We start from the raw sequence: 54,621 nt of genomic DNA, 5'->3' as shown, positions 1-54,621 counted from the left end.
GAGGAGCTGACGGTGCTGTGGTTCTCCAGCCGCGACGAGGACGGGCCGATCGCCACGCGCGCGGGCACACCTCCCGCGGGCGGATGCCGCGGGGACCGCGGGTCATAGCGGCCGGCGCCGCGGTCGCCGGGGCGCTGCTGGTGAGCGGGGTGTGGGCGGTGCTGGGGGACGCGGAGCCGGGCGCGGAGGAGCGGGTGCCGGACGCCGACCTGGTGCACTTCGCGTCCGGCCACGGCTACGGGCCGGTGCGCACGGTGCTGCGCTCCCGCGCGGACGTCGCCGCCTTCGCGGAGCGGTTCCCCGCGCCGGCGCTGGGCGACGGGGCGGCGGCCCGGCTGGCCCGGCGGGACTTCGGCGCCGAGGCGCTGGTCGCGTTCGCCTGGCGCACCGGGTGCGCCCGCGCCGGCTCCGCCGCCCTGCGCAGCTCCGCGGAGCAGGGCCTCTTCGCGGTGCCCGCCGGCACCCCCTCGTACCGGAAGTGCGCGGAGCCCTTCGACGCGCTCGCCGTCTTCGCGGTGCCGCGCGAGCGGGCGCCGCGCGGCGTCGAGCTGCGGGGCGCGGCGCCGGACCCGCCCGGCCCGGCGCCGGCGACGGCGACCGGACCGTGACGGTACGTCAGAAGAACTCGTCCAGCGGGGTGGCGAACCCCCTCCGCGCCGGGCCGGCGCGGACCCCGCCCCCGGCGTCCCCGCCGGCCGCGCCGTACGCGCGCGGGAAGCGCTCCGCCGCCGGCTCCCGGGTCCGCGGCCCGGCCGTCAGCGCTCCTCTTCGAAGACGCAGAACTCGTTGCCCTCGGGGTCGGCCATGACGTGCCAGGAGATCTCGTCGTCCCGCCGGCGGACCAGCTCCGCGCCCAGCTCCCGCAGCTCCGCCGGGTCGCCCCAGACGTCGAGGTGCATCCGGTTCTTGACCGTCTTGGCCTCCGGGACCGGGTTGATCCAGATGACCGGTCCGCGTCCGGCGGGGTCGTGGATGGGCACCGGCCACTCGGCCGGCCGCGGCTCGCCGTGATAGGTCCGGCGGGCATAGCCCAGGGCGGTGCACCACCAGTCGGCGAGCGCCTGGTGGTCGTGGGCGTCCAGCGCGAGATCCTTGAAACGTGCGGGCATGGAGGCGATCCTAGCCCTCGGCTCCGCCCTCCTCCGGCGCGTGAAACGCCGCGCCGACCGGGGAGACCCGGGGGTCCCCCGTCTAGTCCCTGAGGCGGATGCGGGGATATCCGTACGCAGGCGGACGCGGGGGCCGAGACCGTCCGCATACCGTTCTCGGCGTGACCGAGACCTTCCGTAAGACGATCCAGGACGGCCTGGCCGTGCTGCGGCACGAGCTGATCTCCGGCGCGGCCGGGGTCCGGCCGCTGCCCCCGCTGTCCACCGACGGACCCGGCTGGGCCGTGTTCCCCGTGGAGGTGCGGCGGGCCCTGGTCTGGCTGGTGCACGGCGTGGTCGTCCTGTTCGCCGTCTCGATGTTCTGGCTGAGCTACGCGGTGTACGCGGGGCGGCACTCCTACGACGGTCCCGACTGGAGCACGGGGCTGACCCTGCTGCTGGGCCTGACGGCGGCCGTCCCGCTGCTGCTGGTGCTGATCCAGCCGATCGCCGCCTGGTGGCTGTCCCTCGCGGGCGTGGCCGCCGTGGGGGTGGCCGGGCTGGACGTCGACCCGTGGCCGTTCGCGGAGCCGACGTTCCCCTCGCACCTGACGGTGATGGTGGTGGTGGCGCTGCGCAGCCGTCCGGTGGTGGCGGCCGCGGTCTGGGCGGGCACCGTCGCCGTGGGCGTCCTGCTGGCGACCGTCGCCTCCCCCCGGTCCTGGAAGAGCGACAACGTCACGGCCTTCGCGGTCTGGTCGGCCGTCGCGCTCGGCGGGGCGCTCCTGCTGCGGGCCTGGCTGGAGGCGCGCAACCGGCTGGCCGCCAGCGACGACGCCACCCTGGCGGAGAGGTCGAAGCGCACCGTGCTGGAGGAGCGCACCACCATCGCGCGCGAGCTGCACGACGTGGTCGCCCACCACATGTCCGTCATCGCCATCCAGGCGGAGGCGGCGCCGTACCGGGTGGAGAACATACCGCCCGAGCTGGCCGCCTCCTTCGGCACCATCCGCGAGAACGCGGTCGCCGCGCTCGCCGAGCTGCGCCGCGTGCTCGGGGTGATCCGCGTCGCCGACTTCGAGGGCTACGACGCGCCGGAGGCCCCCCAGCCCACCCTGGACGCCCTCGACGCCCTGCTGGACAACGTCCGCGAGGCGGGGCTCCCCGTGGACAAGGTGGTCACCGGCGCCCGCCGGGACCTGCCGCCGGGCGTCGAGCTGTCCGCGTTCCGCGTCATCCAGGAGGCGCTCAGCAACGCGCTCCGGCACTCGCCGGGCTCCGCCACCCGCGTCGAACTCGCCTATGTCCTGGGCGGCCTGGGGCTGCGCGTGGTCAACGGGCCCGCGGTCGCCGACGAGGCGTCCGGGACCGCGTCGGTGCCCGCCGGAAGCGGCTCGGGGCACGGCATCACCGGGATGCGTGAGCGCGTCGCCGTGCTGGACGGGGAGATGACGGCCGGTCCGACGCCGGACGGCGGCTACGAGGTCGTCGTCTTCCTGCCCGCTCCCGCCCTCGTGGAGTCGCCGGCCGCGACCGAGGAGGACGCGTGACCATCCGGGTGCTCATCGTCGACGACCAGGAAATGGTCCGCGAAGGCTTCTCCGTTCTGCTCGGCGCCCAGCCGGACATCGAGGTCGCCGGAGAGGCCGGCGACGGGCAGCAGGCCGTCGCGAAGGTCGCGGAGCTGCGGCCGGACGTCGTGCTCATGGACGTCCGGATGCCGAACGTCAACGGCCTGGAGGCCACCCGGCGGATCGTCGCCGCCGACGCCGACGCCAAGGTCCTGGTGCTGACCACCTTCGACCAGGACGAGTACGTCTACCAGGCGCTCCGCGCCGGGGCGAGCGGGTTCCTGCTCAAGGACGCCTCCGCCGGCCAGCTCGCCGAAGCGGTGCGGATCGTCGCCGCGGGCGAAGCGCTGCTCGCGCCCACCGTCACCAAACGCCTGATCGGCACCTTCGCCGGAACCGCCGCCGCCAGTGCCGTCCCGGCGCCGCGCACCCGGATCGCCGACCTGACCGAGCGCGAGACGGAGGTGCTCACCCACATCGCCCGCGGCCTGTCCAACGCGGAGATCGCCGCCCGGCTCGTCGTCGCCGAGTCGACCGTCAAGACCCACGTCGGGCGCATCCTGGAGAAGCTCGGCCTGCGCGACCGCACCCAGGCGGCGGTGTACGCGTACGAGGCCCGGCTGGTGACGCCGTCGCCCTGACGCCCGCCGGGCGCTGACCGGCCGCGCTCTCCTCCCCACCCCCCGCACCCTTCACCTTCACCCCGGCCACCGGCCGCTTCCCCGCCTCCGCCATGCCGAAAACGGCACCGAGGCGACCCCGGGCACGCGCCCCGGGCCCACGGCCCGCGCGATGCCCGCCGACTCCCATGCCCTGACCGAGGAGGCCGTCATGGCCGTCGACCACCGTCCGCGCACGCCCGCGCCCCGTCCCGCGCCACCGGCCCGCGGGGGCGCCCCGGCGCCCGCCCGCCCGCGCAGGGCGGCGGCCGTCCTGATCCCCGTCGCGCTGACCCTGGCCCTCGGGCTGTGGGGGCTGCGCCGGCAGGGCACGCTGTGGCGCGACGAGGCCGTCACGTACGACATGGCCCGGCGGGACCCCGCCGGACTGCTGCGCGTCCTGGACGACTACGACATCGTGCACGGCCTGTACTACCTGCTGATGCAGGGGGTGTTCGCGGTGTGCGGCGACGGCCTCGTCCCGCTGCGGCTGCCGTCGGTGCTGGCCATGGCGGCCGCCGCGGCCGGCGTGGCGGTGCTCGGCCGCATGCTGGCCGGCCCGGGCACCGGCCTCGCCGCGGGCGCGGTCTTCGCGCTGCTGCCCGACGTCCAGCGGTACGCGCAGGAGGGGCGCTCGTACGCGCTGGTGTGCGCCGCCGTGGTGTGGGCGACCGTGCTGTTCGTACGCGCCGTGGACGAGCGGCGCACCGGCCTGTGGGCCGGCTACGCCGCGCTGTCGCTGGCGGCGTGCCTGCTGCACGAGTTCGCCTTCCTGGCCGTGCTCGCCCACGGGGTGACGGTGCTCGCGGCCCGGGCACCGGCCGGGCAGCTGCGCGCCTGGGGCGCGGCGGCGGGCGGCGTGGCCGCGTGCCTCGCGCCGCCGGCGGCGATCAGCGCCGGACAGACCGAGCAGGTGGCGTGGATCGGCCCGCCCGACGTGCGCACCTCGCTGGGCATTGTCGCGCTGGCGGCGGTGGCCCTGGCCTGTGCGGCGGCGGTGGGCGGGCGGGTGGCGGCGGTGGCGCTGCCGCTGGCGCTCGTCCCGACGGCGGCCCTCCTGCTGGCGTCGCCCGTCACGTTCCTGTTCGTGGACCGCTACGTCGTCTACTCCGGCGCCGGAGTGGCGCTGCTGACGGGTGCCGCGCTGCACGCCGGGTGGCGCCGCGGCGGCCCGCCGCGCGTGGCGGTGGCGGCCGTCGCGGCGGTGTCGGCGGCGGCCCTGGCGGTGCCGGTCGGCCAGCATCTGCGGTCGCCCGAGAGCCGGCCGGACGACCTGGCCGCGGTCGCCGCCGCCGTACAGGCGCGGTCGGCTCCGGGCGACGGGCTGCTCTTCTCCCCGGCCCGCCGCCGGGCCTGGACGCTGTCCGGCGACCCCGCCTACCGCGGCCTGACCGACCTGGCCCTGCGCGCGGACCCGCGCGCCTCCCACACCCTGTACGGCACCGAGCTGCCGCCGGCCGCGATCCGGGCGCGCATGCTCGGCGCCCGGCGCATCGTCGTGCTCCACGACCCGGCGGGGCAGCCCCTCGACGGAAGCCCGGCGGAGCGCGTCAAACGGGCCACCCTCCGCACCGGCTTCGAACGCTGCGCCACCACCCGCGTCCACGGCGCCCGGGTCACCCTGTACGCGCGCCCCGGCGCGTGCTGACGGCACCGGACCGCCCGCGAGCGGTCAGCGGTAGAGCAGGTAGCGCCGGCGGCGCCGGGTGAAGTCCGCCAGCTCCTCCCGCCAGGCGCCGACGACCTCGGCCGCGTCCCGGCCCTCGTCGATCATGGTGCGCAGGCGCGGCGAGCCCGACAGCTTGTCGATCCAGAACGGCCGCCCGGGGTCCCAGCTGTCCTGCCGCCAGGCGAACTCCGGGTAGCGGCGGGCCTCGACGAGCATCGCCACCGCCGTCGGCACCGGCTCGTAGCGCCGCCGGTCGACGACGTGGACCTGCACGCCGGCGCACGCGACGCCCTCGTGCTTGCCGAACGTCGGCACGAAGTACGCCTCGCGGAACTCCACCCCGGGCAGCCCGCGGGCGTTCAGCCGGTCGCTGTAGTGGTAGTCGAGGTACGGCGCGGCGATCCACTCGAACGGGCGGGTGGTGCCGCGCCCCTCGGAGAGGTTGGTGCCCTCGAAGAAGCAGGTGCCCGCGTACGCCAGCGCCGTGTCGGCGGTCGGCATGTTCGGCGACGGCGGCACCCAGGGCAGGTCGCCGTCCTGGGCGTACGACTCGGGGTCCCAGCCCCGTACCCGCACCACCTCCAGCTCCACCCGGCCGCCCGCGCCCTCGTCGGGCAGCAGCTCGCCGTTGAAGTAGCGGGCCAGCTCGCCGACGGTCATGCCGTGCTGCTGGACGATCGGCTTGAGGCCGACGCCGGAGGTGAACCCGGGGGTCATCATGGCGCCGTCGGCGCGCCGGCCGATCGGGTTGGGCCGGTCGAGCACGACGAAGGCGGCGCCGGTCTCGCGGGCGGCGACCATCGACCGGTACATGGTCCAGATGTAGGTGTAGAAGCGGGCGCCGACGTCCTGGATGTCGAAGACGATCGTGTCCGCGCCGGCCTTGGTGAACAGCTCGGCCATCTTCGCCGCGTCCGCGCCGTACGCGTCGTAGACCGTCAGGCCGGTGCGCGGGTCGATGGTCTCCGGCTCCGCCTCGCCGGCCTGCGCGCTGCCGCGGAAGCCGTGCTCGGGGCCGAAGACGCCGGCGATGTCGAGGCCGCCGGCGGCGTGCATGGCGTCGACGACGTGGCGGGTGTCGCGCAGGACGCCGGTCGGGTTGCTGACGATGCCCACCCGGCGGTCGCGCAGCAGGGCCCAGCCCTCGGCGGCGGCGGCGTCGGCGCCGGGCAGCACCCGGCGCGGGTGCCGTCCGCCGGCGCCGGCGTGCGCGGGGGCGGCGAGAAGGGGGACGGCCACGCCCGCGGCGGTGCCCGTCAGGAGCGTACGGCGGGACGGTGCGGTAGGTCTCGGCATGGCGGAGAAGCTAACCGACGGCGGGGGAGCGGAACAGGGCCCGGGCCGGTTGCCAGTGGTGTACAACTCTGGTGGCCGGGGCGGCCGGCGCGGCGTCAGGCGGTGGCGAGCACGACCTCCAGCGTCCGCGGCCCGTGCACGCCCTCCACCCGGTCCAGCTCGATGTCGCTGGTCGCCGAGGGCCCCGAGATCCACGTCAGCGGCCGGGCCGGGTCGAGGCGCTCCATCGCCTGCGGCAGCGAGTCCACCACCTGCTCCGGCACCCGCACCACGCACACGTGGTGGTCCGGGATCAGCGTGATCCGCCGCCGGCCCTGCCCGGGCCCGGCGTCCAGCACGAGCGTGCCGGTCTCCGCGATCGCCAGCGCGCAGCCCGTCAGCACGCTGTCGACGGCGTCCAGGTCGTCCGGCGTGCTCGCGGCCCGGTCGGGGATCCGGGTGGCGTCGACGGCCGCCGGCCACTCCGGCGGCAGCCCGTCCGGCACCAGCAGGGTGTCCGTGCCGCGTGCGGCGAACAGCCGCCTGAGCAGCTCCGGCAGCCCGTCGGCGTCCGTACGGTGCACGCGGGCCCGGTAGTCGGCGAGGTTCTCCGCGAGCAGGTCCGCGGACTCGGCGGGGGAGCGGTCGCCGTGCACCCGCAGGTAGTCGCGGGGCACCGGCGGCGCCGGGGTGCCCGCGGTGTCGCGGGTGGCGGCCCGTACCCGCGCGAGGATCGTCTCCCGGCTGCTCATGTCGTCCGCCTTCCGCTCACGATCCCTCGCCCCGGGTGCGCTTCCACCACGCGCGGAACGACTCCCGGGGCACCGGCGGCAGTTCGCGCGTCGCCGACCACGCCCGCCCCGGGCCCGGCAGCCGGCGCGGGTGCAGCCGCCGGGTGCCGGTGGTGGCGCGCAGCGCCGCGCCGTAGGCGCGCGGGTGTGCCATCGTCCAGCGCGCCGCCCGCATCGCCGCGCGCTCCGCGGCGTGTCCCCTCGCCGGCCTGATCACCGTCTTCGTGCCGCGCACCGTGTACGCGCCGCCCTCCGCGACCCGGGTGCGCAGGTGCACCAGCACCTCGGGGATGTCGATCGCCACCGGGCACACCTCGTAGCACGCGCCGCACAGCGTCGAGGCGTACGGCAGCGAGGCGTCCAGCGCGCTGGCCGTGCCGCGCAGCTGCGGGGTGAGGATCGCCCCGATCGGGCCCGGGTAGGCGGAGCCGTACGCGTGCCCGCCGGCGCGCTCGTACACCGGGCAGACGTTCAGACACGCCGAGCACCTGATGCACCGGAGCGCCTGGCGTCCGACCTGGTCGGACAGCGTGTCGGTGCGCCCGTTGTCCAGCAGCACCAGGTGGAAGTCCCGGGGCCCGTCGCCCGCCGCGGGCCCCGTCCAGGTGCTCGTGTACGGGTTCATCCGCTCGGCGGTCGAGGAGCGCGGCAGCAGCTGGAGGAAGACCTCCAGGTCCCGCCAGGTCGGCACCACCTTCTCGATGCCCACCACGGAGATCAGCGTCTCCGGCAGCGTCAGGCACATCCGGCCGTTGCCCTCGGACTCCAGCACCACCAGCGTGCCGGTCTCGGCGACCATGAAGTTCGCCCCGGAGATCCCGACCCGGGCGCGGAGGAACTTCTCCCGCAGGTGCAGCCGCGCCGCCTCGGCCAGCTCGGCGGGCCGGTCGCCGAGTCCGGCGGGCGCGGGCCGGCCCCGGTCGCCCATGCGGTCGCGGAAGATGTCGCGGATCTCGCCGCGGTTCCGGTGGATGGCGGGCACCAGGATGTGCGACGGCAGGTCGTCGCCGAGCTGCACGATCAGCTCCGCGAGGTCCGTCTCGTACGCGCTGATGCCGGCCGCGGCCAGCGCCTCGTTGAGCCCGATCTCCTGCGTGGCCATCGACTTGACCTTGACGACCTCGTCCGCGCCGGTGTCCCGGACCAGCCGGGTGACGATCGCGTTCGCCTCCGCGGCGTCCACGGCCCAGTGCACGTGCCCGCCCGCGGCGGTCACCGCCGCCTCCAGCTGCTCCAGATAGCGGTCCAGGTGGCGCAGCGTGTCGTCCTTGACGGCGGCGCCCGCGGCACGCAGCCGGTCCCAGTCCGGCAGCTCGGCGACGGCCGCCGCGCGCTTGGCGCGGATGGTGTGCGTCGCGTGCGTGAGGTTGCCGCGCAGCGTGGCGTCGGCGGTGGCCTCGGCGGCGGCCCGCGGGAAGGTCGCGGGGCGCCGGCGCGGCATGCCGAGGAACGTACGGGCCGCACCGGGCCCGGGGTCGTCGGTCACCGGACCGCTCCTTCCGTGCTCGCCAGGATCTCGGCGATGTGCACCGGCCGGACCGGCGAGCCGCGGCGCGCCAGCGTGCCGCCGATGTGCATCAGGCAGGAGTTGTCCGCCGCGCACACCGCCTGCGCGCCCGACTCCTCCACGTGCCGCGCCTTGTCGGCGCCCATCGCGGCCGAGACCGCCGGGTTCTTCAGCGCGAACGTGCCGCCGAACCCGCAGCACTCCTCGGCGCCGTCCAGCTCCCGCAGGGTCAGCCCCTTCACCCGCTCCAGCAGCCGCCGCGGCCGGTCGCCCAGCCCCAGCACCCGCAGCCCGTGACAGGTCGGATGATAGGTGACCGTGTGCGGGTAGTACGCCCCGACGTCGGTCACGCCGAGCACGTCGGTGAGGAACTCGGTCAGCTCGTACGCGCGCGGCGCGACGGCCGCCGCCGCGGGCTCGCCGAGGCGCGGGTAGTTGTCGCGGACCATCGCCGCGCACGAGCCGGACGGCACCACGACGTACTCGTAGTCCTCGAAGACGCCCGCGAAGCGGCGCGCCAGCGGCACGGTCTCGCGCCGGTAGCCGGTGTTGAACTGGGCCTGCCCGCAGCACGACTGGGCCGCGGGGAAGTCGACCGACACCCCCAGCCGCTCCAGCAGCGCCACCGTCGCCCGTCCGGTGTCCGGGTAGAGCGTGTCGTTGACACACGTCACGAAGAGCGCAACGCGCATTCCGCTTCCTCCCACGCCGATTCGCCGCCGCCGGGTTCATACTCCCTCAGCGACTGCGTTCTGTGAAGCAGAGATCGGATGTCTGACAGGGTGCCGTCGATCGCGCCGGCCGCCCGCGCCTGGACCAGGACGTTGCCGAGCGCCGCCGCCTCGACCGGGCCCGCCACCACCGGCAGCCCGCAGGCGTCCGCCGTCAGCCGGCACAGCAGCTCGTTGCGGGCGCCGCCGCCGACGACGTGCACCACGCGCACCGTACGCCTCGACAGCCGCTGCGCGTCGGCCACGGCGCGGCGGTGCGCCAGGGCGAGCGAGTCCAGCACGCAGCGCACGGTCTCCGCCGCCGTGCGCGGCTCCGGCCGCCCCGCCCGCCGGCACGCCGCCGCGATCCGCTCCGGCATCCGGCCCGGGGCGAGGAACTCCGGGTCCCCGGCGTCCACGTACGAGCGCAGCCGCGGCGCCGCGGCGGCCCCGGCCAGCAGCGCGTCCAGCTCGTACGCGTGCCCCTCGGCCGCCCAGGTGCGCCGGCACTCCTGGAGCAGCCACAGGCCCATGATGTTGCGGAGGTAGCGCACGGTGCCGTCCACGCCCAGCTCGTTGGTGAAGTTGGCGGCGCGGCCCGCCTCGGTGAGCACCGGCGCGTCCAGCTCGACGCCGGCCAGCGACCAGGTGCCGGTGGCGATGTACGCGAAGTCCGCGTCCCGCGCCGGGACGCCGACGACGGCCGAGGCGGTGTCGTGCGAGCCGACCGCCCTCACGGGCACCGGGCCGGTCAGGCCGGTCTCCTCCAGCACCGCGGGCAGCAGCTCGCCCGCCGGGTCGCCGGGGCGGCGCAGCGGGGGAAAGAGCCCGAGGTCGACGCCGGCGGCCTCGGCGACGCGCCGGGAGAAGGTGCCCGTGCGCGGGTCGAGCAGCGCGGTGGTGGAGGCGTTGGTCAGCTCGGTGCCGGCCTCGCCGGTCAGCCAGTACGCCATGAGGTCGGGGATGAGCAGCAGCCGCCGGGCCGCGGCCAGCGCGGGCGTGCCGCGGGCGGCGAGGAGCTGGTAGACCGTGTTGAACGGCAGGTGCGCGAGGCCCGTCGCCCGGTACAGCTCCGCCGGCGGCAACGTGGCGGCCAGCTGCGCCGCCATGCCCTCGGTGCGCGTGTCGCGGTAGTGCACCGGGTTGCCGATGAGCGCGCCGGAGGCGTCGAGCAGCCCGTAGTCGACGGCCCAGGAGTCGACGCCGACGCCGGCGAGCTGTCCCCCCGCGCGCCGGCCCGCCGCGCGCAGCCCGTCGAGCACGCCGGCGTAGAGGGCGAGGACGTCCCAGTGGAGGGTGCCGGCCAGCCGCACGGGGCGGTTGGGGAAGCGGTGCACCTCCTCCAGGCGCAGCTCGCCGCCGCCGGCCCGGCCGAGCATCACGCGCCCGCTGGCGGCGCCGAGGTCGACGGCCGCGAACGGCGGCGCGTCCCCCGCCGCGCCGCCGCCCGGCCCCGGCCCGTACGTCCCGCTCACCGCAGGAACGCCGCGGCCACGCCCGCGTCCACGGGGATGTGCAGCCCGGTCGTGTGGCTCAGCTCGCCGGCCGTCAGCGCGAACACCGCGTTCGCCACGTGCTCCGGCAGCACCTCCCGCTTCAGCAGCGTCCGCTGCGCGTAGAACTCGCCGAGCTTCTCCTCCGGCACCCCGTACACCGCCGCCCGCTGGGCGCCCCAGCCGCCGGCGAAGATGCCGGAGCCGCGCACGACGCCGTCGGGGTTGACGCCGTTGACGCGTACGCCCAGCCCGCCCAGCTCGGCGGCGAGCAGCCGCACCTGGTGCGCCTGGTCGGCCTTGGCGGCCCCGTACGCGATGTTGTTCGGCCCGGCGAACACGCCGTTCTTGGAGGCGATGTAGACGATGTCGCCGCCCATGTCCTGCGCGGCGAGCACCCGCGCGGCCTCCCGGGAGACGAGGAACGAGCCGCGCGCCATGATGGCGTGCTGGGTGTCCCAGTCCGCGGCCGTGGTCTCCGCCAGCGGCTTGGAGACCGAGATGCCGGCGTTGTTGACGACGAGGTCGACGCCGCCGAACGCGAGCGCCGCGGCCCGGAACGCCGCCGCGATCTGCTCCTCGTCGGTGACGTCCACCACCGCCGCGACGGCCCGGTCCGGCCCGCCCAGCTCCGCGGCGACCGCCTCGGCGCCGTCGGCGTCCCGGTCGGCGACGACGACGCACGCGCCCTCCGCGACCAGCCGGCGGGCGATGGCCCGGCCGATGCCCGAGCCGGCGCCGGTGACCAGCGCCACCCGGGTCGCGAGCGGCTTCGGCGGCGGCATGCGGCGCAGCTTGGCCTCCTCCAGCTCCCAGTACTCGATGCGGAACTTCTCCGCCTCGGGGATGGGGGCGTAGGAGGACACGGCCTCGGCGCCGCGCATCACGTTGACCGCGTTGACGTAGAACTCGCCCGCCACCCGCGCGGTCTGCTTGTCCTTGCCGAAGCTGAACATCCCGACGCCGGGCACGAGGACGATCGCCGGGTCGGCGCCGCGCAGGGGCGGCGAGCCGGCGTCGGCGTGCCGCTCGTAGTAGGCGCGGTAGTCCTCGCGGTAGGCGGCGTGCAGCTCCCGCAGCCGCGCGACGGCCTCGTCGAGCGGCGCGTCCGGCGGCAGGTCGAGGACCAGCGGGCGGACCTTGGTGCGCAGGAAGTGGTCGGGGCAGGAGGTGCCGAGCGCGGCCAGCCGCGGGTGCGCCTCGCGCGCCAGGAAGTCCAGCACGGCGCCGGTGTCGGTGAAGTGGCCGACCTGCGGCCGGTCGGCGGAGGCCAGCCCGCGGATCACCGGCGCCAGCGCCGCGGCCCGCTCCCGGCGTTCGCCGGTGGGCAGCGGCCCGTAGCCCTCGATCAGCGGGCCGAACGGGTCGGGGCGCCCCTGCTCGGCGAGGAACCGCTCGGCGGTGCGGATGATCTCCAGCGAGTTGCGCTCGCACTCCGCGGAGTCCTTGCCCCACGCCGTGATGCCGTGGCCGCCGAGGACCACGCCGATCGCCTCCGGGTGCGCCTCGTACACGGCCGCGATGTCCAGCCCGAGCTGGAAGCCGGGCCGCCGCCACGGCACCCACACCACCCGCTCGCCGAAGCACCGCCGGGTCAGCTCCTCGCCGTCCGCGGCGCAGGCCAGCGCGATGCCGGAGTCGGGGTGGAGGTGGTCGACGTGCGGGGCGCCGACGAGGCCGTGCATGGCGGTGTCGATCGAGGGCGCGGCGCCGCCCCTCCCGTGCAGGCAGTAGTCGAACGCGCCCACCATCTCGTCCTCGCGGTCCACCCCCGGGTACGTGCCCGCCAGCGCCCGCAGCCGGTCGAGGCGCAGCACCGCGAGGCCCGCGGCCGTCAGCGTGCCGAGGTCGCCGCCGGAGCCCTTGACCCACATCAGCTCCACGTCGCCCCCGGTCACCGGGTCGGCCGCGGTGCCCTTCGCGGAGGCGTTGCCGCCGGCGTAGTTGGTGTTGCGGGGGTCGGCCCCCAGCCGGTGCGCCCGCTCCAGCAGCGCGTCCACCGGGTCGTACGCGCCCTGCGGTCCCCCGCTCACGCGCCCCACCCCGCCTGCGTGCCGCCGACCCGCTCCGCGACGATCCGCTCGGCCCACCCCGAGCGGCGGTACGCGGCCACCGGGTCCGGGTCGAGGCCCATCTCCTCGCGCACCTCGGCCAGCAGCGGCCGCACGTCGGTGTTGTAGGCGTCCATCAGCACGGCGTTGGCGCCGAGCACGTCGCCCTCGCGCTGGGCGGCGGCCAGCGCCTCGCGGTCGACCAGCAGCGCCTTGGCCGTGGCCTCCTGGACGTTCATCACCGAGCGGATGATCGCGGGGATCTTCGGCTCGATGTTGTGGCACTGGTCGAGCATGAACGCCACGTCCGGCCCGAACCCCCCGCCGCGCACGACCTCGTACATGAGGCGGAACAGCTGGAAGGGGTCGGCCGCGCCGGCCATCAGGTCGTCGTCGGCGTAGAAGCGGGAGTTGAAGTCGAAGCCGCCGAGCTTCCCCTCCCGCAGCAGCAACGCCACGATGAACTCGATGTTGGTGCCCGGCGCGTGGTGCCCGGTGTCCACCACCACCTGCGCCCGGTCGCCCAGGCGCAGGCAGTGCGCGTACGCCGTGCCCCAGTCCGGCACGTCCATGTGGTAGAACGCCGGCTCGAACAGCTTGTACTCCAGCAGCATCCGCTGCCCCGCGCCGAGCCGCTCGTACACCGCGGCCAGCGCCTCGGCCAGCCGGTCCTGGCGCTCGCGCACGTCGTCCTGGCCGGGGTAGTTGGTGCCGTCGGAGAACCACAGCTTCAGGTCCCGCGAGCCGGTGGCGTCCATGATGTCGACGCACTCCATCAAGTGCGCCAGCGCCTTGCGCCGCACCGCCGCGTCCGGGTGGGTGACCGAGCCCAGCTTGTAGTCGTCGTCCTGGAAGACGTTGGCGTTGATCGCGCCGAGCCGGAGCCCCCGCTCCTCCGCGTACGCCGCGAGCCCCGCGTAGCCGTCGGCGCCCTCCACCCGGTCCCAGGGGATGTGCAGCGCGACGGACGGCGCCACGCCGGTGTGCGCGTGCACCCGGGCGGCGTCGTCCAGTTTCTCCCGGGGCGTGCGCGGCACGCCGGGCTGCGCGAAGACCTTGAAGCGTGTGCCTGAGTTTCCGTACGCCCAGGACGGTGTTTCGACTGCCTGGGACCTGAGTGCCGCTTTCACGGTCATCGCGAAGCCTTTCCGCGCGGGTGTCGCTGGTCGTTGGGGGCCGTGTGGGGTGGGGTCAGTTGGCGAAGCGGTGCGTGCCCGCGTCCGCGGCGAAGACGGCGCAGCCGTCGTCCATCCGCAGGAAGCGGGCGCGGCCGTGGGAGACGTCCGCCGCGGACCGGGCCGGGATCCAGACCTCGGCGGAGGTGTTGAAGGGCAGCGTCACGGTGAGGCGCAGCCGGCCGCCGCGCTCCCGCCAGTCGGTCGTGACCGGGCCGTAGAGCGTGGTGAACCGGCCGCGCGCGCGGCCGACCTCGCCGCCCGGGCGCGGGCGGATCAGCAGCTTGCCGAAGCCCGGCTCGGCGGCGGCGATGCCGGTGATGTGGCGGTACATCCACTCGCCGACGCAGCCGTAGGCGTAGTGGTTGAAGGAGTTCATGCCCGGGTCCTGGAAGGAGCCGTCGGGCTTGATGGAGTCCCAGCGCTCCCACATCGTGGTGGCGCCGTTGGCGATCTGGTAGCCCCAGCCCGGGAACGTGTCCTGGTGCAGCAGCCGGTACGCGACGTCGGTGTGGCCGGTGGCGGTCAGCACGGGCAGCAGCCGGGGGGTGCCGAGGAAGCCGGTGGACAGGTGGTCGTCGCGGGCCTCGATCAGCGCGACGAGGCGGTCGGCGGCGCGCTCCCGGGCGTCGTCGGGCAGCAGGTCCATGGAGAGCGCCAGGACGTACGCGGTCTGCGTGTCGCCCTTGATCCTGGCTCCGCCCTCGGACACGTACGCGCCGGTGAACGCCTCGCGTACGGCGCGGAAGAGCGCGTCGTACGGGGCCGGGTCGCGGCCGAGGACGCGGGCGGTGCGGGCGACGAGGTCGGCGCTGTGCGCGAAGTACGCGGTGCCGATGACGTCCTTGGGGGTCTCGTCCTCGGTGTTGAGCCAGTCGCCGTAGCCCTCGGCGGGACGCAGGTGGCCGGTGCTGTTGCGGCGCAGGTAGTCCAGCCACGCCAGCATCGAGTCCCACGACTGCTCCAGCACCCGGGTGTCGCCGTACGCCTGGTACAGCGCCCACGGCACCGTGGTCCCGGCGTCGCCCCAGCCGGCGACGCCCTTGCCGACGGGGCCGACCCAGGGGGCGACGTCGGGGTAGGCGCCGTCGTCGTCCTGGTCGTCGCGCAGGTCGTACAGCCACTTGGTGAGGAAGCGCGCGGACTCCATCGTGTACGCCGCGGTGGGCGCGAAGACGTTGATGTCGCCGGTCCAGCCGAGGCGTTCGTCGCGGGCGGGGGTGTCGGTGGGCACGGACAGGAAGTTGCCGCGCTGGCCCCAGGTGATGTTGGAGTGCAGCTGGTTCAGCGTCGGCACGTCGGTCTCGAACTCCATGGTGAACGGCGCGGCGGTGTGCATCACCCGGCCGGTGACCGCGCTCCTCCGCGGCCGGCCGGGGTAGCCGGTGACCTCGACGTAGCGGAAGCCGTGGAAGGTGAACCGCGGCTCGTAGACCTCGCCGTCGTCGTCGCCGCGCAGGGTGTACGTGTCGGTGGCGCGGGCGGTGCGCAGGTTGGCGGTGTACAGGGTGCCGTCGGGGTTCAGCACCTCGGCGTGGCGCAGCGTGACGACGGTGCCCGCCTCGCCCCTCACCCGCAGCCGGACGGCGCCGACCATGTTCTGGCCGAGGTCGAAGACGAACACCCCGGGCGCGGGCTCGGTGACCTCCCGCGCGGGCAGCTCGGTCTCCACCCGGGTGGGCCCGTCGACCTGGGCGACGACCGCGGTGCCGCCCGCGTCCGCGGCCTCCGCCGGCCGCCACCCGGAGTCGTCGAAGCCGGGCGCGGTCCAGCCCGGCGTCTCCAGGCGGGCGTCGTACTCCTCGCCGGCCATCAGGTCCGCGGCGGTGACCGGGCCGCCGGCGGCGCGCCAGCCGGTGTCCGACAGGATCCGCTCGACGCCGCCGTCGGCGTACGTCACCTCCAGCTGCGCCAGCAGCGCGGGGCGTTCGCCGTAGTGGTGCGGGCCGAACCAGCCGAGGTTGCCCGCGTACCAGCCGGCGGCCAGGTCGACGCCGACGGCGTTGGCGCCGGGCCGCAGCAGGCCGGTGACGTCGTACGTCTGGTACTGCACCCGCCGGTGGTAGTCGGTCCACCCGGGGGCGAGCACGTCCTCGCCGACCCGGCGGCCGTTGAGGTGCGCCTCGTACAGCCCGAGGGCCGTCGCGTACAGCCGGGCACGGGCAATGCGCCGGTGCGGCAGCCGGAACTCGTGCCGCAGCCGCGCGGCGGGCAGCGAGACGGGCACGGCGACCTCGCCCCACGGCCCGGCGCCCCAGGGGGCGAGGACCTGCGCGGCGGGCCACGCGGAGTCGTCGAAGTCCGGCGCGGTCCAGCCGTCGGCGGGCTCGGTGTCGGCGGCCTTCCAGCCCGGGCCGGTGACGCGGGTGGTCACCCCGTCGGCGGTGGTGAGTTCGAGGGCGCCGAGCAGCCCGGCGGGGCCGACGGCGCCGTTGGCGGCGGCGACGGCCACGACGACCGAGCCGGCGGTGCCACCGGTGCCGGCGGCGAGCAGCCCGGTGACGTCCACGACGTCGGGGCGGTTCCAGGCGGTGCCGGCGGCGACCTCGGTGCCGTCGACGTACGTCGTGTGGCGGTCGTCGGCGGCCACGACCAGCCGGGCCCGGGTGACGCCCGCGGGCACGTCGAGCCGGGCGCGGAACCACCGGGTCTCGGCGGGGGCGCTGCTCGCGGGGTCGCCCTCGGGGAACCAGATCCACGAGGCGCCCGCCAGGTCGGGCGCGTCGGTGGGCAGGTCGGGCGCGGCGATCCAGCTCGCGGCCCACTCCTCGCCGCGCAGCCCGGTCTCCCACCAGGAGGGCTCGCTCCAGTCCGACGCCGTGCCGTCCCGGTCCCAGACCCGCACGGTCCAGTAGTAGCGGGTGCGGGGCCGCAGCTGCGGCCCGCCGTACGGCACGAGGACGGAGTCGGCGGACTCGACCCTGCCGCTGTCCCACACGTCCGGGTCGGCCAGCAGGTGAGGGCCGGTGGCCACCCGGACCTGGTACGCGCTCTGCGCCCCGCCCGGCGCGCCCGACTCCACGGGCCAGCTCAGCCGGGGGCGGTCGGCGTCGAGGCCGAGCGGGCGGGGGGCGTACTCCACGGACGGACGGGTGACGAGGGCCCGGCGGACCGCCGCATCCGTCGCGGGTGCGGCGGCGCGGGCGGCGGGCGCCGCGCCGGCGGCGGTGGCGGCGGCGGTACCCAGGGCGGTGGCGGTGCCGAGCAGTCGACGTCTGCTGATCACGGGGTCCTCCGGGACGACTCGAACGTGAATCGTTTCAGAGAGTGAAGTTAGGGAGGTGTGGGCAGGGTGTCAAGAGGTCGCGGAGAAGGCGGCGTTGGTCGGAAGGTTTCCACGTCTGACCCATTGACTTGCCTGCTGGGAGGGGTCTAGCTTCCGTGAAACCTCATTGAATCCTTTCATGAACGCCAACCGCAACGGTGCTGACCATGACAGAAGTGCCCGTCCTGGCCGCGCGCGGCCTGAGCAAGTCCTTCGGGGCCGTACGCGCCCTCCAGGACGTCTCCCTCACGCTGCACGCCGGCGAGGCGCACGCCCTCGCCGGCGAGAACGGCGCGGGGAAGTCCACCCTCATCAAGACCCTCGCCGGAGTGCACCGCCCGGACGCCGGCCACCTGCTCCTCGACGGCGCCCCGGTGGCCTTCCACGGCCCGGCCGACGCCCGCGACGCGGGCATCGCGGTGATCTACCAGGAACCCACGCTCTTCCCCGACCTGTCCATCGCCGAGAACATCTTCATGGGCCGCCAGCCCCGCCGGACGCTGCGCCGCATCGACCGCGCCGCGGTCCGCGACGCCACCGCCGCGCTCATGCGCCGCCTCGGCGTCGACCTCGACCCCGGCCGCCCGGCGCGCGGGCTGTCCATCGCCGACCAGCAGATCGTGGAGATCGCCAAGGCGCTGTCGTTCGACGCCCGCGTCCTGATCATGGACGAGCCGACCGCCGCGCTCACCGGCAGCGAGACCGCCCGGCTCTTCGCCGTCGTCGAGGCGCTGCGCGCCGAGGGCGCCGCCGTGCTCTTCATCTCGCACCGGCTGGAGGAGATCTTCCGGCTCTGCCGGCGCGTCACCACCCTGCGCGACGGCCGCGGGATCGCCACCGACGACGTCGCGGCGCTCACCGAGGACGACCTCGTCCGCCGCATGGTCGGCCGCGACCTGGACGAGCTGTACCCCAAGCAGGACGCCGAGCTGGGCGCGACCGCGCTGTCCGTGCGGCGCCTCACCCGCGAGGGCGTCTTCCACGACGTCTCCTTCGACGTCCGCCGCGGCGAGATCGTCGCGCTCGCCGGCCTCGTCGGCGCCGGCCGCAGCGAGGTCGTCCAGGCCGCGTTCGGCGTGGACACCCCCGACGCCGGCGAGGTGCACCTGGCCGGCCGCCCGCTGCGCCGCGGCTCACCCACCGCCGCCATGGAGGCGGGCGTCGCCCTGGTCCCCGAGGACCGGCGCCAGCGCGGCCTGGTCATGGAGATGTCCATCGAGCGCAACATCGGCCTCACCGGCCTCGGCCGCCTCGGCTCCGCCGGCCTGGTCAAGCGCACGCTGGAGCGCGGCCGGGCCGCGGACTGGGCCGCGCGGCTGCGGCTGAAGTACGGCAGGCTCTCCGACGACGTCGGCGTGCTCTCCGGCGGCAACCAGCAGAAGGTGGTGCTCGCCAAGTGGCTGGCCACCGAGCCGACGGTGCTCATCGTCGACGAGCCGACCCGCGGCATCGACGTCGGCACCAAGGCCGAGGTGCACCGGCTGCTCTCCGAACTGGCCGCCGGCGGGCTGGCCGTCCTCATGGTCTCCTCCGACCTGCCCGAGGTCCTCGGCATGGCCGACCGGGTGCTCGTCATGCACGAGGGCCGCCTCGTCGCCGAGATCCCCCGCGCCGAGGCCACCGAGGAGTCGGTGATGACGGCCGCCACCGGCCGCGGCACCGGGGAGGCGGCGGCATGAGCGCGACCGTGCAGAAGACCGGGCCCGCCCGGCCGAAGGACCCGGAGCGGCCCGCGCGCTCGCTGGCCGAGACCGTCCTCCGCGCCCGGGAACTGTCCATCGGCGGCGCCCTCGCCCTGCTGATCCTCTGCACCTGGATCGCCAACCCGAGCTTCCTGGACGACCAGGGCGTCGAGGACCTGCTGCTCAACTCCTCCATCCTGGTGCTGCTCGCCGTCGGCCAGTCCGTCGTCGTCATCACCCGCAACATCGACCTGTCCGTCGGCTCCGTCGTCGGCCTGACCGCCTTCGCCTGCGGCGACTTCGTCTCCGGCACCGACCACAGCGCGGTCACCGCCGTCCTGCTCGGCATCGCCCTCGGCACCGCCTGCGGGCTGGTCAGCGGCCTGCTGGTGAGCTTCGGCAGGGTCCCGGCGCTGGTCGTCACCCTCGGCATGCTCTACGTCATCCAGGGCCTGGACTACTGGTGGGCGGGCGGCGAGCAGATCAACGCCGCCACCCTCCCCGACGACCTCCTCTCCCTCGGCACCGGCAGCGTCCTCGGCATCCCGTACCTGCCGCTGATCACCGCCGTCGTCCTCGCCGGCACCGCCTACTACCTGCGCTGCTACACCGGCGGCCGGGAGCTGTACGCCATCGGCTCCAACCCCGAGGCCGCCCGGCTCGCCGGCATCCCCATCCGCCGCCGCGTGCTCGGCGCGTACGCCTTCTCCGGCGCCGTCGCCGGCTTCGCCGGCGCGCTGTGGCTCGCCCGCTTCGGCACCGTCGTCGCCGACGCCGCGAACGGCTGGGAGCTGACCGTCGTCAGCGCCGTCGTCGTCGGCGGCGTCGCCATCACCGGCGGCGTCGGCTCGGTGTGGGGCGCCGCGCTCGGCGCCGCGCTGCTCACCACCATCGGCAGCGCGCTGGTCGTGCTCAAGGTCAGCTCCTTCTGGCAGCAGGCCATCACCGGCGTGCTGCTGCTCGCCGCCATCACCACCGACCGCATCGTGCAGCGGCGCAGTACCAGCGCGCTGCGGAAGAGGAGGCGGCAGTGAAGTCGCTCGGCACCTACCTGCGGTGGGACACCGCCGTCGGCATCCTGCTGATCGCGGTGTTCCTGGCCGGCACCTCGTCCACCGACGGCTTCGCCTCCACCGGCAACCTGTCCGCCGCGCTCAACGACACCGCCGAGATCGCCCTCATCGCGCTGCCCATGACGCTGCTCGTCGTCGCCGGCCAGGTCGACCTGTCCGTCGCCTCCATGCTCGGGCTGTCCAGCGCGCTGGCGGGCTCGCTGTGGGACGCCGGGTACGCCTTCGAGCTGATCGTGCCGCTGTGCCTGCTCGCGGGCGCGGCCGGCGGGCTGCTCAACGGCTGGCTCGTCACCCGCGTCGGGCTGCCGCCGCTGGCCGTCACCATCGGCACCCTCACCCTCTACCGCGGCCTCGCCTCGGTGGTCCTCGGCGACAAGGCCGTCGCGGGCTTCCCCCACGACTACGCCAAGTGGGCCGCCGCCACCGAGACCGTGCCGGGCACCTTCGTGCCGTACCCCATCGCGCTCTTCGCGGTGCTCGCCGTGCTCGCCGCGGTGCTGCTGCACATGACCGGCTTCGGCCGCTCGCTGTACGCCATCGGCGCCCAGGAGGAGGCCGCCCGGTTCGCCGGCATCCGCGTCAAGCGCGTCAAGCTCGCGCTGTTCGTCGTCTCCGGCCTCATGGCGTCCTTCGCCGGCATCGTCTACACCCTGCGCTACGGCAGCGCCCGCGCGGACAACGGCCTCGGCCTCGAACTCGTCGTCATCGCCTCCGTCCTCCTCGGCGGCGTCGACTTCAACGGCGGCAAGGGCACCCTCGGCGGCGCCGTCGCCGGCGTGCTCCTCATCGGCCTGCTCAACAACCTGCTCACCCTCAACGACGTGGCCAACGAGATCCGCGTGATCGTCACCGGGCTGCTGCTCATCGCCTCCGTCCTCACCCCGCGCGCCGTCTCCGCCGTCGCGGAACGCCGCAACCGCCGCCTCGCCGCGGCCCCCTGACCCCGCCGACCCCCATCAGCCCCCGCTCCGCGGACTCGCGGAACCGAACGCGAAAGGTTCACCCGCATGCGTAACAAGAGCCGCACCCTCGCCGCTACCGCCGCGCTGTGCGCCCTCACCCTGGCGGCCGGCGCCTGCTCGGGCACCACCAAGGACGACGCGGAGGAGGACGCCGGGAAGCGGGTCTCCGACGCCACCGCGAACCCGGACGCCCCGCTGAAGAAGGGGCTGAAGATCGCGTTCCTGCCCAAGCAGATCAACAACCCCTACGAGCAGATCGTGGACGAGGCCGGCATCGAGGCGGCCGGGGAGTTCGACGCCGAGGCCAAGGAGGTCGGCCCCTCCGACGCCAAGGCGTCCTCCCAGGTCTCGTACATCAACACGCTCATCCAGCAGCGCCAGGACGCCATCCTCATCGCCGCCAACGACCCCAACGCGGTCTGCGGCCCGCTGAAGACGGCCATGCAGCAGGACATCAAGATCGTCGCCTACGACTCCGACACCGCCAAGGACTGCCGCCAGCTCTTCATCAACCAGGCCAGCTCCGAGGAGATCGGCCGCAGCCAGGTGCGGCGCATCGCCGAACAGCTCGACCACAAGGGCCAGATCGCGATCCTGTCGGCCACGCAGAACGCCACGAACCAGAACACCTGGATCGACTACATGAAGGACGAGCTGAAGAAGCCCGAGTACAAGGACATGGAGCTGGTCAAGGTCGCCTACGGCGACGACGACGACCAGAAGTCCTTCCAGGAGACCCAGGGCCTGCTCAAGGCGTACCCCGACCTGAAGGGCATCATCTCGCCCACCACCGTCGGCATCGCCGCCGCCGCCCGCTACATCAGCACCTCCGACTACAAGGGCGAGGTCGTGCTCAACGGCCTCGGCACGCCGAACCAGATGCGCAAGTTCGTCAAGGACGGCACCGTCGAGGAGTTCTCCCTCTGGGACCCCAAGGACCTCGGCTACCTCGGCGCCTACGCCGCCGCCGCGCTGGCCTCCGGCCAGATCACCGGCAAGGAGGGCGAGACGTTCGAGGCCGGGCGGCTCGGCGAGTACACCGTGGGCAAGGACGGCGAGGTCATCCTCGGCCCGCCGACCGTGTTCAACGAGAAGAACATCGACGACTACGACTTCTGAGAGGGCGGGCGCGATGCCCCGCGTGTGCTTCCTGCTGAAGGTGCGCGCCGGCCGGCTGGCGGAGTACCGCGAGCGGCACGAGGCCGTGTGGCCGGAGATGCGCGCCGCGCTCTCCGCCGCCGGCTGGCGCAACTACTCGCTCTTCCTGCGCGACGACGGCCTCCTCGTCGGCTACCTGGAGACCGACGACTTCGCCGCCGCGCAGGCCGCGATGGCCGCCACGGACGTCAACGCGCGCTGGCAGGCCGAGATGGCCCCGTACTTCGAGGCTCTCGACGGCGCCGCGCCGGACGAGGCCGTGCAACCGCTGACAGAGATCTTCCATCTCGACTGAGGACCCCCCATGAGACGGCTCTCCCGCTCCCTCGGCCGGCCCGCGCTCCTGGCCGCCGCCCTGCTGCTGACGGCGCCCGCTCTCCCCGCCGCCGCGGCGGACCCCGGTCCGGCCGCGGCGCCGGGTCCGTCGCTGACCCGGATCGCCGACACCGAACCCGACCCGGAGGCGATCTACTTCGTCTCGTACGACGGGCTGGTCAACAACAACTCCTTCACCAAGAACGGCATCCTCACCCACCGCGGCCACCAGTACGCCGCCTGGTACACCGCCGACCGCAGCGCCGTCCTCGGCCGCCGTGCGCTCGACGAGCGGCGCTGGGAGACCCTCACCCTGGACCACAGGCTCAAGGCCGACGACTCCCACAACGTCATCTCGCTCGGCGTCTCCGCCGCCGACGGCCGGCTGCACGTCAACATGGACTCGCACTCCGACGGCTTCTTCTACGTCAAGTCCGAGCCGGGCCTGATGAACCGGCCGCAGGCGCACGACTGGACGGCGGACGCCTTCGGGCCGATAACGACCTCCCTCGACGGGCTCGCACTCACCGACCACTTCACCTACCCCCGGTTCGTCGCCACCCCCGCCGGCGGGCTGCTCCTCAGCTACCGCGACGGGTTCTCCGGCAACGGCCGCAACGCCCTCGCCGCCTACGACGGCACCCGCTGGCGGGCGCTCGGCCCGTGGTCCGGCAGCACCGGCACGTACACCACCGCGCACGGCAGCAGCACCTCCCGCAACATGTACCTGCACGGCATCGACTACGGGCCCGACGGCACCCTGCACGCCTTCTACACCTGGCGCGAGCGGAACCCCGCCGTCATGTGCGCCCCCGGCGGCCTCAGCAACCACGACACCGGCTACGTCCGCTCCACCGACGACGGCCGCACCTGGACCAACGACGCCGGACGGACCGTCGGCACCACCGGCGGCCCCGACCTCGTCGACGTCCACGACCCCGGCACCGTCGTCGACCCGCTGAACCCGGACCACGCGCTGATGAACCAGGAGCACCAGGCCACCGACTCCGCCGGCCGCCCGCACGCGCTCATCAGCTACGTCCCCGGCCGCTTCGGCCAGTGCGCCACCGACTACGTCGCCGACCGCAAGGCCCACGCCCGCGTCTTCCACGTCCACCGCGACGACGCCGGCCGCTGGCACAAGACCGAGATCGACGTGCCGCCGGCGTCCAGCCAGCGCTCCAAGCTCGCCTTCGACCGCTACGACAACGCCTACGCCGTGCTGCCCTACGGCCGCGTCGTCGCCGCCTCCGCCGCCTCCGGCTGGACCGACTGGCAGGTGCTCTTCGACGGCGCCGGCCTCGACGCCTTCGGCGAGGTGGTTCTCGACGAGACCCGGCTCGCCCAGGACGGCGTCCTGTCCTTCATGTACCAGCAGAAGTCCACCGGCACCACGCCCTCGCCGCTGCGCACCGTGGACTTCGCCCTGCCCGGCAAGGCGCAGGCGCAACCGGCAAGGAGCCGCCCATGACGACCGCACACCTCCCGCGCATCCCCGCCACCGCCCGCCGGCCCAGGGTCGGCCTGGTCGCCGGCGGACTCGGCGCCTACTGGCCGCAGTTCCCCGGCCTGCTGCCGCAGCTGAAGCGCTCCGCCGCCCGCGTCGCCGAGCGGATGGCGGGCTTCGACGCCGAGGTCGTCGACGTCGGCTTCATCTCCGACGCCCCCGAGGGCGCCGCCGCGGCGGAGAAGCTGCGCGCCGCCGACTGCGACCTGATCGTCGGCTTCCTCACCACGTACATGACCGCGACCATGCTCGTGCCGGTCGCCCAGCGCAGCAGCGCGCCGGTGCTGCTGATCAACCTCCAGCCCACCGAGGCGATGGACCACGCGAGCTTCGACACCGGGCAGTGGCTCGCCTACTGCGGCGCCTGCCCGCTGCCCGAGATGGCCAACGCCTTCGAGCGCTGCGGCGTCCCCTTCCGCTCCGTCTCCGGGCACCTGGAGGACGAGCGGGCGTGGGCGCGCATCGGCCGCTGGATCCGGGCGGCGGGGGTGCGGGCCGCGCTGCGCGGCGGCCGGCACGGGCTGATGGGCCACCTCTACCCCGGGATGTACGACGTCTCCACCGACCTCACCATGGTCACCGCGAACCTCGGCGGCCACGTCGAGGTGCTGGAGTTCGACGACCTGCGGGTACGGGCCGAGAAGGCCGGCGACGACGAGGTCGCGGCCAAACTCGCCGAGACCCGCGAGGTCTTCGACCTCGACGACACCGTCGACCCCGACGACCTCGCGTGGGCGGCGCGGGTCTCGGTGGGGCTGGACCGGCTCGCCGCCGACTTCGACCTCGACTCCCTCGCGTACTACCACCGCGGCCTCGACGGCGAGACGCACGAGCGGCTGGGCGCCGGCATGATCCTCGGCGCCTCCCTGCTCACCGCCCGCGGCATCCCCGCCGCCGGCGAGTACGAGCTGCGCACCTCGCTCGCCATGCTGGTCGCCGACCGGCTCGGCGCCGGCGGCTCCTTCACCGAGATGCAGGCGCTCAACTTCCGCGACGGCGTGGTGGAGATGGGCCACGACGGGCCCGGGCACCTGGCGATCAGCGAGGGCCGGCCGCTGCTGCGCGGCCTCGGCGTCTACCACGGCAAGCGCGGCTGGGGCGTGTCCGTGGAGTTCGACGTACGGCACGGGCCCGTCACCGCCGTCGGCCTCGGCCAGACCCGCGACGGCCGCTACCGGCTCATCGCCTCCGCCGGCACCGTCACCGCCGGACCGCTGCTGGCCATCGGCAACACCACCTCCCGCGTCGACTTCGGCCGCGACCCCGGCGAGTGGTGCGACGAATGGAGCGCGAGCGGCGTCGGCCACCACTGGGCGCTGGCCACCGGCGACCTCCGGCCCGAGCTGCGGGCGCTCGCCGACCTCGCCGGGCTTGAGCTGGTGGAGGTGGCGGGGACCGGCGCGCGCGATGCGTAGCATGAGCGGCGGGCCGCGGCCGGGGCGCGCCGCGTACGACCGGCTGGACGGCTGAAGGGGAACGCGCGTGGGGCGCATGGTGGGCATCAAGGACGTCGCTCGGCACGCGGGCGTCTCCGTCGGCACCGTGTCGAACGTCATCAACCGGCCCGACAGCGTGGCCGCCGCCACCCGCGAGCGGGTGCAGGCGGCGATCGACCGCCTCGGCTACGTACGCAGCGAGTCGGCGCGGCAACTGCGCGCCGGCCGCAGCCGCATCATCGCGCTGCTCGTGCTGGACATGACGAACCCGTTCTTCGTGGACGTCGCCACCGGCGCCGAGCGCGCCGCGCGGGACGCGGGACTCGGCGTGATGCTCTGCAACAGCGCCCAGAGCCCCGCCGAAGAGGCCGAGTACCTCGGCCTCTTCGCGGAGCAGCGGGTGCGCGGCGTCCTCGTCACCCCCGCCGACACCAGCGGGCGGACCCTTACGTCCTTCGGCCGGCACGGCATCCCGTACGTCTTCGTGGACCGCACCGTCGCCAGCGCCGACGCCTGCTCGGTCTCCCTGGACGACATCCAGGGCGGCGCCCTCGCCGCCCGCCACCTGATCGGCGCCGGCCACCGCTGCCTGGCCTACGTCAGCGGCCCCATGCAGCTCCCGCAGTGCCAGGACCGGCACACCGGCGCGCTGGCCGCCCTCGCCGAGGAGGGCCTCGGGCCCGAGGCCCTGGTGCACGTCGAGACCGGGCAGATGGACGTCGCCGCCGGGCGCGACGCCGGGGCCCGGCTGCTGGGCATGTCGCCCCGCCCGTCGGCGGTGTTCTGCGCCAACGACCTGCTGGCGCTGGGCGTGCTCCAGACGCTCTTCGCGGCGGGGGTGCCGGTCCCGGACGACATGGCGCTCGTCGGCTACGACGACATCGAGTTCGCCGCCGCGGCGGCGGTGCCGCTGACGTCGGTGCGGCAGCCGGCGCGCCGGATGGGCCGGGAGGCGGCGGAGCTGCTGATCGAGGAGACGGGGGAGGGCGTGGAGCGGCACGAGCACCAGCGGATCGTGCTCCAGCCGGAGCTGGTCGTACGCAGCTCCAGCCTCAGCCGGCAGCGCTGAGGGCCGCGCGCCCGGCGGCGCCGCCGGGGCCGGTGCCCCCGGCGTCCGCGGGCGCGGGGTCCGGGGCGTCGGCGAGCAGCCGGGTCAGCTCCCGGACCGCCGCGCGGCCGGCCCGGTTGGCGCCGATGGTGCTCGCCGACGGGCCGTAGCCGACGAGGTGGATCCGCGGGTCGCGGGCCGCGCGGGTGCCGTCCATCCGGATGCCGCCGCCCGGCTCGCGCAGCTTCAGCGGCGCCAGGTGGTCGACGGCGGCGCGGAAGCCCGTCGCCCACAGGATCGCGTCCGCCCGGAAGACCGTCCCGTCCGCCCAGGCCACGCCCTCCGGCATGATCCGCTCGAACATCGGCCGCCGCGCCAGCACGCCCGCGTCCCGCGCCGCGCGCATCTCGTCCGTCAACGGCAGCCCCGTCTCGCCGACCACGCTCGACGGCGGCAGCCCGGCCCGTACCCGCTCCTCGACCCTGGCCACCACGGCACGGCCCCAGTCCTCGTCGAACGGCCCCTCCCGCCACACCGGCGGACGGCGCGTCACCCAGACGGTCTCCGCCGCCGTGCCCGCCAGCTCCAGCAGGTGCTGGGTGCCGGAGGCGCCGCCGCCGACGACCACCACCCGCTGCCCGGCGAACTCGTCCGGGCCGCGGTACTGCGCGGTGTGCAGCTGGCGGCCGCGGAACGTCTCCTGGCCCGGGTAGCGCGGCCAGAACGGCCGGTCCCAGGTGCCGGTGGCGTTGACCAGCGCCCGCGCCGACCAGGTGCCCGCGTCGGTGACGACCAGCAGCCGCCCCGCCTCCGGCCCCTCGCCCTCGCGGACCTCGGCCACGTTCACCGGCCGCCGCACCGGAAGCTCGAAGGCGCGCTCGTACGCGGCGAAGTACTCCGCGACGACCTCCGCGGCCGGCCGGTCGCCGTCCGCCGCCGCGGCGGCCAGCGGCATGCCCGGCAGGTCGTGCACCCGGTGGGCCCTGCCGTACGTCAGCGTGGGCCAGCGGAACTGCCACGCGCCGCCCGGGCCGGGGGAGTGGTCCAGGACGACGAAGTCCAGGCCGGCGCGGCGCAGGAAGTACGCCGCCGACAGCCCCGCCTGGCCGGAGCCGACCACCACCACCCGGGTCCTCGCGATGCCGCTCATGTGTGCCCCAACGCCCGTCGCGGCGCGGATCTTCCCCGTGCGCGATGCTGGCCCCATGACCGACATCTTCACCACGCATTCGCTGCGGATCACCACCGGCGCCGGAGAGACGGTGCACGACCTCACCGCCGACTGCGACGCGTTCCTGCGCGAAGCCGCCGACGGCCGCGACGGGCTGCTCAACGTGTTCGTACCGCACGCCACCGCCGGCGTCGCCGTCATCGAGACGGGCGCGGGCAGCGACGACGACCTCCTCGCCGCGCTGCACGACCTGCTGCCCGCCGACGACCGCTGGAACCACCGGCACGGCAGCCCCGGGCACGGGCGCGACCACGTGCTGCCGGCGCTGGTGCCGCCGCACGCCACGCTGCCGGTGCTCGGCGGCCGGCTGGAGCTGGGCACCTGGCAGTCGGTGGTGCTGGTCGACACCAACCGCGACAACCCGCACCGCAGCGTGCGGCTGTCGTTCCTCGGCTGAGGGACGGGCCGTCCGGCTCCGCTCGGGGACCTCACCCCCCGGCCGTCACCCACGCGAACGCCCGCTCCGCCGAGAACTCCCGCTGCCCGCCCCGGAACACCAGCCCCGCCCCCGCCGCGACCGCCTCGTCCGCCTGCTCCGGCAGATACGGCACCGCCACGCACCGCATCCCCGCCCGGCGCGCCGCCTCCCACCCCGGCGGCGCGTCCTCCACCACCACGCAGTCCGCCGGCCGCACGCCCAGCCGCCGGGCCGCCTCCAGGAACACGTCCGGCTCCGGCTTGCCCCGGGCGACCTCCTCCGCCGAGACCAGCACGCCGAACAGCCCGTCCAGCCCCGCCGCCGGCAGCACCGCCTCGATGGCGGCGCGCGAGGAGCCGGACGCGACGGCCGTCGGGCACCCGGCCTCGTGCAGCATCCCGGCGAACTTCCGCATCTGCGGAAACGGCTCCGTCGACGCCCGCGCCAGCCGCACGTACTCCGCGTTCTTCTCCGCCAGCAACTCCTCCACCGGCGCCGCCAGCCCGTACCGCGCGCGCAGCGTGCGGAGCGTCTCCCGGGTGCCCACACCCAGGAACTCGCTGTGGTCCTTCCAGGTGAAATCACCGACGCCGTGCCGCTCCAGGACACGGCGCCCGGCCTCGTAGTAGTTCGGTTCGCTGTCGACGAGGGTGCCGTCGAGGTCGAAGACGACGGCGGCGGGACCGGGGGAACTCATACCGGCAAGCATGCCAAGGCCGGTACGCCGCGAGCGGTGCGGGGCGCTCTCGCCGGAGCCGTACCGGAGACGGCCGGACGGGCGGGAGATCGTCCGGTAGGGTCGCCCGGACCGGCTCCGGACCTGCTGGAAGGGGAAAGCGCATGGGTGAATCGGTTACTCGGGCCTGCGTCGGCTCGTTCTCCAGCGGCGGCGGCGCCGGGATCACCGTCGCCGATGTCGAACCGGGCACGGGCGCCCTGATCCCGCGGCACTCGACCGACGCCGTCCCCGACCCGTCGTTCCTCGCCGTCGCCGACGGCGGCGACCTGCTCTACGCCGTCAGCGAGACCGAGGGCGGCCAGGTCGCCGCGTTCCGGCTCGTCGACGACAAGCCCGAGCCCGCCGGCGCCCCCGTGCCGGTCAGCGGCGACCACCCCACCCACCTCGCGCTCGCCGGCGGCCACGTCATCACCGCCAACTACGCCTCCGGCAGCTTCAGCACCGTGCCCGTCAACCGTGACGGCACCCTCGCCGGCCCCGCCGCCCTGCTCCAGCACGAGGGCGGCGGCCCGGTCGCCGAGCGCCAGGAGGGCCCGCACGCCCACCAGGTCGTGCCCGACCCCGGCGGCCGCTGGATCCTCGGCGTCGACCTCGGCACCGACTCCGTGCTCGTCTGCGCCCTCGACACCGACCGCGGCGCCCTGCGGCTCAACCACGAGGTCCGGCTGCGCCCCGGCACCGGCCCGCGCCACCTGGCCTTCCACCCCGACGGCCACCGCGTCTACGTCGCCTGCGAGCTGGAGCCCGTCCTCACCGTCTGCTCCTGGGACGCCGCCGCCGGCACCCTCGAACCGCTCGCCGAGGCCCCGCTGCTGACCGCCGAGCCGGACGAGACCCCGTACGCCTCCGGCATCGCGGTCTCCCCGGACGGTCGCTTCTGCTGGACCGCGGTCCGCGGCCCCGACGTGGTCGCCACCCACGCGCTCGACGGGGACGGCGGCGTCCGCGAACTCGTCTCCCACGTCCCCTCCGGCGGCACCTGGCCGCGGGACATCGCGCTCGACCCGGCCGGCCGGCACCTCTACGCCGCCAACGAACGCTCCGGGGACGTCACCTGGTTCGAGATCGACGCGGAGAGCGGCACCCCGCGCCGCACCGGCTCGACCGCCGTGCCGGGGGCGTCCTGCGTGGTGTTCGCCTGAGCCGCGCCTCCGCCGGGCGCCCGCGGCCGCGGGCGCCACACCGCGCAGCTGCGGGCGTCACACGGCAGAGCCGCCGGCGCGCGCGCCGGCGGCTCCCGAGGGTCCCGCGCGGGGCCGCGGCCCCGCCCGCACGTCCGCGTCAGCGCACCGGCGCCCCGGCGGGCTGCGGCGCGATGCCCAGCGTCGTCGTGTACTGCGTCAGCGCCAGCTGCCCCACCGACGGGTACGGCCCGAGCGGCTCCGCCGCCTCGCACTCCGCCTCCCGCGCCGCGGTGGCCAGCGTCTCCGCCGGCAGCTCCGGCCCCAGCGCGTACGGCGCGAGCGCGAGCCGCGCCGAGCCCGCGGCCCGCAGCGACTCCGCGACCTCGGCGACCGCGCCCGGCCGGTCCAGCGGCGCCGCCATCACCGGCACCGCCAGCCGCGCCGAGAGCAGCATGCCCGTCACCCCCGCCGCCTGCACGGCCTCCTCGCCGCCCACCGCGCCGAGGATGATCCCGTCCGCCGCCGTCGCGACGGTGAACAGCCGCGCCCGGTCCGCCCGGGCCAGCCCCGCCTCCGAGAGCCGCACGTGCAGCGCCTCGGCGAGCAGCGGGTGCGGCCCGAGGACGTCGGTGAGCTCGACCGCCGCCCCGCACGTCGTGATCGTGTCGCGGACCCGGTCCAGCAGCACGGGGTCGGGGCCCGCGAGCAGCGGCACCACGACGGCCACCGGCACGTCCTCCGCCACCTGCAGCGTCCCGGCCTCGGCGAGCGCGGCGCGCTGCTGCGCGGCCTGCGCCAGCACCGCCGACAGCGGCGGGAACTCCTCGCTCCCGCCCTCGACGTAGGCGACCCGGCCGTCGAGCCCCGGCAGGTCGGAGCGGGCGATGCTCAGCACCTCCTCGGCCATGCCCCGGACCGACGCCTCGGGCGCCCCCGGCACGGCCAGGACCAGCGCCGGCGCGCCCTCGGGCGCGCTCGGCCGCTCCGGCTTGCGGTGCCGCCCCGGCTGACGGCGGGGCATACGTACGGGCAGACCGGCTGCGTGTCCATCGGCAGAGCTCATGGCGCCGCATGTTAACGCGTCGCCGCGGCCCGACACATGCCCGGGGTGGGCATTCGCCCGCCGGCGTGACCACCGGAGCACGCGGACGGACAGGGGGTGACCGCGCCCCTGCGAACCGTCCCGCTGCCGATACGCACGGTAGCCGCACCCGTGCGGGCCGCGGCCCGTACCGGCGCCTGCCGCCTGCCCCCGCTCCGGGCTACCAGACGTCGAGCATGCCCCGCTCCACCGGCAGCAGCAGCTCCTCCGCCGCCAGCGCGGCGGCGATCCGCACCGCCCCGGCCAGCGGCGACGCCGTCGCTACCGCCACCCGGGTACGCGGCAGGCGCTCCGCCAGCTCCGCGCGCAGCGGCGCCAGCAGCGGCTCGCCGATGCCGAAGAGCCCGCCGGTGAGCGCGACCGTGCTGCCCGGGTCGGCCGGGCAGACCGCGACGGCCGCGGCGGCGATGTGCCCGCCCGCCTCGGCGAGGATCGCCGCCGACACCGGGTCGTGCGGGGCGCAGCGGGCGACCTCGGGGGCGAACGACGCCAGCACCGCCGGCCGGTCCGGCCGCGGGTACAGCAGCCCCGGCATCTCCGCACCGGTGCCGAACACCGCCTCCATCCGGGCCAGCAGCGCCGCGGAGCCGCCGCGGCGGCCGTCGTGCGCCCGCATCGCCGCCTCCAGCCCCGCCCGCCCGATCCACGCGCCGCCGCCGCAGTCGCCGAGCAGGTGCCCCCAGCCGTCGGCGCGCCGCCAGCCCGCCGCGTCGAGCGCGGTGCCGACGGCGATCATGCCGGTGCCGGCGGCGACGACGGCGCCGGGGTGCTGGCCGACCGCCCCGGCGTACGCGGTGACACCGTCGGCGGCGAGCGCCAGGCGGCGTACGCCGAGGGCGTCCGGCAGCGCGCGGGGCAGGCTGGCGCGCAGCCCGTCGCCGAGCGAGGCCATCCCGGCGGCGCCGACGCAGACGGCGTCGAAGGACTCGGCGCCGGCGTCGCGCAGGAGCGTCCGCGCGGCGGGCAGCACCTTGCCGAGGAGGTCGTCGGCGTCGAGCCCGTCGTCGCCGGTGCCGACGGGCGGTGCGGTCGCGACGGCGGCCTCGTCCCCGGCCGGGTCGCCGCCGGCCGGCGGGACGGCAGCCGCGGCGATGCGCAGCCCCGAGCCGCCGGAGTCGATGCCGAGCACCCATCGGGCCGTGTCGCTGGTCATGCGGCTATCCGTTCGTCGGCAGCGTCCAGTCCACCGGCTCCGCGCCCTGCTTCTGCAGCAGCTCGTTGGCCCGGCTGAAGGGGCGGGAGCCGAAGAAGCCGCGGTCGGCGGACATGGGGGAGGGGTGGGAGGACTCGATGGCGGGGTAGTCGCTGAGCATGGGGCGCAGATTGCGCGCGTCGCGGCCCCACAGGACCGCCACCAGCGGCCGGCCGCGCGCGGCGAGCGCCCGGATGGCCTGCTCGGTGACCTCCTCCCAGCCCTTGCCGCGGTGCGCGGCGGGGCGCCTCGGCGCGGTGGTGAGCGCCCTGTTGAGCAGCAGCACGCCCTGCCCGGTCCAGGGGGTGAGGTCGCCGTTGGCGGGGCGGGCGTGGCCGAGGTCGTGGTGCAGCTCGCGGAAGATGTTCTCCAGGCTGCCGGGCAGCGGGCGCACGTCGGGGGCGACGGAGAAGCTGAGGCCCACGGCGTGGCCCGGGGTGGGGTAGGGGTCCTGGCCGACGACGAGCACCCGCACGTCGTCGAAGGGTTGCTGGAAGGCCCGTAGCACGTTCGGTCCCGCGGGCAGGTATGTCCGCCCCGCCGCGATCTCCGAGCGCAGGAAGTCGCCCATGGCGGCGATCTGTTGGGCGACCGGCTCCAGGGCCTTGGCCCAGCCGGCTTCGACGATGTCGTGGAGAGGACGTCCAGCCATGGCCGGTCACTCTACTGGCTCCGCGGACCCCCACCGCCACGCTTCGGACACCCGGCCCGCCGCGGCCGCCGGTCCCGGGCGGGCCGGGGGGGCGGACCGCCGTACGGGCCTCAGACCGCCGCGGCCCGTACGCACAGCACGTCCGGCAGGTGCGCCGCGAGCTGCGTCCAGCTCTCCCCCTCGTCGGCGCTGGCGAAGACCTCCCCGTTGCGGTTGCCGAAATACACCCCCGCCGGGTCCGCGTCGTCGGTCCACAGCGCGTCCCGCAGCACCGTGCCGTAGTGGTCGTCCTCCGGCAGCCCCGCCGACAGCGGCTCCCACGTCACGCCCGCGTCCGACGTGCGGTAGACCCGGCAGCGGTTCTCCGCGGGCACCCGGTCGGCGTCGGCGGTGATGGGGAAGACGTACGCGGTGCCGCCGCGCGAGGGGTGCGCGGCGACGGCGAAGCCGAAGTCCGAGGGCAGGCCCGCGCCGATGTCGGTCCAGGTGGCCCCGGAGTCGTCGCTGCGGTACACGCCCCAGTGGTTCTGCAGGTAGAGCCGGTCGGGGTCGGCCGCGTCGCGGGCGACCTTGTGCACGCACTGGCCGAACTCCGGGAACCTCTCGGGCTGGAAGACCACCTGCACCCCGGTGTTCGACGGGGCCCAGCTGGCGCCGCCGTCCCCGGTGCGGTAGACGCCGCCGGCGGAGACCGCGACCGTCACGGAACCGGCGTCCCGCGGATCGGTGACCACGGTGTGCACCGCGAGCCCGCCGCCGCCCGGCTCCCACTTCTCCCGCGTCGGGTGGTCCCACAGCGCCCGCACCAGCTCGTACGTCTCGCCGCCGTCGGCGGAGCGGAACAGGCCGCCGGGCTCGGTGCCCGCGTACACCACGCCGGGGGCCTCGGCCCCGGCGGGCTGGAGCTGCCACACCCGCTCCAGCGAGGTCCCGGTGTCCTTCGGGTACGTCACCGGCTGCCGCCGGGGCTCCTCCCAGGTGGCGCCCAGGTCGTCGGAGTGGAAGACGGACGGGCCCCAGTGCGCGCTGTCGCCGCCGGCGAGCACCCGCGGCGCCGGGCCCCGCGTGTCGATCCCGACCGAGTAGACGGCCTGGGCCTTGAAGTGCGGCCCGGCCAGCTCCCAGGTGCCGCCCCGGCGCCGCCCCAGGAACAGCCCCTTACGCGTGCCGACCGCCAGCAGTACGTCCTGCATCGGGATCCACCTCCGTGCGACCTCGTCGTCGAGTACCGGCCAGTCTGCACCCGGCCACTGACACCGCCCACCGGACGCGCGGAACGCGGGCCGTCGCGCTACCGCCGGTGGGCGGCCCGCACGGGCGTCCCGTCGGAGGGCAGCACGCCCTTCGGCGGGACGCCGAGGTGCCAGTCCAGGCCGTAGCGCCGGAACAGCTCGCCGCGCAGCCGGTCGAGCGGCATCGGCACGCCCGGGAGCAGCAGCGCGAAGACCGCCCCCATGAGCTGCGCGCGCAGCATCGGGTACTCCGTGTCCGGGTCGGGCGAGCCCCAGCGCGCCACGGTGTCGTGCAGCAGGTGCGCGAGCTGCTGCTGCTCCGCGCACTGGATGAACCCGTCCGCCTGCAGAATTCCGGCCATATGGTGCCGCATGAGCACAGGGTGGTCCTGCGACAGGCCGAGGACCGCGTCGATGGCGCGGGCCATCCGCTCCTGCCCGTCCTCCGTCCGCGGGGCCCGCTCCAGGGCCGCGCCGAGCGTAAGATGCATCAGCCGGTGCACGGCGGACTGCACGAGCTGGCGTTTTCCGGGGAAGTAGTACGAGACGAGACCGCGCGCGGAGCCGGCGCGTTCGGCGATGTCTCCCAAGGTCGTGCCCTCGAAGCCCCGTTCGTCGACCAGCTCCACCGTGGCTTGCAGCAGACGCTCCCGGGAACGGCGTCGGAGTTCTTCATTGACTGCGGGCCTGCGGGGGGACATCCTGTAACTCCTGCCTTCACTGGCTGCGAGCCAGTATACTCAGTGAGGCTTCCGGCCCCGGGGTCAGCACCCCGGGTGCCGGGGGAGCGGTGGGCTCGGGCGATGCGGGGGATCGCCTGAGCCCACCATGCCTCTGCGCGGAAAATCTTCCCGGCCCGGGGAACCCGGGGCCCACGTCGGCCGTTCGACGATATGAGGCCCCGCGCTCCCCCGTCGCGGGGCCTCACCAATTGCCGTGCCGAGGGGGATCGCGCAGGGGAGACGGGGCATGCTGACACCGGGCAGCGAGGTCGAGGTCACGCTGGTCAAGCAGCAGCGCCCGGGTCTGAGCTACCCGGCGGTGGCCCTTCGTGACGACGGCAACCACGCCGTCGTACGCGCCCCCTGGGCGGGCCCGCCGGAGCGCGACGCGGGGTATGTGCGCTTCGAGCGGGGCGACGTGTGGACGGAGCACTTCTGGCGCGACCGGTGGTTCTCGGTGAAGGAGATCCACGCCGGCGACGGCCGCCTCAAGGGCTGGTACTGCGACGTGGCCCGCCCCGCCCGCGTCGACCCCGACCGCGTCACCGTCCACGATCTCGACCTCGACCTCTGGCTCTCCGGCGACCGGCAGACCCTCCTCCGGCTCGACGAGGACGAGTTCCTCGCCAGCGGCCTGCCCGAGCGGGACCCCGAAACCGCCGCCCGCGCCCGCGCCGCGCTCGACGAGCTGGAGACGCTCGCCCGCACCGGGCTCGGCGCGCTGCTGGCCGCCTGACGTGGCCGGAAGCGACGCCGCCCGCCCGCTGCTCGACCGCTTCCGTGCCGCCCTGCACGACGCCGTGCCGCTGACGGCGCTGTGGGCGCACGGCTCCCTCGCCCTCGGCGACTACCGCCCGTACCGCAGCGACCTCGACCTCATCGCCGTCGTCCGCGAGGACCCCGGCGCCGACCCCGCCGCCCGCCGGCGGCTGCACGCCCTGCACACGAAGCTGCACCGCGAGGTGCCGCTGGCCGCCGGGCTGCACTGCTCGTACATGGCCGCCGACCGCCTCGCCGAACCCGGCCTGGACCACGTCACCTGGGCCCACGCCGAGCTGTACCGCCGCCCCGTCAGCCCGGTCACCCGCCGGGAGCTGCACACCGGCGCGCTGGTGCTGCACGGCCCCGGGCCCGGCGGGCTGCTGCCGCCGCTGCCGGACGAGGAGCTGACCGCGTACATCCGCCGGGACCTCGGGGAGTTCTGGCTGCGCGCGACGGCCAAGCGCCGGCTGTGGCTGCGCGACATCTGGGTCGACCTCGGCACCCTCACCGTCGCCCGGGCCGGCGTCACCCTGCGCGAGGGCCGGCTGATCACCAAGGGCGAGGCCCTCGACGTGCTCGCCGCGAGCGGTGCCCCCGCCCGCCTCGTCGCCGACATCCGCGACCGGCGCTACGCCGAGCACCCCGCCCGGACCGCGCCGCACTGGCGGCTGCGCCGGGCCGCGCTGGCGCGGGCGTACGTCCGCGCGCGCATCCCCGTCACGCTCGCCGAGGCCGGACCGGCCGCTTGACGCGGGCCGTTCGACACGGACCGGTTGCGGAGTCCGTCGTCCCGTGCCGCCGGGCCGGGGCGGGTCCGGCCCGTCAGCCGACGAGCCCCAGCACCGGCCGCAGCCCGTCCGGCCGCTCGCCGGCCGGCAGGTGGTCCACCGGGAAGTAGCCGCACCCGAGCGCCGCGGCGCCGCCGTCGGCGCGCCGGTCGTCGCCGACCATCAGCACGTCCCGCGGCGCGCGCCCCAGCGTCGCGCACGCGGTCCGGAACAGCCGCGCGTCCGGTTTCTGCACCCCGTGCTCGTACGACAGCGTGTACGCGTCCACGTACCCGTCGAGGCCGTGCGCCCGGAACACCGGGCGCAGGTCCCAGCCGATGTTGCTGACGACCCCCACGGCCACGCCGCGCTCCCGCAGCCCGGCGAGGACGTCCCGCGCGTCGGGGTACGGCTGCCACGCCGGGGGCGCCATGTGCCGCTCGTACAGCGCGTCGTAGACCTCGTCGGGCCACGGCAGCGGGACCTGCCGGGCCAGCGCCGTGTACGCGGCGCGGTGCCGCTCCGCGCTCCGGTCGCGGGTCCGCCACACCGCCGCCAGCGGCTCCGGCACGCGCTCGGGGAACGAGCCGCCCGGCAGCGCCCCCGCGCGCTCCAGCGCGGCGGCGTGGCGCGCGCACTCGGCGGCGTCGGCGGCCACGCCCGCGGCGTCGAGCGCGGCGCGCAGCCAGCGCTCCGCCGGCTCGATCCGGAACAGGGTCCCGGAGAAGTCGAAGAGCACCGCCTCGGAGCTCATCCGCGTGCCTCCGCCGGCTCGGCGCGCGGGGAGCGTTCCAGCGCGGTGTACGCCGCCGCCGCGAGCGCGGCGACCGCGCCGCCCATGAGCGTGCCGCCCACGACGTCGCTCATCCAGTGCACCCCGAGCCACACCCGGGTGAAGCAGACGCCGGCGACCGACACCGCCGCGGCCGTCCACGCGGCCCGCCGCAGCCGCGCGGGCACGCCGGCCGCGCGGCTCAGCACCCACAGCAGCAGCCCGCAGGCCAGCGCGACCGTCATCGCGTGTCCGGAGGGGAACGCGGCGTGCGAGGCGGAGTCCACCGGGTCGCGCCAGTGCGGCCGGTCGCGGCCGACCGCCGCCTTCATCCCGGCCTGCACCACCCAGCCCACCGCCACCGCACCGGCCAGCCAGAGCGCCAGCCGCCGCGCGCCGCGCCGGAGGAGCCAGAGGATCACGGCGACCATCAGCAGCCGCATCGTCACCGTGTCCCACACCCAGTCGGTGAGCACCCGGTTGGCCCGGGTCCAGCCGGGCTCGGAGACGGCGGCCGAGTGCAGCCGCCGGGCGATCCGCCCGTCCAGGTCGGTCAGCGGCCGCCAGGTCGCGGCCACCAGCGCGGTCAGCAGGGCGCTCGCGAGCGTCAGGGCGGCGGCGGTGGTGCGCAGGGCGGGAGAGGGGCGGCGCGGCGCTGCGGCGGTCACCCGGCCGACCCTACGCGAGCGCGCTGAGTCCGGGGCCGAAGGCGACGAGCAGCGGCACCGCGGGCGCCAGCAACGCCGCGACGGTCAGCCGCAGCCGGCGGGCCGGGGTGAACCGCGGGGCCGCCGCCAGCAGCCGGTCCACGCGCTGCGGGAGGTGGGCGTGGTGGCCGTGGCCGGATCCGAACACGCCGCGCTCCTCGTTGAGTTCGACCAGGGCGGTGGCGAACGTCATCCGGCCGAAGCGGCGCGAGGCGACGTCGTCGGCGGCCAGCTCGCACAGCCGGTGCACCTCGTCGCGGAACGCCCGGAAGACCGGCATGCGCGGCACCCCCGCGAGCGCGCCCGCGCAGTGCTGGAGCCAGTGGTGGCGGGCCCGGCTGTGCCCCCGCTCGTGCGCGAGCACCGCGTCGAGCTGGCGCCGTTTCAGCCGGCGCAGCGCGGCCGTGGTGATGACGAGCTGGGCCTGCCCGCCGGGCAGCCACCAGGCGTCCGGCCGCTCGCCCTCCAGCACCACCAGCCGCTCGGCGCCGACGTCCTCGCCGGGCAGCAGCGGGGCGCGGCGGCGCAGCTCCTCGCGGCGCCGGCGGCGCTGCGCGCGGGCGGTGCGGACCTCGCGGACGAACATCACGGCCGTCCACAGCCCGCCCGCCGCCAGCGCCACGGCGAGCGCCGCGGCCCACGGGGCGCCGGTGGTGCCGCCGTACGCGTCCCGCACCGCGGCCGGCGCCGGGGCGAAGACCCCGCTGTGCACCTGCGCCCAGGCCACGGCGGCGCTCAGGGACATGGCGAGCCCGCAGCACAGCAGCACGGCGGCGACGACGCACTGCCACACCCACAGCGCGACCACCGGCTCGCGGTCCGCCCACGCCGCGCGGGTCAGCAGCCGGGGCGCGACCGCGGCGGTCAGGGCGGCGAAGGCCAGCAGCGTGAGCGGGATCACCATGTGATCAGCGTACGGAGCGGGGGCGCCGGCCGGTACGGCTGCGCCCGTGAAGTGACGGACGACACCGGGGAGTCAGAGGGCGAGCAGCATCGCGGCCATGGCGGTCCCCAGGCAGACCCGGCAGGCGCCGGCCAGCTCCGGCGACGCCGTCCAGCCGCCCGTCCGGCCGCCGCCCGCCGGCGCCCCGGCCCCCGCCGCGTGCGGCCGCAGCCCGCCGTGCAGCACGTACAGCAGGTAGTACGCCAGCAGCGCCCCGGTCACCAGCGGCAGCCCGCCGGCCGCCCCGTGGCCGCCGTGGCCCCCGTGGTCCGCGGTCCCCATGGCCACCGCCATGTACACCATCGCCAGCGCGCCGACCGCGTGGTGCAGGTGGTGCGGGTGGTAGCGGTGGTGCCCGGCGGCGCGCGACGGCAGCAGGGCCCGTACGAACGCGGCGCCGAACACCGCCGCGAACGCCCCCGCGGTCCACGCCTCCGGCAGCCCGGCCGCGGGCAGCGCCATCGCCGCCATCCCCAGGCCCATCAGCGCGTCCTCGGCGGCGCCGCGCCGCTCCCCGGCGGCGACGGCCCGCATCCTCAGCAGGCAGAGCCCGCCGACGCCCGCGCACAGCGCGGCCAGCAGCAGGCTGGTGAGCGGCGGTCCGTGCATCCGCGGGCCCCCTCGGACGACGACGGCGTCGGCCCCGCGGCACGGGAGCGGGGACCGGCCGGCGCCGGCCCGGGGAGCGCAGGGCGCTGTCCGGCGGAGGCTGCCCGCGCCCGTACGCCCGTACCCGAGCGCACGGGCGCAAGGGGCGGGCGCAGGGGAGCGCGCGGCGGCGGCTCAGGCGGTGAAGCGCACCGCGTGCTTCATCCCGGGGAAGTCGGTCACGACGCCCTGGAGCCCCAGGCCGCGGGCGAGCTTCAGCTCCTCGGGGGTGTTCACGGTCCAGGCGATGACCTTCAGCCCCGCCGCGTGCGCGAGGTCGGCCAGCTCCAGCGTCAGCCGCCGGATGTTCAGCGACAGCATCCCGGCGCCGACCTGCTCGGCGCGTTCGACCACCCCGAGCCCGTAGTGGCTGGCGACCAGCACCCGCGGCACGTCGGGCAGCAGCCCCCGCATCTCCGCCAGCGCCTCGTCGTGGAACGACAGCACCTCGACGCGGCCGGCGAGGTCGTGCGCGGTCATGGCGTCGGCGAGGGCCCGGGCCGCGGCGACGTCCTTGATCTCGATCTGCAGCCGGCCCTTCACCGCCTCGGCGACCTCGTCGAAGGTCGGCACCCGCTCGCCCCCGCCGGCGTCCAGCTCGCGCAGCTCGGCGAGCGTGAAGTCGGCGACCGCGCCCTGGCCGTCCGTCGTGCGGTCCACGTCGGGGTCGTGCATGACGACCAGGTGGCCGTCCTTGCTCAGGTGCAGGTCCAGCTCGATGGCGTCCATGCCCTCGCGGTCCGCGCGGACGAAGGAGCGGAGGGTGTTCTCCGGCTCGACGCCCATCAGCCCCCGGTGCCCGATGGTCAGAAATGACACTGCGCTCTCGCCCTCCGTCGGCGGTCCGTCACAGACTGGCGCAAAGCCTAGGCCAATTCGGGGAGATCGACACCGGTCGTGCGGCGTCCTGACGGCGGGTCGCGGCACCGCCGCGCGCGGGGTCACCCGGAGGTGGGCGGGTCCTTCCGCGCGGCTGCGTTCACCCCCGTACATCCGCGAAAACGGGAAGGGCCAGGAGGTAAACCTCTGTTCGCCGAAAGATTTACGTTCTCGGTCCGTGGTCTACGCAAGGTTTCCCGGGGGCCCGCTTGAGGGAGATCGTCCTACAGCGATACGGTGGAGTGACAGGAAGTTCTTAACGTAGGAGTGGTCCATGACGGAAATTCTTGCTTCCGCGACCGCGGAAGGTGACGTTCTGTCCGCCGCGGACGCCCCGCGCGTAGTCGAGCACCCGGCCTGGGCGCGGCTGAAGACAGCCGTCGAAGAGATCCGCCCCTGGCAGGCCAAGGACGGTTCCGTCGACTTCGAGGCGGAGGGCGCCCCCGCGCGCGAGGCCGCCGAGGACGCCGTCGAGCGGGTCGCCGCCGCGGTCCGGGAGCTGTCCCCGCTGCTGCCGCACGACGCCGCCTACCACGACGCGGTCGTCGCCGACCTGCGCAAGTGGGCCGCCGGCGGCTTCGGCGTGCCCGACTTCCTGGACTCGGTGCTCGCCTTCCGCCCCGCCGACCACCGCGCCGACGGCCTCCAGCACCTCGTCGTCTTCCCCATGTACACCCAGAACGGCAACCCGGACCGCAACGTCGAGGCCGTCGTCATCCGCGTCGTCTGGCCCGGCTGGCTCGCCGAGCTGGAGCGCACCCGCTACGACAACCCCATGTTCCTCGGCATCACCTTCGAGGACTTCACCGCCGGGTACGACACGAACTCCGCCGTGCTCTTCCCCGAGACCATCGCCATGCGCGAGGTCCCGCCCCGCTTCACCTGGGGCGCCATCTTCTGCGACCGCGAGGCGGCCCGCTTCCGCCGGGTCAGCGGCGCGGCGATCGAGGCCACCGGCCTCAACCTGCCCGAGGAGGCCCTCGGGCTGCTCACCGACCAGGAGCGCGCCCAGGAGACCTTCGTGCTCTGGGACATGGTCCACGACCGCACGCACAGCCACGGCGACCTGCCGTTCGACCCGTTCATGATCAAGCAGCGGCAGCCGTTCTGGATGTACGGCATAGAGGAGCTGCGCTGCGACCTCACCGCCTTCCACGAGGCCGGGAAGCTCGCCGCGGACGGCTTCCCGCAGGGCCGCGACGTGCAGTACGCGGTGCTGATGGACCGGCTGTTCCGCTTCCCCGTCACCGGCGAGCGCAACCGCAACTACGACGGTCTCGGCGGCCAGCTCCTCTTCGCGTACCTGCACAAGCACGACGCGCTGCGCTGGACCGACAACCGGCTGTCCGTCGACTGGGACCGGGCCCGGGAGGTCACCGGCCGGCTGCGCAACGAGATCGAGACGCTGTACCGCGAGGGCATCGACCGCCCGAAGCTGGTGCACTGGTTCAAGGCGTACGACCTGGTCTCCGCCTACCTCGCCCCGCACCCCGGCTCCACCTGGGCCAAGGGCCCCGACGCCCTCGACCTCGACAAGCCGCCGCGCAAGCTCGTGGACGACGTGCTCCCCGACGAGTTTCCCCTCAGCATGTTCTATGAGGCCCTTGCCAAGAAGCTGCGCAAGGTGATCGAGTCGACGCGGGGCATCACGGCCGGGACCGCCGAGCGGGCGGAGGCCGCGTGACGGACCCCGCCGCCGGCAGGGCAGCCGAGGAGGAGATCGTCATGAGCCCCGGGGCACAGGGCAGGAACGGAGGCGGCGGCCCGCTGGACGGAGCCGTCGTCGCCGTCGCGGGAGCGGCGGGACCGGCGGGCCGGGCCGCGCTGCGGCGGCTCGCCGCGGCCGGCGCCGTCGTCGTCGGCTGCGACGCGGACGCCGAGCGGCTGGCCGGGGCCGTGGGTGCGGCGCGGGACGCGGCCGGCGGCGCGACCGTCACCGGCGACACCGTCGACCTGCTCGACCCGGCCGCCGCGCGGGCCTGGGCCGAGCGCATCGAGAGGGACCACGGCCGCGTCGACGGCCTGGTCCACCTCGTCGGCGGCTGGCGCGGCTCGCGCTCCTTCGCCGACACCGACCTCGACGACTGGGCCGTGCTGCACGACCTGCTCCTGCGCACCGTGCAGCACACCTCCCTCGCCTTCGACGAGCCCCTGCGGCGCAGCGACCGCGGCCGCTACGTCCTCGTCAGCGCCGCCGGCGCCGGGCAGCCGACCGCCGGCAACGCCGCGTACGCCGCCGCCAAGGCCGGCGCGGAGGCGTGGACGCTGGCCATGGCCGACGGCTTCCGCAAGGCCGGCCGGGCCGAGGACCCGGACGTCCCCGCCGCCGCGGCCGTCATCCTGGTGGTGAAGGCGCTGGTGAACGAGGAGATGCGGAAGGCCAAGCCGAACGCGCGGTTCGCCGGCTTCACCGACGTCGACGACCTCGCCGGAGACATCGCGGCCGTCTGGGACAGGCCCGCGGAGGAACTGAACGGAACCCGCCTGTGGCTCACCGCCCAGCCGGAGCGACGGCCGTGACGGCGCCCCCGCCCCGGACGGACGCCAAGCGCCGCCACGATCCCGGGGTACGCGGCTTCGCCAGCGACAACTACGCCGGCGCGCACCCGGAGATCGTCGCCGCCCTCGCCCTCGCCAACGGCGGCCACCAGGTCAGCTACGGCGAGGACGACTACACCGCCCACCTCCAGCACGTCTTCCGCGGCCACTTCGGCATGGACGCCGAGGTCTACCCGGTCTTCAACGGCACCGGGGCCAACGTCGTCGCGCTCCAGGCCGTCACCGACCGCTGGGGCGCGGTGATCTGCGCGGACACCGCCCACATCCACGTCGACGAGTGCGGCGCCCCGGAGCGCGTCGGCGGGCTGAAGCTGCTGACCGTACCGACGCCGGACGGCAAGCTCACCCCCGAGCTGATCGACCGCGAGGCCCGCGGCTGGGACGACGAGCACCGCGCCATGCCGCAGGTCGTCTCGATCGCCCAGGCCACCGAGTACGGCACGGTATACACCCCGGACGAGATCCGCGCGATCTGCGCGCACGCGCACCGCCACGGCATGCGGGTCCACCTCGACGGGGCCCGGATAGCCAACGCGGCGGCCTCCCTCGACGTGCCGATGCGCGCCTTCACCAACGTCGCCGGGGTCGACATCCTGTCCTTCGGCGGTACGAAGAACGGCATGCTGCTCGGCGAGGCCGTCGTCGTGCTCGACCCGGACGCCGTGCGCGCGATGAAGCACCTGCGCAAGCTGTCGATGCAGCTGGCGTCCAAGATGCGCTTCGTCTCGGCCCAGTTCGAGGCGCTCCTGGCCAAGGACCTGTGGCTCCGCAACGCCCGGCACGCCAACGCGATGGCCCGCCGCCTCGCCGACGGGGTGCGCGGCGTCGACGGCGTGGACGTGCTGCACCCGGTGCAGGCCAACGGCGTCTTCGCCCGGCTGCCGCACGACGTGTCCCTGGCGCTGCAGAAGGAGTTCCGCTTCTACTTCTGGGACGAGGCGGACGGGGTGGTGCGCTGGATGTGCTCCTTCGACACCACGGAGGAGGACGTCGACACCTTCGTCGCCGCCGTCGCGGAGGAAATGCGGAGGACGTAGCCCGCCGCATGCCTATACGCTCCCCTGCATGGAACTCCAGCAGGAGCGGCCCGACCTGTCCGCGTACCTCGCCGCCGACGCGGTCGTCGACCACGGGCACCCGCTCGTGGTCGACACCGCGTACCGGCTGCGGGAGGTCGCGGAGGAGCCGGCGGCGTACGCGAAGGGCGCCTACGAGTTCGTGCGCGACACGATCCCGCACTCCAACGACGCCGGGGACCTCCGCGTCACCTGCCGTGCCTCGGACGTGCTCAAGGCCCGCACCGGGATCTGCTACGCCAAGGCCCACGCCCTCGTCGCCCTGCTGCGCGCCCAGGACATCCCGGCCGGCTTCTGCTACCAGCGCCTCGGCGTGCTGCACGGCCTGGTCGCGCTGCGGCTGCCCGGAGGCGGCTGGGTCCGCCAGGACCCGCGCGGCAACAAGCCGGGGGTGGACGCGCAGTTCCGCCTGGTCGGCGAGCGGCTGGCCTTCACGCCGGATCCGGACGCCGGCGAGTACGACGACCCGCTCGTCCGCGCGGCGCCCCACCCGGCTACCCTCGAAGCCCTCCGCACGGCGGCCGACCGCCGCCATCTGGACCGCATCCTCCCCACCGCCCTGTAACCCCCGAGGCCTCGCACACCCGCCCCAGGGTAGGCCGCGCCACTGACGGCCGGCCGTCCGGCGAACCGCCCGGACCGCCGCGCAGGCCCCGGCAGCCGACCCCGACCCGCAGAAGGACCGCATGACCCTCCGCACCCACGTCTCCGACGAGGTACGCGCCCTCGCCCCCGGCTTCGCCCGCGTCGAGGTCGTCGCCCGCGGCCTCGCCGGCGGCCCCAGCGATGCCGCCGGCGCCGCGCTCCTCGACGACGCCGCCCGCCGGCTCGCCGAGCGCCTCGACGGCACCCCGCCGCAGCAGGACCCGCACATGCGGGCCTGGCGGGCCGCGTACGCCGCCTTCGGCGCCAAGCCGTCCAAGTTCCGCAACTCCGCGGAGGCGCTGGCCCGCCGCGCCCTCGGCGACGCCGGCCTGCCGCGCATCAACCGCCTGGTCGACATCTACAACGCCGTCAGCGTCGCCCACCTCGTCCCCGTGGGCGGCGAGGACACCGACCGCATCGCCGGCGACATGCGGCTCGTCCGCGCCACCGGCGAGGAGCGCTTCGACGAGGAGCACCCCGAGCCCGGCGAGGTCGTCTGGTCCGACGAGATTGGCGTCACCTGCCGCCGCTGGAACTGGCGCCAGGGCGTACGCACCCGGCTCACCGAGGAGTCGGCGAACGCGCTGTTCCTGCTGGAGCGGCAGGAGCCCATGACGTACGGGGAGCTGACCGCGGCGGCGGAGGAGCTGGCCGAGGCGCTGCTGAAGAGCTCGCCCGGGGCGACGGTCGAGATCCGCGACCCGGCCTGAGCGGCGGCCGCCGCTCCCGCACGTCCGGCCTCACCCTGACCCTCGACTCAAGGTCGAGGTCGAGGGTGAGGGTCAGGGAGTGAGGGGCGGGGCTCAGGTGCCGGGTGCCGGCGCGCTGCCGCCCAGGTGCGCGGGCTGCCACCAGTCGTCCTCCGGTCCCCGCGGCCGGTCCGGGTACGCGCGCTGCGCCGTCTCCAGCAGCTCCTGAACCCGGGCCTTCAGCCGCTCCGTCAGCTTCTCCGCGTCCTCCCGGGAGCCCTCGGCCGACGCGTCCGGCACTCCGTCCCCCGTCGGCACCGGCGGTCCCAGGCGCAGCGTGACCGGCAGGTGGTTCCGCCCGAAGTCGCGGGGGCGCCCCTTGGTCCATATCCGCTGCGTCCCCCACACCGCCATGGGCAGCAGCGGCACCCCCGCCTGCTGCGCCAGCCGCGCGGCGCCCGACTTGAACGACTTCAGCGTGAAGGACTGCGAGATCGTCGCCTCCGGGAAGACGCCGACCACCTCGCCCGAGCGCAGCGCCCGCAGCGCGTGCGAGAACGACTGCGCGCCCTGCGCGCGGTCGACCGGGATGTGCTTCATCGCGCGCAGCAGCGGCCCGGAGACGCGGTGCCGGAAGACCGACTCCTTGGTCATGAAGCGCACCAGCCGCTTCGCCGGCCGGGCCGCGTAGCCGCAGAAGACGAAGTCCAGGTAGCTGACGTGGTTGCTCACCAGGACGGCGCCGCCGCGGCGCGGGACGTGCTCCTCGCCCTTCAGGTCGATGCGCAGGTCCATCGCCTTGAAGGCCGCTCGGCACAGGCCGACGACGGGCGGGTAGACGAGGTCTGCCATGCCGGGCCGATCCCTTCTCCGGCCCGGAGGGTCAGGAGGCTCCCGGCGGAAGTTACGCGTGCGTAGGTACGTACTCCCCGATCGTGCCCGACGCGCGCGTTCCGCGCCAGACCCACCCCTTCGGGACGACGGGATCTTGTCACCCCGGCCGCGGCGGTGCTGCATGCTGGAGGGCATGGCGTACGGCACGGCGGAGCGACTGACGGCGGCGGAGCTGGGCGCGCGGGGGCTGGGGGAGCGGGCCACCCTCGTGCAGTTCTCCAGCGCCTTCTGCCGTCCCTGCGCGGCCACGCGGCGCATCCTCGCCGATGTGGCGGGCATGGTCGAGGGCGTGACGTACGTGGACGTGGACGCCGAGAGCCACCTCGGCCTGGTCCGCAGGCTGGCGGTGGAGCGGACGCCGACCGTGCTGGTGCTGGACGCGGACGGCCGGGTGGCGCGGCGCGCCACGGGCCTGCCGCGCAAGGCGGACGTCATCGCGGCGCTGGGGGCGGCGGTGTCCCCGGACGCCGGGGCCGCCGTAGGAAATGTCACAGCCGAGCGGCCTTGAACGAGGGGTGCGCGCACGGGTGTACTGGCGAGTAATAAACTGGCGGACGACCACCGGATCCGCCCGGTGGCAGCCGTGGATGGCGCCTATGCTGCCAGGACGGCAGTGTCTCGATACGAAGCGGTAGGAGAGCCGGCGTGAGCTTGAGGATCGTTGTCTGTGTGAAGTACGTGCCCGACGCCACCGGCGACCGGCACTTCTCCGATGACCTGACCACCGACCGCGAGGCCGTCGACGGCCTGCTGTCGGAGCTGGACGAGTACGCGGTCGAACAGGCCCTGCAGATCTCCGAGGCGGCGGACGACGCGGAGATCACGGTGCTGACCGTCGGCCCCGAGGACGCGCGCGACGCGCTGCGCAAGGGCCTGTCCATGGGCGCGGACAAGGCCGTGCACGTCGAGGACGACGACCTGCACGGCACCGATGTGATGGGCACCTCGCTGGTGCTGGCCAAGGCCGTCGAGCACGTCGGCTACGACCTCGTCGTCTGCGGCATGGCCTCCACCGACGGCACCATGGGCGTGCTGCCGGCGCTCCTGGCCGAGCGGCTCGGCGTGCCCCAGGTGACCCAGCTCTCCGCCGTCGCCGTGGCCGACGGCAAGGTCACCGGCCGCCGCGACGGCGACGCCGCCAGCGAGCAGCTGGAGGCGGCGCTGCCGGCCGTGGTCTCCGTGACCGACCAGTCCGGCGAGGCCCGCTACCCGTCGTTCAAGGGCATCATGGCGGCGAAGAAGAAGCCGGTGGAGACCCTGGACCTGGACGACCTGGGCGTCGACGCCGAGGAGGTCGGGCTGGCGGGCGCCTGGACGAAGGTCGAGGACGCCGCGAAGCGCCCGCCGCGCACCGCCGGCACGATCGTCAAGGACGAGGGCGAGGGCGGCAAGCAGCTCGCCGAGTTCCTCGCGGGCCAGAAGTTCATCTGAGCCCCCGCGCCCCCTTTCGCCGTTACGCCTTCCGCCCTCGTACCGCAGGAGAACGAGAACCATGACTGAAGTCCTCGTCTACGTCGACCACGTCGACGGCGCCGTGCGCAAGCCGACGCTGGAGCTGCTGACCCTGGCCCGCCGGCTCGGCGACCCGGTCGCCGTCCACCTCGGCGCCGGCGTCGACACCGCCGCGCCCGTGCTCGCGGAGTACGGCGCGGCGCGCGTGCTGACCGCCGACGCCGCCGAGTTCGCCGACTACCTCGTCGCCCCGAAGGTCGACGCGCTGAAGGCCGCGTACGACGCCGTGGAGCCGGCCGCCGTGCTGCTGCCGTCGTCGGTGGAGGGCAAGGAGATCGGCGCCCGCCTCGCGCTGCGGATCGGCTCCGGCATCATCACCGACGCCGTGGACGTCGAGGCCGGTGACGAAGGGCCGGTCACCACCCAGGCGGTGTTCGCCGCCGCGTACACCACCCGCTCGCGCGTCTCGCGCGGCACCCCGGTCATCACCGTCAAGCCCAACTCCGCCGCCCCGGAGACCGCCCCGGTCGAGAGCGCCGTGGAGCAGCTGACGGTCGGCTTCGGCGAGTCCGCGACCGGGACGAAGGTCGTGGGCCGGACCCCGCGCGAGTCGACGGGCCGCCCCGAGCTGACCGAGGCCGCGATCGTCGTCTCCGGCGGCCGCGGCGTCAACGGCGCCGAGAACTTCCACGTCATCGAGGCGCTGGCCGACTCCCTCGGCGCGGCCGTCGGCGCTTCCCGGGCCGCGGTGGACGCGGGCTGGTACCCGCACTCGCACCAGGTCGGCCAGACCGGCAAGACCGTCTCCCCGCAGCTGTACATCGCCGCCGGCATCTCCGGCGCGATCCAGCACCGCGCCGGGATGCAGACGTCCAAGACGATCGTCGCCGTGAACAAGGACAACGAGGCGCCGATCTTCGACCTCGTGGACTACGGCGTCGTCGGCGACCTCTTCGCGGTCGTCCCGCAGCTGACCGAGGAGGTCAAGGCCCGCAAGGGCTGAGCGCCGCCCGCCGCCGGCGACGGGCCCGCGGTGCCGCCTTCGCGGCGCCGCGGGCCCTTGCGCGTGCACGTGGGCGCCGTGGCCGGGGCGCGCGAGCGCGTGGGAGGATGCGGCACATGAGCGGGAGCGCGCGCGTGAGCCCGTACGCCTGGCTGCCCCGGGGCGCCCGGGAGTGGAGCCCCCCGTACGGCGGCGCGCCGTCCGCCTGGCCGCGGTTCACCGCGGCGTACGCCCTGCTGGTGCTGCTGCGCGTCACCGCCGACGTGCCGGTGCCGTGGCTGCTCGCAGCGGCGGCGCTCGTGGCGGCGGCGAGCGCCGCGGCGTACCGGCTGCGCCGGGTCTGCGCGCGGCCCCGGGGCGGCGGGTGGGTCGTCGCCGGGGCGGGCACGGTGGCGCTGGTGGCGCCGGGGGGTTCCGGGGGCCCGCGCGGCTCCGGCGCTACGGACGGAACGGGCGGTCCCGCGGTGCGTGCGACGGTCGCGGCCCGCGGCGGCCGGGTCCTCGGCGGCGCGGAGGCGGCGGACGCGCTGCGCGGGGCGGCGGAGCTGCTGCGCGCGGCGGAGCGGGACCCGGCGGCGCTGGCGGCGGTCGGCGCGGGGCCGGAGGAGGACGGCGGGGCGCGCTACGTCGTCCACGACGGGCGGTCGGCCTTCGTGCTGCGGGCCCGCGCCCCCCGGCCGCCGGGCGTGGGCGCGCCGGGCCGCGCGGCACGTGACCGCGGCGCCCGGCAGCGGCAGTTGCTCGCCGATGTGGCCGGGGAGCTGGGCGCCGAGGCGCCCCCGGACCCGGCGGACGGCGCGGGCCGCCCCGGTGAGGTGCCGGCCGCGGGGTCGCCCGCCGGGCGCGCCGCCGCGGCGCTGGCGGCGGCGGCCGCGGCGGCGGCAGGGAGCCCGCTGCCGGACACGGATCCCGACGTACGGGGCCTGCCCTGGCCCCCGCACCGCGCCGCCGCCGCGGCGGCGGACGGCGCGCTGCGGCTGGCGACGTTCGCCGCGCCCGTCGCGCTGTGGGCCGCCTGGCTCGCCGGCGCCTGGTCCTGAGCCGCCGCGCGCCCGCGGGCGCCGCCGGCCCGGGTGTGCGGAGGTCCGGTCACCCGGCCGGGACCTTGTGGACGGCGGTGTCGCCGGGACGCAGCCGCCGCCCGTCCGCCGCCCGCACCTCCAGCCCGCGCAGCGGGCGGCCCTCCTGCCGGTCGAGGAGCTGCGAGTGCGGTTCGCCGGGGGCGAAGAAGTTCTGTTCGCCCCACTGCCGCAGCGCCACGATGACGGGGAAGAGCGCCTCCCCCTTCGGCGTCAGCACGTACTCGCGGTAGGCGCTGCCGTCCGAGGCGGGGACGGACGCCAGGACGCCGCCGTCGACGAGGGCGCGCAGGCGCGCGGTGAGGATGTTCTTCGCCACCCCGAGGCTGCGCTGGAACTCCCCGAAGCGCCGGCTGCCGTCGAAGGCGTCCCGCACGATCAGCAGCGACCACCAGTCGCCGATGGCGTCGACCGACCGGGCGACGGGGCATTCGCTGTCGTCGAAGCGCGTCCTTGCCACCATGGCGTCCCTCTCTCGTGATGGTTGCAACATGCTACCAAATCCGGCTACCGTCCCTCTGGTAGCAAGATGCAACCAGAGGAGGGGTGCGCATGCCCGGCAGCGGTACGGCAGCGGCACGAGGGGCCGGGACCCGCGGCGGGGAGGAACCGGTCCTGTCCCGGGGTGTCGTCGTCCTGTTCGCCGTCGCCTGCGGCGCCGCGGTGGCCAACGTCTACTTCTCCCAGCCGCTCCTGGCGGCCATCGGCGACGACCTCGCCATGAGCCCGGGCCTCGTCGGCGGCATCGTCACCCTCACGCACGTCGGATACGGCCTCGGCCTCTTCCTCCTCGTGCCGCTGGGCGACATCGCCGACCGCAGACGGCTCGTCGTGACCCAGTTCCTGCTGCTGGTGGCGGCCCTGGCGGTGGTGGCGACCGCGCCCACGGCGGCGGTGCTGCTCGCGGGCATGGCCGCGACGGGGCTCCTCGCGGTCGTCACCCAGACGCTGGTGGCCTTCGCCGCGTCGCTGGCCCCGCCCGCCGCGCGCGGCCGGGTCGTCGGGCTGGTCACCGGCGGCGTGGTCATCGGTATCCTGCTCGCCCGTACGGTCTCCGGCGTCCTGGCCGACCTCGCGGGCTGGCGCTCCGTCTACCTCGCCTCGGCGTCGCTCAGCGCACTGCTCGCCCTGGTGCTGCACCGCGTGCTGCCGCGGCACGGCGCCGCCCCGCCGCCGGCCCTGCGCTACGGGCAGCTCCTGCGCTCCACCGTCACCCTGTTCGTCCGGGAGCCGCTGCTGCGCCTGCGCGCGCTGTTCGGCCTGCTGGTCTTCGCGGCGTTCAGCACCCTGTGGTCCAGCGTCGCGCTGCCGCTCGGCGAGCCGCCGTACTCGCTGTCCCACACCGCCGTCGGGGCGCTGGGGCTGATCGGCGTCGTGGGCGCCCTGGCCGCGTCCGCGGCGGGCCGCCTGACCGACCGGGGGCACGGCGGGCGGACCACGGGCGCCGCGCTGGCGCTGCTCGCCGTCTCGTGGCTGCCGCTGGCGTTCACGCGCGACTCGCTCTGGGCGCTGGTCGCCGGGGTGGTCCTGCTCGACCTCGCGGTGCAGGCGGTCCACGTGACCAACCAGACCCTGATCCACGCCCTCTGCCCCGGCGCGGGCAGCCGCCTCATCGGCGGCTACATGGTCTTCTACGCCGCCGGGAGCGCCACCGGCGCGCTCGCCGCGACCTCCCTGTACGCGGCGGCGGGCTGGGGCGCCGTCTGCGCCCTGGGCGCCGGGTTCAGCGTGCTGGGCTTCGCGCTGTGGGCGCTCACCCGGCGCGCCGAGCCGCCGGTGGCGGCGCCGCCCGCGGTCCGTTGACGCGCTCCGGGCACCCGGATACGTTCGATTCAACGTTTTGTTGAACTCCGGGAGGGTGCATGGTGGCGCAGGACGACCCGGCCGCGACGTCGATCGGCGCCCCCGCGCGCGCCCGGATCGCCGCCGCCCTCGCCCCCGTCGACGCCGAGCTGGCTCGCCGCTACCCCGGCGACCCCGGCACCCGGCAGCCCGTGCACACCGTCTACGTCCCGGCCGACGCCTTCGGCGCCCGTACCGTACGGGACTGGGGCCGCCGGGCGCTCGACGCGCTCGACGCGCACGCCCCCGACGCCGGCGCCTTCGCCGCCGCGGTCGGGCTGCCCGACCAGGCGGCGGGGGAGGTGTACGACCGGGTGCGCGCCAAGCTGGCGCGCGAGCCGGTCGAGGACCTGCGCGTCGACTTCGAGGACGGCTACGGACCGCGCCCCGACGACGAGGAGGACGCCGCCGCCCTGGCCGCCGCCCGGGTGGTCGCCGGCACCGCCGCCGCCGGCCGCGGCACCCCGTACGCCGGCATCCGCGCCAAGTGCCTGGAGGCCGCCGTCCGCGACCGCGGGATCCGCACGCTCGACCTCTTCCTCACCGCGCTGCTGCGCGCGGGCGGCGGCACGCTGCCGGACGGCCTGGTGCTGACGCTGCCGAAGGTCACCTACCCGGAGCAGGTGGGCGCGATGGCCGGGCTGCTGGGGGAGTTCGAGCGGGTGCACGGGCTCCCGGCCGGCCGGCTCGGGTTCGAGATCCAGATCGAGACGACCCAGGCGGTCCTCGGCGCCGACGGCCGCGCCACGGTCGCGCGGATGATCGACGCGGCCGGGGGGCGGGCGACCGGGCTGCACTACGGCACGTTCGACTACAGCGCGGCGTGCGGGGTGAGCGCGGCGTACCAGTCGATGGACCACCCGGTCGCGGACCACGCGAAGGCCGTGATGCAGGTGGCCGCGGCGGGCACGGGCGTACGGCTGTCCGACGGGTCGGTGAACGTGCTGCCGACCGGGGACGGGGCCCGGGTGCGCGCCGCCTGGCGGCGGCACTACGGGCTGGTGCGGCGGTCGCTGGCGCGGGCGTTCTACCAGGGGTGGGACATGCACCCCGGGCACCTGCCGACGCGCTACGCGGCGGTCTTCGCGTTCTACCGGGAGGGGCTGGACGCGGCGTGCGCCCGGCTGGCGGCGTACGCGGACGGCGGCCCGGGGGCCGCGGGCGCGGCGGTCCTCGACGAGCCGGCCACGGCGCGGGCGCTCGCCGGCCACCTGCTGCGGGGCCTGGACTGCGGGGCGCTGGACGCGGCGGAGGTCACCGGCCGCACGGGCCTGGGGCGGCCGGAGCTGGACGCGCTGGCCGGCCGCCGGCACCGGCACCCGCCGGGAGGCTGACCGCCGCCGGCGGCGCCGCGCCGGCGGCCGCGGCGCCTCAGCCCGTACGCTGCCGCACCCCCCACGGGTTCGCCGTGCGCAGCGGCTCCGGCAGCAGGTGCTCCGGCACCGACTGCCACGCCACCGGGCGCAGGAACCGGTCGATCGCGGCCGCGCCGACCGACGTCGTGGCCGGGGCCGTGCTCGCCGGGTACGGGCCGCCGTGCTGCTGCGCGGCGGAGACCGTGACGCCCGTGGGCCAGCCGCCCATCACCAGCCGGCCCGCGCGGCGGGCGGCGGTGCGCAGGAGCCGGGCCGCGAGCGCGTCGTCCGCCGGGTCCGCGTGCACGGTCGCCGTCAGACTGGGCTGCACGGTCCCCGCCAGGTCGAGCAGGTCGTCCTCGCCGTCGTAGGTGACGACCACCGACAGCGGCCCGAAGCACTCCGCCTCCAGCAGCTCCCGGTGCGCCCGGAACGTCGCCGCGCCGGTCTCCAGCAGCGTCGCCCCCGGCGCCTCGGGGGTGCCGGGGCCGGTGGTCGCCAGCACCCGTACGCCGTCGACGTGCGCCCGCTCGTCCAGCCCCGCGGCGAAGCCGCGCGCGATCGGCTCGGTCAGCAGCCGGTGCCCGCCCGGCAGCTCCGCCACCGCCGCCCGCAGCGGCTCGCCGAGGCCGTGGCCCGCCGGCAGGAACAGCAGCCCCGGCTTCGTGCACAGCTGCCCCGCGCTGCCGCTGAACGACGCCGCGTACCCGGCGGCGAGTTCGGCGCCGCGCGCGGCGACCGCCGCGGGCAGCGCGTAGACGGGGTTGATGCTGCCCAGCTCGCCGTAGAAGGGGATCGGCTCCGGGCGGGCCGCGGCGATGTCGAACAGCGCGCGCCCGCCCGCCTGCGAGCCGGTGAACGCGGCGGCCCGCACCCGCGGGTCCTTCAGGGCCGCGACGCCCTCCTCCCGGCCGTGGACCACCGCGAAGACGCCCGCGGGCGCGCCCGCCCCGGCCAGCGCCTCCGCGGTCACCCGGCCGAGCGCGTCGGAGAGCCGGGGGTGGCCCTCGTGCGCCTTGACGACGACGGGGCAGCCGGCCGCCAGCGCGGCGGCGGTGTCGCCGCCGGGGACGCCGAAGGCGAAGGGGAAGTTGCTGGCCGCGAAGACCAGCGTCGCGCCGAGGGGGACGTGGACGCGCCGGATGTCCGGCCGCGGGCCCATCGGCCAGTCGGGGTCGGCGCGGTCCACGGTGGCGCGCAGCTGGTCGCCCCCGGCGGCGACGCCGGCGAGGAAGCGGAGCTGGAAGGTGGTGCGGGTCAGCTCGCCGCGCAGCCGCCCCTCCGCCAGGTGCGTCTCCTCGCCGGCCAGCGGTATCAGCTCGCCGGCCGCCGCGTCGAGCGCGTCGGCGACGGCGCCCAGCCAGCCGGCGCGCTCCGCGGGGGAGGCGTCGGCGACGGCCTCCTCGGCCGCGGCCGCGGCGGCGAGCGCGTTCTCCACGAGGCGCGCGCCGCTCACCGTCCCCGCCCCCGTACGGTCGTGGCGGGCCGGGCCGTCGCGGCGGCGGAGACGTCGCGTACCTCGTACCGCCCGTCCGCGAAGCCGACGACCATCTCGTCGGCGATCCCGGTGAAGAGGCCGTTCTCGACCACCCCCGGGATCCAGTTGAGCTGCCCGTCCAGGGCCAGCGGGTCGGTGACGGCCTTGAGCCGCGCGTCCACGATGAAGTTGCCGCTGTCCGTCACCACCGGCTCGCCGTCCCGC

The 54,621-nt window shown here is 75.7% G+C and carries 52 protein-coding genes (1 of these 52 cut by a window edge); 27 read left to right on the top strand and 25 right to left on the bottom strand.

What is annotated here, in order from left to right:
* Positions 1-83: 83 nt before the first annotated feature.
* Positions 84-608, top strand: a complete 525-nt coding sequence (locus ACHZ99_RS20035; RefSeq protein WP_420306016.1) for a hypothetical protein — start codon at positions 84-86, stop codon at positions 606-608.
* A gap of 147 nt (positions 609-755) precedes the next feature.
* On the opposite strand, the gene ACHZ99_RS20030 is transcribed toward ACHZ99_RS20035, so the two are convergent.
* Positions 756-1,109, bottom strand: a complete 354-nt coding sequence (locus tag ACHZ99_RS20030; protein WP_420306015.1) for a VOC family protein — start codon at positions 1,107-1,109, stop codon at positions 756-758.
* Positions 1,110-1,270: 161 nt separating this feature from the next.
* On the opposite strand from ACHZ99_RS20030, the gene ACHZ99_RS20025 reads away from it, so the two are divergent.
* From ACHZ99_RS20025 to ACHZ99_RS20015, 3 genes are all read left to right on the top strand, one after another.
* Entirely contained in the window at positions 1,271-2,638 is a 1,368-nt protein-coding gene (locus ACHZ99_RS20025; RefSeq protein ID WP_420306014.1) for a sensor histidine kinase, read from the top strand.
* Positions 2,635-3,300 carry a response regulator gene (locus ACHZ99_RS20020; protein ID WP_420306013.1) on the top strand — a complete coding sequence of 222 codons (666 nt, stop codon included), beginning with the start codon at positions 2,635-2,637 and terminating at the stop codon, positions 3,298-3,300. Before ACHZ99_RS20025 ends, ACHZ99_RS20020 begins: the two co-directional genes overlap by 4 nt.
* A 151-nt stretch (positions 3,301-3,451) precedes the next feature.
* Positions 3,452-4,966 (top strand): glycosyltransferase family 39 protein, encoded by a 1,515-nt coding sequence (locus tag ACHZ99_RS20015; RefSeq protein ID WP_420306012.1) that lies wholly within the window; start codon positions 3,452-3,454, stop codon positions 4,964-4,966.
* 24 nt (positions 4,967-4,990) lie between these two features.
* On the opposite strand, the gene ACHZ99_RS20010 is transcribed toward ACHZ99_RS20015, so the two are convergent.
* From ACHZ99_RS20010 to ACHZ99_RS19975, 8 genes are all read right to left on the bottom strand, one after another.
* Positions 4,991-6,283 (bottom strand): exo-beta-N-acetylmuramidase NamZ domain-containing protein, encoded by a 1,293-nt coding sequence (locus ACHZ99_RS20010; RefSeq protein WP_420306011.1) that lies wholly within the window; start codon positions 6,281-6,283, stop codon positions 4,991-4,993.
* A 95-nt stretch (positions 6,284-6,378) separates the two neighbouring features.
* Positions 6,379-7,014 carry a LutC/YkgG family protein gene (locus ACHZ99_RS20005; RefSeq protein ID WP_420306010.1) on the bottom strand — a complete coding sequence of 212 codons (636 nt, stop codon included), beginning with the start codon at positions 7,012-7,014 and terminating at the stop codon, positions 6,379-6,381.
* 16 nt (positions 7,015-7,030) lie between these two features.
* Positions 7,031-8,494 carry a lactate utilization protein B gene (locus ACHZ99_RS20000; protein WP_420306071.1) on the bottom strand — a complete coding sequence of 488 codons (1,464 nt, stop codon included), beginning with the start codon at positions 8,492-8,494 and terminating at the stop codon, positions 7,031-7,033.
* Positions 8,495-8,535: 41 nt separating this feature from the next.
* The gene (locus ACHZ99_RS19995; RefSeq protein ID WP_420306009.1) at positions 8,536-9,252 is read right to left on the bottom strand and encodes a (Fe-S)-binding protein; all 717 of its coding nucleotides are present in this window, start codon (positions 9,250-9,252) and stop codon (positions 8,536-8,538) included.
* Positions 9,231-10,745, bottom strand: coding sequence for a rhamnulokinase (locus ACHZ99_RS19990; RefSeq protein ID WP_420306008.1), 1,515 nt, complete (start codon positions 10,743-10,745; stop codon positions 9,231-9,233). Before ACHZ99_RS19990 ends, ACHZ99_RS19995 begins: the two co-directional genes overlap by 22 nt.
* Positions 10,742-12,805 (bottom strand): bifunctional aldolase/short-chain dehydrogenase, encoded by a 2,064-nt coding sequence (locus tag ACHZ99_RS19985; protein ID WP_420306007.1) that lies wholly within the window; start codon positions 12,803-12,805, stop codon positions 10,742-10,744. Before ACHZ99_RS19985 ends, ACHZ99_RS19990 begins: the two co-directional genes overlap by 4 nt.
* Complete coding sequence (rhaI, locus tag ACHZ99_RS19980; protein ID WP_420306006.1) at positions 12,793-13,950, bottom strand: L-rhamnose isomerase; 1,158 nt, start codon at positions 13,948-13,950, stop codon at positions 12,793-12,795. The genes ACHZ99_RS19985 and rhaI overlap by 13 nt, the downstream gene beginning before the upstream one ends.
* 55 nt (positions 13,951-14,005) lie before the next feature.
* Positions 14,006-17,215, bottom strand: coding sequence for an alpha-L-rhamnosidase (locus tag ACHZ99_RS19975; RefSeq protein ID WP_420306005.1), 3,210 nt, complete (start codon positions 17,213-17,215; stop codon positions 14,006-14,008).
* Between the two features lie 206 nt (positions 17,216-17,421).
* Here ACHZ99_RS19975 and ACHZ99_RS19970 point away from each other — a divergent pair, with 206 nt between their 5' ends.
* The 8 genes from ACHZ99_RS19970 (at position 17,422) to ACHZ99_RS19935 (ending at position 26,456) form a co-directional block, all read left to right on the top strand.
* The gene (locus ACHZ99_RS19970) at positions 17,422-18,933 is read left to right on the top strand and encodes a sugar ABC transporter ATP-binding protein (protein WP_420306004.1); all 1,512 of its coding nucleotides are present in this window, start codon (positions 17,422-17,424) and stop codon (positions 18,931-18,933) included.
* On the top strand, positions 18,930-19,970 hold the full coding sequence (locus tag ACHZ99_RS19965) for an ABC transporter permease (RefSeq protein WP_420306003.1): 1,041 nt from the start codon (positions 18,930-18,932) through the stop codon (positions 19,968-19,970). The genes ACHZ99_RS19970 and ACHZ99_RS19965 overlap by 4 nt, the downstream gene beginning before the upstream one ends.
* Positions 19,967-20,950 (top strand): ABC transporter permease, encoded by a 984-nt coding sequence (locus ACHZ99_RS19960; protein ID WP_420306002.1) that lies wholly within the window; start codon positions 19,967-19,969, stop codon positions 20,948-20,950. The genes ACHZ99_RS19965 and ACHZ99_RS19960 overlap by 4 nt, the downstream gene beginning before the upstream one ends.
* 66 nt (positions 20,951-21,016) lie before the next feature.
* Positions 21,017-22,090 carry a rhamnose ABC transporter substrate-binding protein gene (rhaS, locus tag ACHZ99_RS19955; protein ID WP_420306001.1) on the top strand — a complete coding sequence of 358 codons (1,074 nt, stop codon included), beginning with the start codon at positions 21,017-21,019 and terminating at the stop codon, positions 22,088-22,090.
* Positions 22,091-22,103: 13 nt separating this feature from the next.
* A complete protein-coding gene (locus ACHZ99_RS19950) occupies positions 22,104-22,424 on the top strand; it encodes an L-rhamnose mutarotase (protein ID WP_420306000.1) in 321 nt (106 codons plus the stop codon).
* 9 nt (positions 22,425-22,433) lie between these two features.
* Positions 22,434-23,915, top strand: coding sequence for a BNR repeat-containing protein (locus ACHZ99_RS19945; RefSeq protein ID WP_420305999.1), 1,482 nt, complete (start codon positions 22,434-22,436; stop codon positions 23,913-23,915).
* Positions 23,912-25,366 (top strand): arabinose isomerase, encoded by a 1,455-nt coding sequence (locus ACHZ99_RS19940; protein WP_420305998.1) that lies wholly within the window; start codon positions 23,912-23,914, stop codon positions 25,364-25,366. The genes ACHZ99_RS19945 and ACHZ99_RS19940 overlap by 4 nt, the downstream gene beginning before the upstream one ends.
* Positions 25,367-25,442: 76 nt before the next feature.
* The gene (locus tag ACHZ99_RS19935; protein ID WP_420306070.1) at positions 25,443-26,456 is read left to right on the top strand and encodes a LacI family DNA-binding transcriptional regulator; all 1,014 of its coding nucleotides are present in this window, start codon (positions 25,443-25,445) and stop codon (positions 26,454-26,456) included.
* Here ACHZ99_RS19935 and ACHZ99_RS19930 read toward each other — a convergent pair.
* Positions 26,440-27,585 (bottom strand): NAD(P)-binding domain-containing protein, encoded by a 1,146-nt coding sequence (locus tag ACHZ99_RS19930; RefSeq protein WP_420305997.1) that lies wholly within the window; start codon positions 27,583-27,585, stop codon positions 26,440-26,442. The two genes, ACHZ99_RS19935 and ACHZ99_RS19930, sit on opposite strands and share 17 nt — an antisense overlap.
* A 55-nt stretch (positions 27,586-27,640) precedes the next feature.
* On the opposite strand from ACHZ99_RS19930, the gene ACHZ99_RS19925 reads away from it, so the two are divergent.
* The gene (locus tag ACHZ99_RS19925; protein ID WP_420305996.1) at positions 27,641-28,063 is read left to right on the top strand and encodes a YjbQ family protein; all 423 of its coding nucleotides are present in this window, start codon (positions 27,641-27,643) and stop codon (positions 28,061-28,063) included.
* A 31-nt stretch (positions 28,064-28,094) separates the two neighbouring features.
* Here the strand turns inward: ACHZ99_RS19925 and ACHZ99_RS19920 are convergent, their stop codons facing one another.
* Positions 28,095-28,781: an HAD family hydrolase gene (locus ACHZ99_RS19920; protein ID WP_420305995.1), complete on the bottom strand. Its 687-nt coding sequence runs from the start codon at positions 28,779-28,781 to the stop codon at positions 28,095-28,097.
* Positions 28,782-28,924: 143 nt separating this feature from the next.
* On the opposite strand from ACHZ99_RS19920, the gene ACHZ99_RS19915 reads away from it, so the two are divergent.
* Positions 28,925-29,965: a lactonase family protein gene (locus tag ACHZ99_RS19915; RefSeq protein ID WP_420305994.1), complete on the top strand. Its 1,041-nt coding sequence runs from the start codon at positions 28,925-28,927 to the stop codon at positions 29,963-29,965.
* Between the two features lie 139 nt (positions 29,966-30,104).
* On the opposite strand, the gene ACHZ99_RS19910 is transcribed toward ACHZ99_RS19915, so the two are convergent.
* From ACHZ99_RS19910 to ACHZ99_RS19890, 5 genes are all read right to left on the bottom strand, one after another.
* Positions 30,105-31,010, bottom strand: a complete 906-nt coding sequence (locus ACHZ99_RS19910) for a hypothetical protein (protein WP_420305993.1) — start codon at positions 31,008-31,010, stop codon at positions 30,105-30,107.
* 199 nt (positions 31,011-31,209) lie between these two features.
* Complete coding sequence (locus tag ACHZ99_RS19905) at positions 31,210-32,202, bottom strand: N-acetylglucosamine kinase (RefSeq protein ID WP_420305992.1); 993 nt, start codon at positions 32,200-32,202, stop codon at positions 31,210-31,212.
* A 4-nt stretch (positions 32,203-32,206) separates the two neighbouring features.
* Positions 32,207-32,893, bottom strand: a complete 687-nt coding sequence (locus tag ACHZ99_RS19900; RefSeq protein ID WP_420305991.1) for a uracil-DNA glycosylase — start codon at positions 32,891-32,893, stop codon at positions 32,207-32,209.
* 110 nt (positions 32,894-33,003) lie between these two features.
* Positions 33,004-34,086, bottom strand: a complete 1,083-nt coding sequence (locus ACHZ99_RS19895; RefSeq protein WP_420305990.1) for a WD40/YVTN/BNR-like repeat-containing protein — start codon at positions 34,084-34,086, stop codon at positions 33,004-33,006.
* Positions 34,087-34,184: 98 nt separating this feature from the next.
* A complete protein-coding gene (locus ACHZ99_RS19890; protein WP_420305989.1) occupies positions 34,185-34,826 on the bottom strand; it encodes a TetR/AcrR family transcriptional regulator in 642 nt (213 codons plus the stop codon).
* A 268-nt stretch (positions 34,827-35,094) separates the two neighbouring features.
* On the opposite strand from ACHZ99_RS19890, the gene ACHZ99_RS19885 reads away from it, so the two are divergent.
* Together ACHZ99_RS19885 and ACHZ99_RS19880 are read left to right on the top strand one after the other, a co-directional pair.
* On the top strand, positions 35,095-35,583 hold the full coding sequence (locus ACHZ99_RS19885) for a DUF402 domain-containing protein (protein ID WP_420305988.1): 489 nt from the start codon (positions 35,095-35,097) through the stop codon (positions 35,581-35,583).
* A 1-nt stretch (position 35,584) separates the two neighbouring features.
* Positions 35,585-36,358 (top strand): nucleotidyltransferase domain-containing protein, encoded by a 774-nt coding sequence (locus ACHZ99_RS19880; RefSeq protein ID WP_420305987.1) that lies wholly within the window; start codon positions 35,585-35,587, stop codon positions 36,356-36,358.
* A 73-nt stretch (positions 36,359-36,431) separates the two neighbouring features.
* Here the strand turns inward: ACHZ99_RS19880 and ACHZ99_RS19875 are convergent, their stop codons facing one another.
* The 5 genes from ACHZ99_RS19875 to ACHZ99_RS19855 all read right to left on the bottom strand — a co-directional run bounded on the left by ACHZ99_RS19875 (position 36,432) and on the right by ACHZ99_RS19855 (position 40,265).
* Positions 36,432-37,130: an HAD family hydrolase gene (locus ACHZ99_RS19875; RefSeq protein WP_420305986.1), complete on the bottom strand. Its 699-nt coding sequence runs from the start codon at positions 37,128-37,130 to the stop codon at positions 36,432-36,434.
* On the bottom strand, positions 37,127-37,816 hold the full coding sequence (locus tag ACHZ99_RS19870; protein WP_420305985.1) for a phosphatase PAP2 family protein: 690 nt from the start codon (positions 37,814-37,816) through the stop codon (positions 37,127-37,129). Before ACHZ99_RS19870 ends, ACHZ99_RS19875 begins: the two co-directional genes overlap by 4 nt.
* A 10-nt stretch (positions 37,817-37,826) precedes the next feature.
* Positions 37,827-38,759 (bottom strand): M56 family metallopeptidase, encoded by a 933-nt coding sequence (locus tag ACHZ99_RS19865; RefSeq protein ID WP_420305984.1) that lies wholly within the window; start codon positions 38,757-38,759, stop codon positions 37,827-37,829.
* A gap of 72 nt (positions 38,760-38,831) precedes the next feature.
* Positions 38,832-39,407 carry a DUF5134 domain-containing protein gene (locus ACHZ99_RS19860; RefSeq protein ID WP_420305983.1) on the bottom strand — a complete coding sequence of 192 codons (576 nt, stop codon included), beginning with the start codon at positions 39,405-39,407 and terminating at the stop codon, positions 38,832-38,834.
* 174 nt (positions 39,408-39,581) lie between these two features.
* A complete protein-coding gene (locus ACHZ99_RS19855; protein WP_420305982.1) occupies positions 39,582-40,265 on the bottom strand; it encodes a glycerophosphodiester phosphodiesterase in 684 nt (227 codons plus the stop codon).
* A gap of 334 nt (positions 40,266-40,599) precedes the next feature.
* On the opposite strand from ACHZ99_RS19855, the gene ACHZ99_RS19850 reads away from it, so the two are divergent.
* The 5 genes from ACHZ99_RS19850 to ACHZ99_RS19830 all read left to right on the top strand — a co-directional run bounded on the left by ACHZ99_RS19850 (position 40,600) and on the right by ACHZ99_RS19830 (position 45,315).
* Positions 40,600-42,009, top strand: a complete 1,410-nt coding sequence (locus ACHZ99_RS19850; protein WP_420305981.1) for a DUF6421 family protein — start codon at positions 40,600-40,602, stop codon at positions 42,007-42,009.
* Positions 42,010-42,050: 41 nt separating this feature from the next.
* Positions 42,051-42,845, top strand: a complete 795-nt coding sequence (locus ACHZ99_RS19845) for an SDR family NAD(P)-dependent oxidoreductase (protein ID WP_420306069.1) — start codon at positions 42,051-42,053, stop codon at positions 42,843-42,845.
* Positions 42,842-43,921, top strand: a complete 1,080-nt coding sequence (locus ACHZ99_RS19840) for a threonine aldolase family protein (RefSeq protein ID WP_420305980.1) — start codon at positions 42,842-42,844, stop codon at positions 43,919-43,921. The genes ACHZ99_RS19845 and ACHZ99_RS19840 overlap by 4 nt, the downstream gene beginning before the upstream one ends.
* Positions 43,922-43,949: 28 nt before the next feature.
* Positions 43,950-44,525, top strand: a complete 576-nt coding sequence (locus ACHZ99_RS19835) for a transglutaminase-like domain-containing protein (protein WP_420305979.1) — start codon at positions 43,950-43,952, stop codon at positions 44,523-44,525.
* A gap of 121 nt (positions 44,526-44,646) precedes the next feature.
* Complete coding sequence (locus ACHZ99_RS19830; RefSeq protein ID WP_420305978.1) at positions 44,647-45,315, top strand: B3/4 domain-containing protein; 669 nt, start codon at positions 44,647-44,649, stop codon at positions 45,313-45,315.
* A 93-nt stretch (positions 45,316-45,408) separates the two neighbouring features.
* On the opposite strand, the gene ACHZ99_RS19825 is transcribed toward ACHZ99_RS19830, so the two are convergent.
* On the bottom strand, positions 45,409-46,146 hold the full coding sequence (locus ACHZ99_RS19825; RefSeq protein ID WP_420305977.1) for a lysophospholipid acyltransferase family protein: 738 nt from the start codon (positions 46,144-46,146) through the stop codon (positions 45,409-45,411).
* Positions 46,147-46,321: 175 nt separating this feature from the next.
* Here ACHZ99_RS19825 and ACHZ99_RS19820 point away from each other — a divergent pair, with 175 nt between their 5' ends.
* The 4 genes from ACHZ99_RS19820 to ACHZ99_RS19805 all read left to right on the top strand — a co-directional run bounded on the left by ACHZ99_RS19820 (position 46,322) and on the right by ACHZ99_RS19805 (position 49,683).
* On the top strand, positions 46,322-46,696 hold the full coding sequence (locus ACHZ99_RS19820) for a thioredoxin family protein (RefSeq protein ID WP_420305976.1): 375 nt from the start codon (positions 46,322-46,324) through the stop codon (positions 46,694-46,696).
* A 137-nt stretch (positions 46,697-46,833) separates the two neighbouring features.
* Positions 46,834-47,619 (top strand): electron transfer flavoprotein subunit beta/FixA family protein, encoded by a 786-nt coding sequence (locus ACHZ99_RS19815; protein WP_420305975.1) that lies wholly within the window; start codon positions 46,834-46,836, stop codon positions 47,617-47,619.
* 61 nt (positions 47,620-47,680) lie between these two features.
* Positions 47,681-48,643 (top strand): electron transfer flavoprotein subunit alpha/FixB family protein, encoded by a 963-nt coding sequence (locus ACHZ99_RS19810; RefSeq protein WP_420305974.1) that lies wholly within the window; start codon positions 47,681-47,683, stop codon positions 48,641-48,643.
* 116 nt (positions 48,644-48,759) lie between these two features.
* Positions 48,760-49,683: a hypothetical protein gene (locus tag ACHZ99_RS19805; protein ID WP_420305973.1), complete on the top strand. Its 924-nt coding sequence runs from the start codon at positions 48,760-48,762 to the stop codon at positions 49,681-49,683.
* A gap of 49 nt (positions 49,684-49,732) precedes the next feature.
* Here ACHZ99_RS19805 and ACHZ99_RS19800 read toward each other — a convergent pair whose 3' ends face one another.
* Entirely contained in the window at positions 49,733-50,185 is a 453-nt protein-coding gene (locus tag ACHZ99_RS19800; protein ID WP_420305972.1) for a winged helix-turn-helix transcriptional regulator, read from the bottom strand.
* A gap of 89 nt (positions 50,186-50,274) precedes the next feature.
* On the opposite strand from ACHZ99_RS19800, the gene ACHZ99_RS19795 reads away from it, so the two are divergent.
* Together ACHZ99_RS19795 and ACHZ99_RS19790 are read left to right on the top strand one after the other, a co-directional pair.
* Entirely contained in the window at positions 50,275-51,525 is a 1,251-nt protein-coding gene (locus tag ACHZ99_RS19795; protein ID WP_420305971.1) for an MFS transporter, read from the top strand.
* A 59-nt stretch (positions 51,526-51,584) separates the two neighbouring features.
* The gene (locus ACHZ99_RS19790) at positions 51,585-52,898 is read left to right on the top strand and encodes a DUF6986 family protein (protein ID WP_420305970.1); all 1,314 of its coding nucleotides are present in this window, start codon (positions 51,585-51,587) and stop codon (positions 52,896-52,898) included.
* Between the two features lie 37 nt (positions 52,899-52,935).
* Here ACHZ99_RS19790 and ACHZ99_RS19785 read toward each other — a convergent pair whose 3' ends face one another.
* Positions 52,936-54,375, bottom strand: a complete 1,440-nt coding sequence (locus ACHZ99_RS19785; RefSeq protein WP_420305969.1) for an aldehyde dehydrogenase family protein — start codon at positions 54,373-54,375, stop codon at positions 52,936-52,938.
* On the bottom strand, positions 54,372-54,621 hold the end of the coding sequence (gene rpiA, locus ACHZ99_RS19780) for a ribose-5-phosphate isomerase RpiA (protein ID WP_420305968.1). The gene runs 1,208 nt beyond the window's last position; the window shows 250 of its 1,458 coding nt (coding positions 1,209-1,458); the start codon falls outside the window, past its right edge; its stop codon occupies positions 54,372-54,374. The genes ACHZ99_RS19785 and rpiA overlap by 4 nt, the downstream gene beginning before the upstream one ends.

This window comes from Streptomyces sp. MAR4 CNX-425 (genome assembly GCF_048656465.1).
GTDB lineage: Bacteria > Actinomycetota > Actinomycetes > Streptomycetales > Streptomycetaceae > Streptomyces.
The sequence above is the reverse complement of the archived record's forward strand: the minus strand, read 5'-3'. Positions and strand labels throughout refer to the sequence as shown.

What these genes read in the sequence shown, in the direction of transcription:
- ACHZ99_RS20035 (WP_420306016.1), top strand. Translation starts at nt 84, where the DNA reads ATGCCGCGGGGACCGCGGGTCATAGCGGCCGGCGCCGCGGTCGCCGGG.
- ACHZ99_RS20030 (WP_420306015.1), bottom strand. Translation starts at nt 1,109, where the DNA reads ATGCCCGCACGTTTCAAGGATCTCGCGCTGGACGCCCACGACCACCAG.
- ACHZ99_RS20015 (WP_420306012.1), top strand. Translation starts at nt 3,452, where the DNA reads ATGCCCGCCGACTCCCATGCCCTGACCGAGGAGGCCGTCATGGCCGTC.
- ACHZ99_RS20010 (WP_420306011.1), bottom strand. Translation starts at nt 6,283, where the DNA reads ATGCCGAGACCTACCGCACCGTCCCGCCGTACGCTCCTGACGGGCACC.
- ACHZ99_RS20005 (WP_420306010.1), bottom strand. Translation starts at nt 7,014, where the DNA reads ATGAGCAGCCGGGAGACGATCCTCGCGCGGGTACGGGCCGCCACCCGC.
- ACHZ99_RS20000 (WP_420306071.1), bottom strand. Translation starts at nt 8,494, where the DNA reads ATGCCGCGCCGGCGCCCCGCGACCTTCCCGCGGGCCGCCGCCGAGGCC.
- ACHZ99_RS19995 (WP_420306009.1), bottom strand. Translation starts at nt 9,252, where the DNA reads ATGCGCGTTGCGCTCTTCGTGACGTGTGTCAACGACACGCTCTACCCG.
- rhaI (WP_420306006.1), bottom strand. Translation starts at nt 13,950, where the DNA reads ATGACCGTGAAAGCGGCACTCAGGTCCCAGGCAGTCGAAACACCGTCC.
- ACHZ99_RS19970 (WP_420306004.1), top strand. Translation starts at nt 17,422, where the DNA reads ATGACAGAAGTGCCCGTCCTGGCCGCGCGCGGCCTGAGCAAGTCCTTC.
- ACHZ99_RS19965 (WP_420306003.1), top strand. Translation starts at nt 18,930, where the DNA reads ATGAGCGCGACCGTGCAGAAGACCGGGCCCGCCCGGCCGAAGGACCCG.
- rhaS (WP_420306001.1), top strand. Translation starts at nt 21,017, where the DNA reads ATGCGTAACAAGAGCCGCACCCTCGCCGCTACCGCCGCGCTGTGCGCC.
- ACHZ99_RS19950 (WP_420306000.1), top strand. Translation starts at nt 22,104, where the DNA reads ATGCCCCGCGTGTGCTTCCTGCTGAAGGTGCGCGCCGGCCGGCTGGCG.
- ACHZ99_RS19945 (WP_420305999.1), top strand. Translation starts at nt 22,434, where the DNA reads ATGAGACGGCTCTCCCGCTCCCTCGGCCGGCCCGCGCTCCTGGCCGCC.
- ACHZ99_RS19940 (WP_420305998.1), top strand. Translation starts at nt 23,912, where the DNA reads ATGACGACCGCACACCTCCCGCGCATCCCCGCCACCGCCCGCCGGCCC.
- ACHZ99_RS19935 (WP_420306070.1), top strand. Translation starts at nt 25,443, where the DNA reads ATGGTGGGCATCAAGGACGTCGCTCGGCACGCGGGCGTCTCCGTCGGC.
- ACHZ99_RS19930 (WP_420305997.1), bottom strand. Translation starts at nt 27,585, where the DNA reads ATGAGCGGCATCGCGAGGACCCGGGTGGTGGTGGTCGGCTCCGGCCAG.
- ACHZ99_RS19925 (WP_420305996.1), top strand. Translation starts at nt 27,641, where the DNA reads ATGACCGACATCTTCACCACGCATTCGCTGCGGATCACCACCGGCGCC.
- ACHZ99_RS19920 (WP_420305995.1), bottom strand. Translation starts at nt 28,781, where the DNA reads ATGAGTTCCCCCGGTCCCGCCGCCGTCGTCTTCGACCTCGACGGCACC.
- ACHZ99_RS19915 (WP_420305994.1), top strand. Translation starts at nt 28,925, where the DNA reads ATGGGTGAATCGGTTACTCGGGCCTGCGTCGGCTCGTTCTCCAGCGGC.
- ACHZ99_RS19910 (WP_420305993.1), bottom strand. Translation starts at nt 31,010, where the DNA reads ATGAGCTCTGCCGATGGACACGCAGCCGGTCTGCCCGTACGTATGCCC.
- ACHZ99_RS19905 (WP_420305992.1), bottom strand. Translation starts at nt 32,202, where the DNA reads ATGACCAGCGACACGGCCCGATGGGTGCTCGGCATCGACTCCGGCGGC.
- ACHZ99_RS19900 (WP_420305991.1), bottom strand. Translation starts at nt 32,893, where the DNA reads ATGGCTGGACGTCCTCTCCACGACATCGTCGAAGCCGGCTGGGCCAAG.
- ACHZ99_RS19895 (WP_420305990.1), bottom strand. Translation starts at nt 34,086, where the DNA reads ATGCAGGACGTACTGCTGGCGGTCGGCACGCGTAAGGGGCTGTTCCTG.
- ACHZ99_RS19890 (WP_420305989.1), bottom strand. Translation starts at nt 34,826, where the DNA reads ATGTCCCCCCGCAGGCCCGCAGTCAATGAAGAACTCCGACGCCGTTCC.
- ACHZ99_RS19885 (WP_420305988.1), top strand. Translation starts at nt 35,095, where the DNA reads ATGCTGACACCGGGCAGCGAGGTCGAGGTCACGCTGGTCAAGCAGCAG.
- ACHZ99_RS19875 (WP_420305986.1), bottom strand. Translation starts at nt 37,130, where the DNA reads ATGAGCTCCGAGGCGGTGCTCTTCGACTTCTCCGGGACCCTGTTCCGG.
- ACHZ99_RS19865 (WP_420305984.1), bottom strand. Translation starts at nt 38,759, where the DNA reads ATGGTGATCCCGCTCACGCTGCTGGCCTTCGCCGCCCTGACCGCCGCG.
- ACHZ99_RS19860 (WP_420305983.1), bottom strand. Translation starts at nt 39,407, where the DNA reads ATGCACGGACCGCCGCTCACCAGCCTGCTGCTGGCCGCGCTGTGCGCG.
- ACHZ99_RS19850 (WP_420305981.1), top strand. Translation starts at nt 40,600, where the DNA reads ATGACGGAAATTCTTGCTTCCGCGACCGCGGAAGGTGACGTTCTGTCC.
- ACHZ99_RS19845 (WP_420306069.1), top strand. Translation starts at nt 42,051, where the DNA reads ATGAGCCCCGGGGCACAGGGCAGGAACGGAGGCGGCGGCCCGCTGGAC.
- ACHZ99_RS19835 (WP_420305979.1), top strand. Translation starts at nt 43,950, where the DNA reads ATGGAACTCCAGCAGGAGCGGCCCGACCTGTCCGCGTACCTCGCCGCC.
- ACHZ99_RS19830 (WP_420305978.1), top strand. Translation starts at nt 44,647, where the DNA reads ATGACCCTCCGCACCCACGTCTCCGACGAGGTACGCGCCCTCGCCCCC.
- ACHZ99_RS19825 (WP_420305977.1), bottom strand. Translation starts at nt 46,146, where the DNA reads ATGGCAGACCTCGTCTACCCGCCCGTCGTCGGCCTGTGCCGAGCGGCC.
- ACHZ99_RS19820 (WP_420305976.1), top strand. Translation starts at nt 46,322, where the DNA reads ATGGCGTACGGCACGGCGGAGCGACTGACGGCGGCGGAGCTGGGCGCG.
- ACHZ99_RS19810 (WP_420305974.1), top strand. Translation starts at nt 47,681, where the DNA reads ATGACTGAAGTCCTCGTCTACGTCGACCACGTCGACGGCGCCGTGCGC.
- ACHZ99_RS19805 (WP_420305973.1), top strand. Translation starts at nt 48,760, where the DNA reads ATGAGCGGGAGCGCGCGCGTGAGCCCGTACGCCTGGCTGCCCCGGGGC.
- ACHZ99_RS19800 (WP_420305972.1), bottom strand. Translation starts at nt 50,185, where the DNA reads ATGGTGGCAAGGACGCGCTTCGACGACAGCGAATGCCCCGTCGCCCGG.
- ACHZ99_RS19795 (WP_420305971.1), top strand. Translation starts at nt 50,275, where the DNA reads ATGCCCGGCAGCGGTACGGCAGCGGCACGAGGGGCCGGGACCCGCGGC.
- ACHZ99_RS19790 (WP_420305970.1), top strand. Translation starts at nt 51,585, where the DNA reads ATGGTGGCGCAGGACGACCCGGCCGCGACGTCGATCGGCGCCCCCGCG.